The sequence below is a fragment of the Methanotorris formicicus Mc-S-70 genome, from assembly GCF_000243455.1.
Lineage (GTDB): Archaea > AGJL01 > Methanococci > Methanococcales > Methanococcaceae > Methanotorris > Methanotorris formicicus.
This window is the reverse complement of the sequence record NZ_AGJL01000010.1, coordinates 1-42,358: the sequence shown is the minus strand read 5'-3', so window position 1 is coordinate 42,358 and position 42,358 is coordinate 1. Positions and strand designations below refer to the sequence as shown.

Sequence of the window (42,358 nt, the reverse complement as noted above, 5' to 3'; positions counted from 1 at the left end):
GGTTTGTTAGGTTTATAGCAATGGTATCAAACTGTATAGAATATTTAAGCCACAAATATGGATTATCATTCTATGAAGTGATTAAAGAGTGCAGTAAAGAGCTAATAAAGAAAGGATTCTCGTAATCACACTGTCAGTTATTAAAAATTTTAATATGTAGTTTTTTAAAACGTTAAATGGATGATAGAATGATTTTGGGCATAGATGTTGGTTCAACAACAACAAAAATGGTTTTGATGGAAAATGATAAAATAATCAATTACAAAATAGAGAATATAGGGGTTGTTGTTGAGGAAGGAGATATTTTAAAAATGATTAATGAGTTTGAGAAAGAATATGATGTAGATAAAGTAGTTGCAACTGGTTATGGAAGGCATAAGATAACTTTTGCGGATAGGGTTGTTCCAGAGGTTATTGCATTAGGAAAAGGAGCAGGTTATTTCTTTAAGGATGTTGATGGGGTTGTTGATATTGGAGGGCAGGATAGTAAGGTTATAAAGATAGATAAAGATGGGAATGTTGTAGATTTTATCTTATCGGATAAATGTGCAGCGGGAACAGGGAAGTTTTTGGAAAAATGCATAGAGATTTTGAAGATTGAGGGTGATATAAATAAATACAAATCAAACAACATTGCTAAAATCTCATCTATGTGTGCTGTCTTTGCAGAGAGTGAAATCATCTCCTTGCTGGCTAAAAAAACACCAAAAGAAGATATTTTAATGGGAGTTTATGAGAGTATATCTAATAGAATTGTCCCAATGGTGAATAAATTAAGGATAAATAACATCATCTTTAGTGGAGGGGTTGTAAATAATAGGGTTTTGGTGGAGGTGTTAAAGAAAAAATTAAATAAAAATCTTTTAATCCCAAAAGAACCGCAAATTGTTTGCTGTATTGGTGCCATATTGGAAGCAGAGAGAAAAGGATTTTAAAATCTTTAATTTTTTTAAATTTTAACCCTTATGTCCGATGCTATAAACTGAAAAATGATAAAAATTATGTAAATTTCTTTTTTATATTTGATGATATTAAAAACTCTAATTGCCAAATTATTATTAAAATTTCAAATGAAAATGTTTTTATATTTTTAGATTTCAAAGAAATTTGATGATTTTCAAAGATATATTATTAGGAAATCTAATAACTAAGGTGGTATGATGGAGTTAAAGACAATTAAGAAACTCATGGAAAAATTCGCAAATAGGAAAGAACAACTCTACAAACAAAAAGAAGAAGGGAAAAAAGTATTTGGTATGTTTTGTGCTTATGTTCCAATTGAATTGATATTGGCAGGAAATGCAATTCCAGTTGGTTTGTGCGGAGGTAAAAATGACACAATCCCAATTGCAGAGGAGGATTTACCAAGAAATCTCTGTCCATTGATAAAATCATCATACGGATTTAAAAAGGCAAAATCATGTCCGTACTTTGAGGTGTCAGATATTGTTATTGGAGAAACAACATGTGAGGGAAAGAAGAAGATGTTTGAATTAATGGAGAGATTAGTTCCTATGCATATAATGCACCTTCCACATATAAAAGATGAGGATTCATTAAAAATTTGGATTAAAGAAGTTGAGAAATTGAAGGAATTGATTGAGAAAGAGACGGATAATGAAATAACAGAAGAAAAATTAAAAGAAATGGTCGACAAAGTCAATAGAGTTAGAGCATTATTTTACAAACTTTATGAGTTAAGAAAAAATAAACCAGTCCCCATTAAAGGAATCGATGTTTTAAAATTGTTCCAATTTGCTTATTTGTTGGATATTGATGATACAATAGAAATTTTAGGGGATTTAATTAAAGAATTGGAAGAAAAAGTTGAAAAAGGAGAAGGCTTTGAAGGTAAGAGGATTTTAATAACTGGATGTCCTATGGTTGCTGGAAATAATAAGATTGTTGAACTTATTGAAGAAGTTGGGGGAGTTGTTGTTGGAGAGGAGAGTTGCACTGGAACAAGATTCTTTGAAAACTTTGTTGAAGGTTATAGCATAGAGGACATAGCAAAAAGATACTTCAAAATTCCATGTGCATGTAGATTTAAGAATGATGATAGGATAGAGAACATAAAAAGATTGGTTAAAGAGTTGAATGCTGATGGAGTTGTTTACTGCACCTTGCAGTATTGCCATACTTTCAATGTAGAGGGGGCAAGAGTTGAGGAAGAACTTAAAAAAGAAGGCATCCCAGTTATTAGAATTGAAACTGATTACTCTGAAAGCGATAAAGAGCAATTAAAAACAAGATTAGAGGCATTTATTGAGATGATTTAATTTTTTTATTTTGGTTATTTTTACCATTATTCCTTATTTTTTCCATTAAAAATTATAAAATAAATTAAAAATTTATTCTTCAATATCTCCGAACATTTTACCTTTTATGAATATCCAATCCCCTTCTTTTAGTTTTTTAACGGTTTCTTCATGTATTTTATCCCAGTCCGCTTCTAACTTCACTCCGCAGTCGAAGATTATCTTCTTTTTCTTTCTATCTATTTCTAAAACCTCTCCAACGAAGACGTAATCAGGATTTGTTGTAATCTGATATATTAATTTTTGTTTTTTAGGTACATCAACTATTTCTAAGTCGTATGTCATAATTTTGAGATTTACTATATATCTTTCGTTTTCTTTTATTCCATCTATAGGTGGTGTAACAAATGCTTCTATATGATATCCGTTTATATCAAATGTAACATTTGCTTCAATAGGTAATGTATAATTTCCGCTTATTTCTTCTTCAAAATCTTTTGGTCCATATATAACCTCTGTCTTTACAACCATAACATTTTCATACTTTACCATTTAATCACCGGGTTTTTGGATATGCAGTAGTTATACTATCATCCTTATTTATCGATACAAAAATATCGTTATATAATATTTGGTATTCACCTTTCCCTTCATTAATATATTTTGGTTTTCCATACTTCAATGCATTTTCAATATCTTTAAGTATTTGCTCTTTTAGTTGCTCATCGCTACTAAAGTGTAGTCCTCTCTTTGAATAGAAGTTCTTAAATTCTTTTAATCTTTTATCTCTCGTTATATGCTTCCAACCAAATCCATTGGTTGTCCCCTCTTTAAGCACTGCAAAATTACTTATAGGTTCGCTTTCTCCTACTTTAGTTTTCACTCCTTTAGCATTAAACACTTTAACTAACTTCTGACTTTCTGCTGAATCATCTAATGGATTACTTCTACTTATATCCCAATTGTTAATGTATTTTGCCAATTTTTTCATTAATTTCGGGTCTGAGTTAGTTATAGTTTTAAATTTTTTATCGAATTTAACTATATCATAACCGTTTTCTATTAGTTTATTTATTGTCTTGGATTTTACCCCTACATTTCTTAACTCTTTAACTATCTCTTTTACTTTTTCTAAATCATAACTTTTTTCTATTAGTTTGTTTATTGCTTCTTTGCTTATTTTTATTCTTTTTAAATCTCCTATTGTCTTTCTTATCTTTGTTATATCTTTAATATCCTTTAGATTTTCAACGATTTTATTTAAGTTTTCTTTGCTAATTCCCATTTTAGTTAGTTTATTATTTTATTCAAATATATAGATTATTATTTGATTAAAAATAAAATAAGATTTTAATGATTCATTCCCATCCTTCGCCTTCCGCAGAAGATACTGAATTAACATTCAGAACATATAGAAAACATTTTCCTATTTTTTCTATTAATTGTGGTTTTTTTGAAATTTCAGTAAGTAGTCCATCCCATCTTACTTTATCTGGTATTTTTATATCTAAATCTTCGTTATACACAAATAACCACGGTAGTTTCGTGAAATTGTCAGTTATATCTGATAAAAATTCTTTTACATTTTTATACTTCTTTTTTTCTAACTTTATTACATACTCATCTATTCTTCCGCTAATATCTCCGAATCCAAACTCTGGCTGAATAAGATCTATAACTTTTTTAACTATATCTAAAAGTATTTGAGTATTATGTTTTGCTATTTGTTTTGCTTCTTCTATTGGGTATTCATCTTCATAGAAATAAGAACAATATTTAATATAATCTGTTAAAATTACAATCGAATAATATTCTTCTCCAAATATTTTGTCTATAACTATTTCATCAAGTATGGTACTTATTCCTAAACCTGTAACAATATTTGGTAACTTTTCATTTATTTCTTTCTCATAATTTTTAAGTATTTTTTCATATTTTTTAGGATTCTCTTTTGTATAAAAAATAATAGAAAGGTCTGAAGACATGGTTATCATCCAATTTTTGCTTTATAATTCATCTATATTTTTTACAATTATCTCTTTATCTGAAACAAATGCGACTTTTTCTATGCCATACTTTTTAAACATTTCTTTAGCATTTTTTACACTAATTTTAGCATGTTTTGGAAATGCAAGTATTCCAATTTTTCCTGTAGCTTTAATTTTTTTGTTTAATTGGTTTGCCCAATTTCCTATATTATTGTCACTTATTTTTTTACCCTGTTTTATATTCTTACATTCATATACCGCTTTATCAGTTAATACATCTATTTCTTCTCCTTTTTCATTCATAGAAAACTTAATAACATTCTCTCCTTTATCCATTAATCTTGATGCTGTTTTTAGTTCAAATAATATGGAATTAATATTGGTCTCATCATTATGTTCCTTATTAATCTTTCTTAATACATTCTGCAACACATATTGACTTGGATTGTCAGGATTTTTTATACTTGCAAGTTTTTCTATATCTTTGAAATCAATTTTTCCTTTAAGGTATTGTAATGCAGATATTTCTTTTAAAGAATATCCTTTCCTAATTAAGTTATCTATTATCTTCGCTGAAACTCCTTTTTTCCTTAATTCTACAATAGTATCTTTCGCTTTCTCTAAATCATAGCCATTTTCAATTAACTCATTTATAGCATCGTCTGAAATATGTCTTTTCTTTAAATCTCCTACTGTCTTTCTTATCTTTGTTAAATCATCTACATTATCGATATTTTTAGTTATTTTAGATATAGAACTTTTGGATATTCCCATTTTAGTTAGTTTATCTGTTTCATCTACTGCTTTTTTAAGTGCATCGTTTGGTTTATCGCTGTTTTTGATAATATTGTTTATTGTTTCTACTTCTACACCAGTATCTTTGAGTTTCTTTATTTTATTATCTATCCAACCGAGTTTTTTATTGTCATTTAGATTATTTTATTTAATTATATAGATTATATTGAATAAAAAATAAAAAAGAAAAAAATTAAGTTATAATTATTCCCCATATCTTTCTTTGTAGTATTTTTTAACATCATTTATATACTCTTGCAAATCGTCCCTCCAATCATATTCTTCTGGAATCTCTGAATTTTTCAGCAATTCAAGATAATCTTCTGCTAATTTAACGATTTCTTTAGTGAATTCTTTTAATGGAACTCTAATTATCCCACTATCTTTACCTTTATACTCCTCACAGTCAGTATATGATAAAGGGTCGTTATAGTAATGAATTACTAATTCATCTTTATCTTTATCAAGTTCAAAGACATAACGATTAAATGGAAAATGTAATGATGCCCAACAAGCCAAATTTGGATTTTTTATCTTGGTTGTATCAATCCGCGGTTTTAACCCGCTTAATTTAAATTTATCTGAGTCTTTAGAGAATCTATAGTATTCTCCTTCACTTAATATATAAGGTAGTAAAGTTTAGGACTTTCGCAAGCATATTCGAATATAATGATATAGCATTTATGATAAGATATTTCTACCACAACATTTTACTATTTTTCGAATAAAAATTGTTTATGGTGAGAATATTCTCAAAAAAGCGAATGCAATTGTTTATATGCTCTTTCTTCTATTGTCAGAGTTTAATTCGTGTATAGAACTATCTAAAACATTACGCATTTTCGGAATAAACGTATCTCACGATACCATAAATCGAATTCTTTGGAATGAGGGTCTTAACCCACAAGAGAATCTATTTAACTTCATGAAAAACTTTATAACTCCCGAATATAACATTTTCGTTATAGATGATTTTGTTATAGATAAGTTTTATTCGAAATCAACAGAATTTACTTATTATTGTTGGAGTAATCTACATAAACGAGTAGTTATGGGCATGCATGTTGTTGATTGTATTGCTACGAATGGAAAGAACATCATTCCAATCGATTTTAGAGTTTATGATAGACCAAGGGATGGAAAGACGAAGAATGATTTATGTAGGGAAATAATACTCTCTTTAGTTGAAAGGGGATTTAATATTCGATATATCTGCTTCGATAGTTGGTATTCGAGCAAAGAAAACTTAAAACTTATCGATAAGTTAGGTTTATTTTACCTCTGCAGAATTAAAAGGAACAGGAAGATAAACCTCTCCAAAAACGGTGAGTGGATTTCGATTAAAGAACTTGGAGAAATTCCTGAAAGTGGATTAATCGTTTATCTAAGGAAAGTAGGATATGTCAAACTCTTCTGCCTTTCCAAAAACGGAAAGGCAGTATATTATATAACGAATAACCTATTTATGAGTTTCGGAGAATTTCAAGAGGTCAAAAACGCCTCTTGGAGAATCGAAGAGTTCCACAGAGGAGTTAAACAGTGCTGCAATATTGGAAATTTCTTCGTTAGAAAAAGATTTCCAGTATTAGGACATATTTCGTTAGCTATGAGGGCTTTCTTTATTTTAGAGAAAATTAGAATCGATAAAAAGATTACTTGGTATGAGTTTAGAAGAGAACTAAATCGAATAGCCGTTGGGAATGCCATAATCTCTTTATGTAAAGAAACTGGTTTATTGTTAATCTAAGTATTTAAATGTATTTGCGAAAGTCCTAAAGTTAATAATTCCTCAAAGAATCCATACAAATCACAATCATCTCCATAAACTCCACCTTCAGATTTTAAACAGCCACCTCCAAGTAATTCCCCATTAACCTTGAATATTGTTTCTATTTCCGCGGCAAGAGTTCTTTTTATTTTTTCTCTATATTTTTCTTTGTCATAAATTAATTCTACCAACGCCATTATTATCACTTATTAATTTTCCCATATTTCAATTAATTCGCCATTTTCGTTTCTTTCCCATGTTTTCCATTTTTTATCTGGCTTTTTTGGAGCATACATGTATATGTTATCTCCTCTTTCTGGATATATAGTCATTAGTTTATATGCTCCAGTTTTTTTATCTTTTTGGAATTTTAAAGTAATTTCAATAGTCTTACCATCTTTTTCATACATATAATCAATTTTTGGATTACTACCTTTAAGCTCATCTTTCTTCTTTTCTATTGCCTCCTTAATAATCTTCTTCAACTCATCAGCATCATCTATAACCTTAGGTATTTTCTTCCCATTTACCGTTTGTCCCATAGGGAAGAATGTAGTGGCTTTTTCATTAGATTCATAGCCAATAACATGCCTTAACCATGCATGTGTTAAACCTTCTTTAGTATCTCCATCTATGAGTTTAACGGTTATTTCTTTATCTCCGTTTTTTATCGTTATTTTCTCTGGTTTGGAAAACTTCTCTAACTCTTTGAAATACTTCTTAGGATTTTTAATGTCGATTTTAGCTATTTTAGCTAAATCATCTAATGAAACATCTTTCTTAATCAAATCATCTATTACCTTTGCTGGAACTCCTTTATTTCTTAGGTTTATAATTACTCCTTCGCCTTTTCTAAGTCATAACCTTTTTCTATTAGTTTATTTATTGCTTCTTTACTTATTTTTCTTCTTTTTAAATCTCCTACAGTTTTTCTTATTTTTGATATATCTTTAATGTCCTTTAGATTTTCAACTATTTTGTTTAAGTTTTCCTTACTAATACCCATCTTTTTTAGTTTTTTAAGCTCCTCTTTGCAGTTGTATATTTCTTTGATATTTTTTGAGTTTTTTATGATTTTATTTATGTTCTCTTTATTTATCCCTAAATTTACTAATATCAAAGATTTACAGCTGAGATGCCTTAAATCGTCATAAGGATTTGAGCTTTTTTCTATAAAATCGTTTATTGTATCTACATCTACTCCATTTTCCTCAAGAGTTTCTATTCTGTTATCAATCCAACCTAATTTTTTATCGTTTTCAACTGCATCTTTAAACAACTTATTAATATTCCCTGGCTCAACACCTTCCTCTAACAATTTAACTGTATTCTTTGCAACTGTCTTTGGGCTATATCCATTACCTTCTTTCTTTGCTAATTCTTCAATCAAATCTTTATCAAATATTTTATTAGCAGCATCTGGATTTACAAGTCCTTTGCCCTTATCCTCTTTTTTTAAGTATTTATACAGTTCATCAGCATACTTTAGCCCTTTTGAAGATAACTTACCAATTACCTTCCCAGTAGGGTCAAATATCAACGAAACAACAGTATATGCATCTGAATATTCCGGATGGTTTTCATCTATGTAATTACTAACCATCGTATCTGCAATTGTCTCAGCTGCGATCGTTGCTCCTGCAACTGCTCTACTTTGAGATATTGAAAAATCGAAAGAAAAGAACGCACTAACTGGAGATGCTAAAAGAAGAATAACTAATAAGGTAGTAAAGCACTTTCTTAACATGGTATTATTTTTTTCAATTTTTCAAATACATATTAATTTTTTTAATAATTTCATATTGATTAAATTTCTTAAATAACAAACTATATATATTATTTTTTGGAAGAAAAATAAATGATTCAGTTAAAAATGCTATTAAAAATTCTAATAGGTGAGGACGTATGAGAATTTCTCCATTGGTTGCTGGTTTTATTGGAGGTTTCTCCGCCGCGTTGTTGCAGGCGTTTTTTAAAGTATCTCCTCCACCAGCGTATGGGATTTGTATTGCGTGCCACACAAGAGATTTGGTGAATTGGATAGTAAATCACATAGCAGGGACAACATTAGGAATGGCGCCAGTTTCAAAGGTTTTTCCTGTTTTAACTGTTGTAGGTATCTTTATTGGTGCTTTGATAGGGGCATTTGCCCACAAGGAGTTTAAGATAAAGCAAACACACAACCCAGTTATTGGTTTTGTTTTGGGAATTTTGGTATTGAACTTTGCGTTATTGATGGGAGGATGTCCACTTAGAGAAACAATAAGAACTGCCTATGGGGATGTTATTGCGTTCATAAGTTTGATAGCAATGTTTGTTGGTGTAATTGTGGCAAGTGAAGTTTACTTAAAAAAGAACCTTTAAGGTGGTGTAAATGGAACTACACGTAATTGGAACATTTGCATTTGGAATTATGTTGGGTTATCTATTCCAAAGAGCAAGGATGTGTTTTATTGGTGGAATGAGAGATTATTATTTGATAAAAGATACATGGTTAATTAAAGGTCTCTTTGGATTCTTTGGTGGGGCTTTATTGGGGTATATAATATTTAGTGTTATGGGTAAAATTCCGTTCTTCCCATGGATTGCTGTGAAGGGCTTTACTCCAATCCCAGGAGATCCATTAGGGGCAAGTGGAACATTAGCAGGACATTTAATACTTGCAGTTATTGGTGGATTTGGAGTAGGGTTCTTCTCAGTTATCCAAGGGGGATGTCCATTGAGAAACTATGTTATGGCAGCAGAGGGGAATAAGACAGCGATTGCATACGTTATTGGTCTTGCAGTTGGAGCAGTTATATTCCACAAGTTCGTAGCTCCAATGGTTAAGGCAATAATGTTATAGGTTTTATGTTTGTTTTTTTATTTCTTTTTGGGGTGGAAAAATGGATAAAAAAATAATATATCTAACCACGATTCCTGCCATCAAATTTAGTTGATAAAATACTCTCAAGTTTAGTTGCATACTACGTTGTAAAATCACTACCTGGGTATATTGTAGGCACATTAAAACAAAAAATTTAGGAGGAAATATGCCGTATACCAAAATCAAAGTTTATATATTACTTTTAATTATGGGTTTAGGCATTATAATATTCAATCCACAATATGGATTTATATTTTCATTATTCTTAACCTTAACCAATTTAAATGCCAAAACTTTCAAAGTTTTAAGAAAGTGGGTTTTATTTTCTTTGTATGTAGTTTTATTTTATTATATCATTGTTGGCAAAAGTGGTTTGCATTATGCGTTGAGATTGTTGGGTTATGTTCTTATATTCCAATGGTTTTTTGGTTCTATAAGTTTAAGTGAATTTATTAACTATATATCAAAATACAACAAAGATTTGGGTGTTGGAATTTGGATAACTCTTTACACATTGAATAATGCTAAAAGGAAGTACATTTCAATAAGAAATGCCCAAATATCAAGGGGGTTGAATACCACTGGACTGAGGAATAAGTTTAGGGGATATATGTCAATAATCATCCCTTTGGTAATTTCTTTATATGATTCAGCAATAAAGAGGGCAGTTGCATTATCTTCAAGGGGATACAAATGAAGGGAAAGAAAATAGTTATTGTTTCTCACTGTATATTAAACCAAAACAGCGTTGTTAAAGGTTTGGAGAGAGCAAAAGGAGCATTTAATGAAGTTGTTGAAATAATTTTAAAGGAGGATTATGCAATACTCCAACTCCCATGCCCGGAGATGTTGTATTTGGGGATAGATAGGAATGGGAAGGTTAAGGAAGAGTACGATACTAAAGAATATAGGGAACTTTGCAGAGAGGTTTTAAAACCAATAGTCAAATACTTGAGAGAATATAGCAAAGAAGGATTTAAATTTATTTTAATTGGGATAGAAGGTTCCCCAACATGTGGAATTTTTAAAACTGTAACAAAAGAGGGATTAATGGATGGAAGTGGCATTTTAATGGAAGAGTTTTTGAGGTTTTTGGATGAAGAGAAAATAACGGTTGAGAGGATAGACTACCCTATCGATGAGGGAAAATATAAGCATTTTATAGAAAATCTAAAAAAAATGTTAAGAGGGATATTGTGATTTTGAAGAGGATAAAAAGTTTATTGAAAAAGGAAGAAAAAAAGGATAAAGAAAAGAAAGGGTTAATATTATTTGAAAATACAAAAGATGCAATGAAGGCAGAGAAGATTTTGAGCAAATATAACATTAAAGTCGTTGCTCCACCACCAGAAATTAGAGAGGGGTGTGATTTGGCAATAGAGTATGATTTAATTGATGAATTTGGAATTAAAGGGGAGTTGGAAAAAAATAATATTGAACCAATAAAATTCATACCAATAGATGATTATTCTTTAAAGCCACTCGAATTAATAAAAATTAAGGAAGTTGATGGCTTTGTTATGGTAAGATGCGGAAATATGAAAATAACTCTTGATAAAGAAGGAAATATTGTAAATATCTCTGGTGGTGGATGCCCAGATGTGCCATATTTAACATTAAAATTAAAGGGGAGAAATATTAAAGATATTAAAGAGGATGAAACACCAAAGAATTTGGGGTATACGTTATGTGCATACACATTAAATAAGGCATTTGAAAAGGCAAAAGAACTGGTGATGAAAGATGAAGGTTAAAATTAAGGTTAAAGATTTTGAAGTTGAGGCAGAACTCTATGAAAATCTTGCTCCAAAAACTGACATTGCCCTATTGGATTCCAGGGAGAGCAATATGTATCTTCTTTGGAAAGACACCAATAAGTGATGATGATAAAATAAAGCCAGCGAGTGCTGTGAATGTTATAGGAAAAGTTAAGGACTGGGAGAAATTTAAGGATGTTGAGGAGGAAGAGATAATTGAAATAGTTAAGGTATGAGGAGGTTAATTATGATTATAGCAGGAACTGTGCCAATAAAAGGTTTGTATTTAATTGTTGGGAGAGCAACACTAAAAGGAAACAAGATAATAATCAACAATAAAGAGTTTCCAGTATCAATGGGAACTGGTGCTTTGATAGGGGCAGTTTTAAAAACATTAGAATATTTTGGAGAGGATAAACCAGAGGTAATAACTGCTGGAGATATTGGAGAAGGGGATGGAAGTTTAAAGATTTATGATGCGTTGAAAGAGATTAATGATGATTTGCTAATTATACATTACATAAAACCAAAGATATCAAAAATTAAGGAAATTGATTTCTCTCCAAAGATTATTGCAGATGCTGGAGGAATGTATGCAGGGAAAGCGGCAAATATTGGAGATAAATTCCATCTCTTCCTTCCGGATGTTGGTGAATTGGCATTTTTGGCAGATGAAAAGGCATCTCATCCTGCCTATGTGAGGGGTTTCATATCTGAGATAGATGATAAGGAAGTGCCTGAACTAATTAAGAGATCTTATGAAAAATCAAAAATGCCAAAATATATGGTTGTTAAGGGAGAAAAGGACTATGTAGTTGAGGATGAAAATATTGTTGGGACAATAGATGCTCCAAAAATAGAGGCAATGGAATGCATTGGAGGGACAGGAGATACTCTAACAGGAATTATTTCCTCTTTAATTAATGTTGGTTTTAAAACAAAAGACGCCTGTATTTTGGGGTGTAAAATAAATAGGATGTTGGGAGATGTTGCTAACGCAAAGCCAAATACACAAATTGAGGAATTAATAAATATTATTCCAAAGGTTTTAAAATATTTAAATCTGTAAATTAACGAAAAATTTATATATAACTTTACCTAATTTCATTTTGCCGTGAAGGGCGGTGGCTCAGCCTGGTTAGAGTGCTCGGCTGATAACCGAGTGGTCCGGGGTTCGAATCCCCGCCGCCCTACTAATTTTATTTTAGAAACATTAATCGATACATTTAAATTTTTAATTAAATTTGTAAAAAATAATGGATTTTATTATTTATTAAACATTTTCTTTATCTCTTCCTTAGAAATTCCCAATTCATCAAATTTTTTAGTTAAATGCAATATCTTTGAATTTCCTTCTTTTTTTGATTTTATATATCCTATCTTTTCAAGATCTTTTATATGCTTATATGCTTTACTTCCCCTAATTTTAACAATCTCAGATTGTTTAACTGGCTCTAAGTAGGCAATCCATGCAAGGGTTTTTAAAATCTCCTCATCAATACCAGTATCTAAATAAGGAATTATATTCTCAGCATATTCCTCCTTTAACTCCATCACACACTTGTTGTTAAAGATTCTGATGTTGATGGAAGTGTTTTTGTATCTCTCTTTTAATGCCTTTAATGCCTCATGCACTTCATATTGATGCAAATTAAATTTTTTTGCAATATCTTCTATATCCACTGGATTCCCATTTGCAAACAAAAATGCTTCAACAGTATTTATTATATCGTCATTTATTATATTGCTTATTTTTCCTTCCATTTTCTTAACTCCTCCCTTAATTTGAGGTTTTCAATGTAATTTATCAAATCACCATGGGTTTTTTCTAAGATACTCCTTGAAATATCTTGTTTTCTTCTTAAATTATCTATTACATGGTAGTGGTCAAACTTCATTATGAAGTCGTAAATCTCTTCCATATAGTTGAAGTATTTTTCTGCAAGTTCTTTGTTGTCATCTTTTATAGCGTCTAATAAAGCTCTCCTTAACTCTCCAATAACATCACACAAACCTAAAATATAATTCTCTTCCTTAATAAATTCAAACTCTTTATATGTTGGGATTTTATTGTTAAATATAATGTCATATAGTGCTTTTGCCTCAACAAACTCCTGTTGTGGTGTGCTAGCATATTTTTCAAAATCAACATGTTTTTTAACCAATTCGTTTAGTTGTCTTAATTTTTCAAATATTTCTTCTAATGAAACCTCTTTTCTTTTGTGTATTTTTCTTATAGTCAATGCACAGTCTTTTGTTATTTCCCTTGATAATTTTAATATCTCTTCTCTTAATCTATCCTTTTCTTCAAAGTATTTTATAAGATAACTCAATTCATTTTCGTTGAACATATTATCATTCCCCACCAAAAATTATATATATTAAAATCCATTATTGAATTATATCATCGTTCTTTTATATATACCACATACTGATTTTCAATGACATTATCAATTTTAAAATTGATTTTACATGTTTTTATAAAAATTTGTGCAATTTTTTAACCTAATGTAGGTTAAATATTTATACCCCTACCCATAACAATAATAAGGCACCTGAGACCTGAAAAGGCGTAAGCCAGTGACAGGTTCATTTTTAGATGAGGGTAATTGTTAGAGGGGTATTTGGACATTAGAAACATGAAATAATGCTATAATGGAGGTTATATTATGGGTATGAAGAGGAATAGACCTCGTAGAGGTTCCCTTGCATTTAGTCCAAGAAAAAGAGCAAAAAGACCAGTACCAAGAATAAGATCATGGCCAGAAGAAGATAAAGTAAGATTGCAAGCATTCCCAGTATATAAAGCAGGAATGAGCCACGCATTGGTTAAAGAAAACAATCCAAAAAGTCCAAATGCAAACCAAGAAGTATTTACACCAATAACAATATTGGAAGCACCAGATATCAATGTATTTGGTATTAGAGTTTATGGAAAAGATACAAGGGGCTTAAAAACCTTAACAGAAGTTTGGGCTGATGAATTAGACGAAGAATTAGCAAGAAAAATAAAAACATTACCTAAAAAAGAAGAGAAAAAAACAGTTGAAGAACTCGATAGTTTAGTTGATAAAATAGTTGATGTCAGAGTTCTCGTCCACACAAACCCAAAAAATACAACCTTACCAAAGAAAAAACCAGAAGTTTTAGAAATTAGAATTGGTGGAAAAGATATCCAAGAAAGATTAAACTACGCAAAAGAAATCCTTGGTAAAAAGTTATCAATAACTGATGTATTTAGTGAAGGGGAATTTGTAGATGCTATTGCAGTAACAAAAGGTAAAGGATTCCAAGGGCAAGTTAAAAGATGGGGAGTCAAAATACAATTTGGAAAACACCAAAGAAAAAGTGTAGGAAGACACGTTGGTTCAATAGGTCCATGGACACCAAAGAGAATTATGTGGACAGTTCCAATGCCAGGTCAAATGGGATACCACCAAAGAACAGAATACAATAAGAGAATATTAAAAATTGGAAACAGTGGGGAAGAAATCACACCAAAAGGTGGATTCTTGCACTACGGGGTTGTAAGAAACAACTACGTTGTAGTTAAGGGTTCAGTTCCAGGGCCAGCAAAAAGATTGGTTGTATTGAGGAGTGCAATTAGACCAGTAGAAGATGAATTTGGATTGCCGGAAATAACATACATCAGTACAACATCAAAACAAGGAAACTAAAACACAATAGGTTAAGGTGTTAGTATGAAGGCAGTGGTTTATAACTTAGATGGTTCTAAAAAAGGGGAAATTGAATTACCATCAATATTTGAAACAGAGTATAGACCTGATTTAATTAAAAGAGCAGTTATCTCAGCATTAACTGCAAGATTACAACCAAAAGGTTCAGACCCACTTGCTGGGAAGAGAACAACAGCAGAGTCAATAGGTAAGGGACACGGTAGAGCAAGAGTTAAAAGAACAGCACAAGGATGGGCAGCATTTGTCCCTCAAGCAGTGGGGGGTAGAAGGTGCCACCCACCAAAAGTTGAGAAAATCTTATGGGAAAAAATAAATAAGAAAGAAAGAATAAAAGCATTAATGAGTGCTATAGCAGCATCAGCAAATCCAGAATTAGTTAAAGAGAGAGGGCATATTATTGATGGTGTTCCATCAATCCCATTAGTTGTTGATAATGATTTTGAAAACCTCCAAAAAACAAAAGATGTTGTTAATGTGTTTAAGACATTAGGTTTGGATAAGGACGTTGAGAGGGCTAAGGAAGGTATCAAGATTAGGGCTGGAAAAGGGAAGATGAGGGGAAGAAGATACAGAAAACCAAGAAGTGTTTTGGTTGTTGTTGGGGACAAATGTGAAGCAATAAAAGCATCAAGAAACCTTCCGGGAGTTGATGTTATAACAGCCGATAACCTTGGGGTAATACACATTGCTCCAGGGGCGATGGCAGGAAGATTAACACTCTGGACAGAGAATGCAATAGAAAAGTTAAGTGAAAGATTTAAACTTTAAATTTATTACCTTTTTAGTATGAGGTGGTTATATGGATGTCTTTGATGTCATAAAAATGCCAGTAATTAGCGAGAAGACGATGAAACTTATTGAGGAAGAGAACAAGTTGGTATTTTATGTACATAGAAAAGCAACAAAGGAAGATATTAAGAAAGCGATGAAAGAGTTGTTTAATGTTGAAGTTGAGAAGATAAATACAATGATAACCCCAAAAGGAGAAAAGAAAGCATATGTTAAATTAAAAGATGCTTACGATGCAGGTGAAGTAGCAGCAAACTTAGGTATCTACTAATCTAAAAACACGATGCATAGTTGGGGGAGTAAAAAATTAAAAGCAATTTTAAACATCTTGGGTGATATAAATGGGTAAAAGGTTGATATCACAAAACAGAGGTAGAGGAGGACCAAACTATACCTGCCCCTCCCACAAAAGAAGAGGAGAAATAAAGTATAGGAAATTTGATGATTTGGAGAAGAAAGGAAGGCTTGCTGGAACAATCACAGATATCTTGCACGATCCGGGTAGAAGTGCACCAGTAGCAACAGTTAAATTTGAAAATGGAGAAGAAAAACTCTTATTAGTCCCAGAAGGTATGAAAGTTGGAGATATAATTGAGTGTGGAGTTACTGCTGAGATAAAACCTGGGAATATTTTACCATTGGGAGAAATTCCAGAAGGGATTCCTGTTTTTAACATTGAGACAGTTCCTGGAGATGGAGGAAAATTGGTAAGAGCAGGAGGATGCTACGCACACATCATTGCTCACGATGTGGGAAAAACAATCGTAAAATTACCATCAGGACATTTAAAAGCACTCCACCCAATGTGTAGGGCTACAGTTGGGGTTGTTGCTGGTGGAGGAAGAAAAGAAAAACCATTTGTTAAGGCAGGTAAGAAATACCATGCAATGAAGGCTAAGGCTGTTAAATGGCCAAGAGTTAGAGGAGTTGCAATGAACGCTGTTGACCACCCATTCGGTGGGGGTAGACATCAACATACAGGTAAACCAACAACAGTTTCAAGAAGAGTTCCGCCTGGAAGAAAAGTAGGTCATATTGCTGCAAGAAGAACTGGAGCAAGAAAATAATTAATTTTTAAAAACATTTTTTTGGATTAGGGTGAAAACATGGCAAGAGGAAGAGCCGCAAGAAAAAAGAAAAGACAACAACAGGTTACAGTAAGAAGGAAAGAATTTAAATATAGAGGGTACACATTAGAAGAACTTCAAGAGATACCTTTAAAAGAATTTATTAAATTACTCCCTTCAAGACAAAGAAGAAGTATGTTGAGAGGTTTAACACCACAGCAAAGAAAGTTGGTTATGAAAATTAAAAGAGCAAGAAGATTGTTGAAGAAAGGTAAAGAGCCAAGAACTATTAGAACACACTGTAGGGACTTTGTTATTACACCTGATATGGTTGGATTGACATTTGGAGTTTACAATGGTAAGGAATTCGTTGAAGTTAAAGTTTCAGAAGAGATGATTGGACACTATCTTGGAGAGTTCTCACTCACAAGAAAACCAGTTCAACACGGAAGCCCAGGTATGGGGGCTACAAGAAGCTCCATGTTCGTCCCAATCAAATAATTGGGCAGTTTTTCAATTCAATTCTTTTTTATTTTAGAAAGTTGGATTTGTATGTTTAAATTTATGGATAAAATAAAAAATATTGGTTTATGATTTTTGAGGTTGAACCATCATTTTTAAATTTTTAAAAACCTTCTCATTAACATCTTCATAAATACTGTTTCCATGCACATCCATCGCCACAATTAAAGGACCAAAGTTCTCAACTTCCAATTCCCAAACTGCCTCAGGCATCCCCAATTCTAAAAAATAGACGTTTTTAACTTCTTTTATGCAATTTGCTAAAAGTGCGGCACATCCTCCTGGAGCAGATAGATAAACAACCTTCTTTTCTTTAAATACATTTAATAGTTCCTTCTTCATTCCACCCTTCCCAACGATTGCGGATAAATTGGTTATGTTTATTACCTCTTCCTCAGTATCGTTCATCCTTGCAGAGGTTGTGGGACCTATTGCAATGCAAACCCATTTATCATTTTCTTTTTTCATTATTGGTCCTGCATGGTAAATTACGCCATTTTCTAAATTGAAAGGCAATTTCTTCCCTTTTTTATGGTATTTTATAATCTCTAAATGTGCCTCGTCTCTTGCAGTATATATAATCCCACTCAAATAAACAACATCTCCAACTTTCAATTTGCTGATGGTTTCTTTTGAAATTGGTGTTTTTAATTCAAACGATGCCAAACTATCACCTTCAAGTTTTTCCTTAAAGTTATAACTTTTTATAATGGTAGTGATATAAATTATTTAAAATTATTTTCTGTTTGGTGATAAAAAATGAAGCTACCTCAGGGTATAAATTAAAATTTTTACAATTTTCCGTTTGGTGATAAAATGAAGTTTGGAATTTCATCATTGGTTTTTTTACCAGAGGATTTAAAATCCACTATGGAGAAAATTGCAGAAAACCACTTTGACTGTTGGGAAATAGTATGTGAGGGGAACCACTACCTTTCCCCAAAAAATATAAAGTATCTTATGGAGTTAAAGGATAGGTATGAGGTGGATATTGTTGTCCATGCCCCATTTTCTGATTTAAACCCTGCATCAATGAATGAAAGAGTTAGGAGATTGACAGTTGACTGTATAACTGATGCAATTGAAGGGGCTTTTGAATTAGATGCGAGTGTTGTTGTTGTGCATCCTGGTTATATTCCACCATTGTGGAGTAATTACGTTGAGGATATATTGGATAATAACTTCTCAACTTTAAATGATATTGTTGAAGTTGCAGAGGATTATGGAATTACAATTGGCCTCGAAAATATGCCAAATTTCAAGGGAGTTTTAGGAATAACACCAGAAAGTTTGAGGGAGATTGTTAAGGATATAGATTCAAAATATCTTGGCATAACCTTTGATATTGGACATGCAAACACCATTGGAAATCCAACTGATTTTGTTGAAGAGTTGAATAGCATTGGGAAAGGTATCGTTCACGTCCACATACACGATAACAATGGTTATGATGATGAACATTTAAAAATAGGGGATGGAAAGATTGATTTTTTAAGTGTCCTCAAAAAGTTGAAAGAGATTAAATATGATGGAGTTTTATCAATAGAAAATAAAAATGTTAGGGATGCAGTTAAAAGTAAGGATGTTTTAAGTGAATATCTATCTATTTTAGAGGAAGAAATTGAGTTAGAGGTGAAATTATGAAGGTGGCAATCTTAGGAGGTACTGGAGACCAGGGTTTTGGATTATCTTTGAGATTTGCTAAGAATCATGAGGTCATAATAGGTTCAAGGAAAAAAGAGAAGGCAGAGGATGCAGCAGAAAAGGTTAGGAATATATTAAAAGAGAAAGGCATTGATGCAAATGTTATTGGCTTAGAGAATAAAGATGCTGCAAAAGAGGGGGATGTTGTAATCCTCTCACTCCCTTATGAATACACCATATCAACAATCAAAGAATTAAAGGATGTTTTAGATGGGAAGATTGTTGTTTCCATTGGTGTCCCATTAGCAACTGCAATAGGGGATAAGGCAACAAGACCTCTTCTCCCACCACAAGGTTCTGTTGCAGAGATGGTGCAAGAGAAACTCAAAAATTCAAAGGTTGTGAGTGCATTCCAAAACATCTCTTCTAAGGCATTGGAGGATTTAGACAATCCTGTTGAATGTGATGTATTAGTTTGTGGGGATGATGAGGAGGCAAAAAAGGTTGTTATGGAATTAGCTGAGGAAATTGAAGGTGTTAGAGCAATTGACTGTGGGGAATTAGAAATGTCAAGGATTATTGAAGTAATAACTCCGTTATTGATAAAATTAAATATAAAGCATAAATTAAAGGGTGCAGGAATAAGGATTACTGGGATTTAATCAATAAGAGGCATTGCCGAACGAAGTGAGATATAGTTGTGTGCGTTTAAAGGGGCTATTACCTTAATAAAATTTAGTTTTGTGGCTAAATACTAATATTTAAATTATTTATGGTTTGAATAATCATTAAAAAATTCGCACACAACTATAATGCATCCCGTTTTGATGAAACCGAACCGAACGAAGTGAGGTTCGGGCTGCAAATCCGAAGATTTGCTCAACCAAACCGTAAGGTTTGGGCTACGAAAACCGAAAGGTTTTCGTTCAACTTTTTTAAAAGTTTCATTTAAAATCGATTATATGCTTTAATAAATCATCTGCCATTTTTAATCCTTTTTCAAATTCCTTAATATCTAAATATTCTTTTTTAGAATGGATAACATCTAATCTTCCAGATCCAAAGATTAAAACATCTGCATTTAATATATTGTTAAAATAGAAAGCCTCACATGTTGCAGTAAAAAAATCAATTTCAAAATTTTTTGATATAAATCTTAATAATTCCTTATTTTTTAGCATATAAAAATCCGCATAAGGAACTTTTCTTTTGTTTAAATATGCCTCAACATACTTTGAATATCTTTTTTCTTTCAAATAGTTCTTTATTTTTTCCATTAAATGTTCTTCCACACTCCTAACATCTAAAATAACCTCTGCATGATTTGGGATTACATTAGATTGGATTCCTCCTTTTATCATCGTTGGAGTTATTGTGGAGAAGTATTTTTTATTTTCAATCTCTATGCAGTTGCAGGGAAGATCTCTCAAATCACAAATCACATCGGCAATTATTTCTATGGCATTTATGCCGTATTTTGGATTTGATGCATGGCAAGATTTTCCATATGTTTTAACAACAACTTCAAATCTTCCTTTATGACCAACACAGACCTTTAGGTTAGTAGGTTCTCCAACAATGCAGTAAAATTTCTTATCCTTAGCGTTCCTCTTTAACCAATGACAAAAATTGTATATTCCATGAGAATCCCTCTCCTCATCTGGAGATACAACTAAAATAGAGCCTTCATTGTTTAAGAAGGCGTTTATTAATGAAACGAGTTGGGCTTTGGCATCGCAAACACCGGTTCCATAGAAGTTTTCTTCATCTTTTTCAAATTCCCTCAAAACTTTTACAGTGTCTATATGTGAATTTAATAAAATCTCATCCTCAAAACTTCTATATGCTACAAAACAACCTTCAATAATTTTAGTTTTTATATTTAAATTGTCAAAAAATTTGGATAGGTATTTAAAGGCTTTTTTTACTCCCTCTTCATCATCTGTTCTGATTTTTGATAAATCTTCCCATAAGTCAATTGGATTAAATTCTTTTGATGTCATAAATATCCACGTTTTTTATGTTTTAGTTTATTTTTCCTTAAACATCAACTGCCTCATAATTTGCCCAATAGGACCTCCCATCTTTAACATCTTACCTCTCTTTAAGTTTTCAACTGCCTTTTTAGTTGTTGCGTAGTATTTTAGCAGTTCTTTAACCTCCTCCTGCTTAACTCCTGCACCTCTTGCAATTCTTTGAATTCTTGATGCTTTAATTATCTCTGGATTTTCCTTTTCTTCTTTTGTCATTGAATCCATAATAATTCTGTATTTTTTTAGTTTTTGTTCTGTTACCTGGGCTGCTTCTTTTGGAAGTCCCCCTCCAAGTCCTGGTATCATGCTCATTATCTGCTTAATCGGCCCCATCTTATTAATTGCCTCCAATTGAGCATAGAGTTCGTTAAGTGTAAATTTTCCCCTTAATATCGCATCAATACTTTCCTCAGTTTTCTCATCCACCAATTCATCCGCCTTCTCCAACAACGTATCTAAATCTCCCATTCCCAACAATCTTGAAATGAATTTCTTTGGATCGAAAACCTCCAAATCATCAATTCCCTCCCCAGTTCCAATGAATTTTATTGGGGCATTTATTTCAGCAACTGCACTTAACGCTCCACCCCCCTTTGCAGAACCATCTAATTTGGTAACTATAATACTCCCAATATCTCCAACCGCATCTTTAAATGCCTTTGCCTGATTTCTTGCCTGCTGTCCAAGAGTCCCATCAATAACCAATATAATCTCATCAGGGTTTGTTATTTCCTTCATCATCTTCATTTCTTCTAATAATCCCTTCTCCTCTTTATGCCTTCCAGCAGTATCTATTATTAGGACATCAACCTTTTTGAATTTTTCAAGACCTTCTTTTGCTATATCCACTGGTGATTTTGTCCTTGTTTCATCACCATACAAAGGTACGTGTATTTTTTCAGCAAGTTGCTTCAACTGCTCATAAGCAGCAGGTCTGTAAGTATCTGCTGCAATTAAAGCAGGTTTTAGACCTCTTTTTTGGATATATCTTGCTAATTTAGCAGCAGTTGTTGTTTTCCCACTACCTTGGATACCAACAAGTAATATAACTGTCTGTTTTTTTGGATTTAACTCTAACTTCTTTGCTTCTTCCCCTAAAAGTTTTACCAGTTCCTCATAAACAATCTTTATAATATGCTCTTTCTTTGAAAATCCTTTTGGTGGGGTTTCCTCAATAGCCCTTTTTTCAATTGTCTTACTCATTTGAAGAACCAACTTTACATTAACATCTGCCTGAATTAACGCCTTTTGGATATCTTTTATCACTTCTTTAATCAATTTTTTATCAACAAATGCAGCATTTTTTATCTTATTTAATGCTTTGTTAATGCTCTCTCCCAATTTTTCAAGCATAGTTTATTCACCCCATCTTTTGAATAAATTATTATCAATGCCCAAAATATCCAAAACTCTTCCAACAATAAAATTAACTAAATCATCGATAGTTTTTGGCTCGTTGTAAAATGCTGGAATTGGAGGCATAATAATAACTCCTAATTTAGCCAATTTAAGCATATTTTCTAAATGTATTGCACTGAATGGCATTTCCCTCGGCATTAAAATTAATTTCCTCTTCTCCTTTAATGCAATATCGCAAACTCTTACTATTAAATTGCCACTATATCCATTTGCTATTGAGGATAGTGTTTTCATTGAGCAGGGAATAACAATGGTGGCATCAAATTTATTTGAACCGGATGCAAGGGGGGAGAAGAAGTCATCATTATCATAATATTCATCTGCCAACTTTATAAAATCATCACATTTCATCTTCAATTCATACTCAATTATCTTTTTTGCAGAATTTGAGATTATTAATGAAGTTTTAATATCTTTTTCTTTCAAAATCTCCAATAATCTTTTTGCGTATGTTGCTCCACTTGCTCCAGTTACACAAACAACAACTTTCATAACCCTCCTCCTTTCATTAAAAATAACTCAATACATTTTTTTGCATTATCCACTAAAATATCTATCTCTTCCTTTTTTGCATTGTCTATATGAATCCCACAAGTAACTAAAACAGGTTTTTTAATCTTTTTATAGATAACTTTTGCAGCATATTCTGAAATAATGTAATCTTTATGATTTTTCCTATTTATTGTTTTTAGTTCACCATCCATCAATGAGGCACTGCCAACATGTTCTTTCTCTCCCCCTCCAATAATAACAACTAAATCATCCCCTACTTTATCGTATTTTAAAAATACTCGATACCTTCCATCTCCAACAGTTATCATAAAATCACCAAAAAATACTTAAATTTGAATATTTGGATATAGAATGTAAAAACAAATAAATTCATGATTAATTAAATTCAACAACGAAAAAATAGATAATTTAATCATTAGTGCGGGGGCAGGGATTTGAACCCTGGAACCCCTACGGGACTGGACCCTCAATCCAGCGCCTTTGACCAGGCTTGGCGACCCCCGCATAGATAGTAGTATTTATAATTTTGCACATCAGTATATAAAATTTTCGCCGAAAAGTATATATATGACTTTGGGTTATTAAGATAATGCGTGCCGAGGTGGCTTAGGTGGTCATAGCGCCCGGCTCATACGGACATTTCCCGGGGACGATCCCCGGGTCCTGAGAAACCGGGAGGTCGGGGGTTCAAATCCCCCCCTCGGCACTTTTTTATTTTAAATACCAATATCAATATATTTAAATTATTAAGTATGATTTAAAAAGATAATGTTATTTTTTAGTTCCAAAGAAATTTATCATCTCAATAAGTTCATTAAACGCCTCTAATTCAAATTCAAGTGCTTCTTTTTTTGTGTATATTCCACTAACTTCTCCGTCTAGTGTTAGTTGTTCAACACCCCTCAAAATCATCCTCTTTTCGCCATCTTTTGTTAATATCTCTTCCGCTACCCTATCGTGGACAAATGCCCTTGGAGGGATAAATACAGTATCGGATAACTCTTTTAAATTAATTCCCTCCAAATCTTTTGCAGTTATCAAGTCGGCAATATCCTTATTAACTTTAATAATATTTACGGGAGTTTCATCAAATATCTTCTTTAAAAATGGATACGCCACATTTCCAGTTATAATTGTAGCCTCGCATTCAATTTTATTTTTTAATTTATTTAGCAAATTTTCCTCGTAAGATATAGCGAAAGGCGTATTTGTAATTGGGTCATATAGTGGGGTTCCTGAAACCCTTATTTTACTTCCAAACTCTTCATGGATTCTTTTAACAAGATTTTTGAATTCTTCTATTGTATGAGTTTTTATGCCTTCAACTATTGGTGCATTTCCAAGAATCAATCCTTGTTCAGTTTTGTTTGCAAATCTCATTAATATTACTGCCTTTGCCCCCCAATTTACTAAATCACTAACTGTTTTAATAAGTTCTTCCCCATCATTAACTCCTGGAACAACTATTATGGCACAATGTACCTCACAATTTTCGCAGAAATGCCTTAAGCATTCAAGGGAAGTTTTTGCATTTTTGTCGTTCATCCACTCCCTTCTTAATTCTTCATTTGTAGAAAATACAGAAAAGGTTACTTCATCCACTCCATAATCAACCAAATTTTTTGCAGTATTCAAATCTTTAAATCCTTTCCCAGATGTGTATCCAAGATGTATTTTTAACCCCATATCACTGATGCATCTACATAAATCTTCTAAAAATGGATAGCAACTTACGTCTCCTCCACCAGTTATATTTACTTTTTCATACCTATTAAAAAATAATGCACTTTGAACTTGTTGGAGAGCAAATGGTAATGGTAGGAAGTCCCCATTTATTTCCCTTACTGAGTATGTGCAATACTCGCATCCAATTTGAAATGTACAGTGTTTGCATCCAAATGGAAATATATCATTATAATTCACCTTTCTAAAATAGCAAAACTTACAAAACCCATTGCAATCTTTTCCAGGCTCTCCTTTTAAATCTATGAGTAGTTGGGGTTTTTTTTCTTTTTCGTTTATAATATCCATTTCGATGTTCATCCCAAAATTCATAATCATTCACTATTGTATTTTTTCGATATAATATCTTAATAATGAATATTAACATAAAAATATTAAAATTTATTGTGGGAATCGAGTTTCTTTATTATTAGAAAAAATCATAACCAAACATAAATCATGATAATAATTCAAGTTGTGATATTACTAAATTGGGTTTATCTTGTTTGCATAGTTCCAAAATGGAAAATATATAAAGTTTTCGGTTTGAATTTAATGGAAAATTGAATATATATAATCACCTAATAATAACCATGTAATAATCAAAGTGTAGGAGTGGTTCCTATGGTAAAGTATGAAGATAAAATATGTTTGTACAACGCAAAAGGAGAACTTGTTGAAGAAAATGTGCCATTAGAAGCAATAAGCCCATTATACAACCCAACAATCCAAAAACTCGTTAAGGATATTAAAAGAACCGTCGCAGTTAACTTAGCAGGTATTGAAAATGCATTGAAGACTGGAGCAGTTGGAGGAAAGGCTTGTGTAATTCCAGGTAGGACATTGGACTTACCAATTGTAGAAAATGCTGAGACAATTATGGAATATGTAGATAAGTTGTTGAGGATTTCCCCAGACGACGATACAAGTGTAAAACTCATCAATGACGGAAAACAAATGGCTGTTCAGTTACCATCAAAAAGATTGGAAGTTGCTGCTGAATACTCAATTTCTATGTTGAACACAGCAATGGCTTTAAAAGAAGCAATTATCAAGACATTTGATGTAGATATGTTTGATGCACCAATGGTTCACGCAGCAATCTTAGGAAGATACCCACAAGTTCCTGACTACATGGGAGCAAATATTGCTTCATTGTTGGGGGCACCAACAAACTTAGAAGGTTTAGGTTACGCTTTGAGAAACATTATGGTAAACCACTACGTTGCTACAACAAAGAAAAATATCATGAACGCTGTTGCATTTGCATCAATTATGGAACAAACAGCAATGTTTGAAATGGGGGACGCAATAGGATCATTTGAGAGATTACACTTACTTGGTTTAGCATACCAAGGATTAAATGCAGATAACTTAGTAATTGACTTAGTAAAAGCAAACGGTAAGAACGGAACTGTAGGTACAGTTGTAGCGTCAATTGTTGAAAGAGCATTAGAAGATGGAGTTATTACAGAAGACAAAAAAATGCCATCAGGATTCGTATTATACAAACCTGTTGATGTTGCTAAGTGGAACGCTTACGCAGCAGCAGGTTTAGTTGCTGCAGTTATTGTAAACTGTGGTGCAGCAAGAGCAGCACAAAACGTTGCATCAACAATCTTATACTACAACGACATAATTGAATATGAAACTGGGTTACCAGGAGTTGACTTCGGTAGAGCAGAAGGTACAGCAGTCGGTTTCAGTTTCTTCTCACACTCCATCTATGGTGGAGGAGGACCAGGTATCTTCAACGGAAACCACATCGTTACAAGACACTCAAAAGGATTTGCAATCCCACCAGTATGTGCTGCAATGTGTGTAGATGCAGGGACACAAATGTTCTCACCAGAAAAAACATCAGCATTAGTCGGTGCTGTATTCAGTGCAATTGATGAATTTAGAGAACCATTGAAATACGTAATTGATGGGGCATTAGCAGTTAAAGACAAAATCTAAGTGATTTAGATGATAGAAGTTGAAGTTTTCCCCCACCGATATTTAAAGGCGACTACCACTGAAAAATTCCTAAATAAAGTTTATGATTTGGAAACTACAGAAAGAATCATTATTCACGGGCAGCCCCTCCCAAAAACCGTTTACTATGGACCTGCAAAAGGAACGCCAGTAAAGCATACAGAAAGAAGAGTAATTAACGTTGGAGGAATTCTTGTTGAACTTACTGTTATGGCAGGAAGGTTTTGGATAACTCTCAAAGATGATAGTGAGTTAGACAAACTTGAAGAAATTTGTAAGGAACTTTTCCCATTTGGATACAATATTAAAGTAGGTAAATTCTTGAAGGATAAACCAACAGTAACCGACTATATAAAATATGGGGAAAGATTTGTTAATGAAATAGATAAAAGATTGATTGGGATTACCGACCCAAGAAGTAAATTTGAATCATCTGTTAAAATAATCCCAAAAGAGGAAGATGAAGAAAAACAGTAAAAGAGGAGTAATATGCCAGTAGGTAGAAAAGAGCAAATCATCGATTGCAGGGCAGTAATGGGTCTCGGTGAAGGTGGAGGACTGGCTCAGAGAGGTACTTTTGCAGAGGCGTTAAGAAATGACGTAGTAGTTGTAGCAATGTCACCAGGGAGGAGGCACATAACAAAACCAGTATGTGAAATAACCTATGGGATTAGGGAAGTGGGTATTCAAACAAGTGTTCTTGTGTTGGATGCAGGAAGTGGAATTCCCCACGATGCTCCACACGGTAGTTTAGGTTCTACTTTCGGACTTAAGCCAGAGGAGGCTGCTCAAATAAATAGACACAAATTATGTGTTGTACATTTCGGAAACGTGGTTAATCACGTTGTTTACAAAGCCAGATTACTCTTAAGATATGTAGAGATTCCAACAATCGTTGTTTGTCAATGTCCAGTAGATATGGAAGATTTCGCAAAAGTCGGAATTAAAACTTTAAATGTTATGCCTGTTGAGCCACAGACAAAAGGAATGATTGTGGATATAGTAACGGGTGTAGTTAGGGGTGAATCTTGCCCACAAACTAAAATTGATGAAATAATTGAAAAAATCAAAAAGCACTTAACTTAATGAGGTGATTTTATGGCATACAAGCCTCAATTCTACCCAGGTGAAACAAAAATTGCACAAAACAGAAGAAACCACATGAACCCAGAAGTTGAATTAGAAAAGTTGAGAGAAATTCCAGATGAAGATGTCGTAAAAATAATGGGACACAGACAACCAGGGGAAGATTACAAAACAATCCACCCACCATTGGAAGAAATGGACTTACCAGATGATTACGTAAGAGATTTAGTTGAGCCAATCAACGGAGCAAAAGAAGGACACAGAATTAGATACATCCAGTTTGCAGATTCAATGTACTTTGCACCTGCTCAACCTTACGACAGAGCAAGAACATACATGTGGAGATTCAGAGGAGTAGATACTGGTACATTATCAGGAAGACAAGTTATTGAGATGAGGGAAAGTGACTTGGAAGCATTGTCCAAGAACTTTTTAATTGATACAGCATTCTTCGACCCAGCAAGATGTGGTATCAGAGGGGCAACTGTACACGGACACTCATTAAGATTGGATGAAAATGGTTTGATGTTCGATGCTCTCCAAAGATACGTCTATGATGAAAAAACAGGGCACGTTGTCTATGTAAAAGACCAAGTTGGAAGGCCATTGGATGAGCCAGTAGATGTTGGAGAGTTATTACCAGAAGAAAAATTAAGAGAGATTACAACAATCTACAGAAAAGACGGAGTTCCAATGAGAGAAGACAAAGAACTCTTGACAATCGTCAAGAGAATACACAGAGCAAGAACCCTTGGTGGATTCTGCCCAACAGAAGACACATTCAAGCAACTCTAAAATCTTTCCTATAATATAAAATCTTTTAAATTTCCAAAATAATAAATAATAATAAATAAAGTCCCCACAAATTCTTTGAGGTGAGCCTATGGGAGCAGAAAAGAAATTATTCTTAAAAGCATTAAAGGAGAAATTTGAAGAAGATCCAAAAGAAAAATACACAAAGTTCTACGTATTTGGAGGATGGAGACAATCAGCAAGAAAAAGAGAATTCGTTGAAGCAGCAGAGAAATTGGCTGAGAAAAGGGGAGGCATTCCATTCTACAACCCGGATATTGGGGTTCCATTAGGGCAAAGAAAATTAATGCCATACAAACTCTCTGGAACAGACTACATTGTTGAAGGAGATGACTTACACTTCATGAACAACGCTGCAATGCAACAATTCTGGGATGATATAAGGAGAACTGTTATTGTTGGTATGGATACAGCACACGCAGTTTTAGAGAAGAGGTTAGGGGTTGAGGTTACACCAGAAACAATCAACGAGTACATGGAAACCATCAACCACGCTTTGCCAGGGGGAGCAGTTGTCCAGGAGCACATGGTTGAGGTTCACCCAGCATTAGCATGGGACTGTTATGCTAAGATATTCACAGGAGATGACGAATTAGCAGATGAAATTGATAAGAAGTTCTTAATTGATATCAACAAATTGTTCCCAGAAGAACAAGCAGAACAGTTAAAGGCTGCTATCGGTAAGAGAACATACCAAGTTTCAAGAGTTCCAACATTGGTTGGTAGAGTTTGTGATGGGGGTACAATTGCAAGATGGTCTGCAATGCAAATTGGTATGTCATTCATTACAGCATACAAACTCTGTGCTGGGGAGGCAGCAATTGCTGACTTCTCCTACGCTGCAAAGCACGCAGACGTTATTCAAATGGGTACACTCTTACCTGCAAGAAGGGCAAGAGGTCCAAATGAACCTGGTGGAATTCCATTCGGTATCTTAGCAGATGTCGTCCAAACAACAAGAGTGAGTGATGACCCAGTTGAGCAATCATTAGAGGTTGTTGCTTCGGGAGCAATGTTATACGACCAAATCTGGCTCGGTTCATACATGTCTGGTGGTGTTGGATTCACCCAATATGCAACAGCATCATATACAGATGACATCTTAGATGACTTCTCCTACTACGGATACGACTACGTAGAGAAGAAGTATGGAATTTGTGGAGCAAAACCAACAATGGATGTAGTTGAAGACATTGCAACAGAAGTAACCTTATATGCATTAGAGTGCTACGACGAATTCCCAGCATTGTTAGAGGACCACTTCGGAGGTTCCCAAAGAGCAGCGGTTGCTGCTGCAGCATCAGGTATCTCAGTATGTATGGCAACAGGTAACTCAAACGCAGGATTAAACGGATGGTACTTGAGCCAAATTCTCCACAAAGAATACCACAGCAGACTTGGATTCTATGGATACGACTTACAAGATCAATGTGGTGCTTCAAACTCCCTCTCAATTAGAAACGACGAGTCCTCACCATTGGAATTGAGAGGTCCAAACTATCCAAACTACGCAATGAACGTCGGTCACCAAGGAGAATATGCAGGTATTACACAAGCAGCACACTCAGCAAGAAAAGATGCATTTGCATTAAACCCATTAATTAAAGTTGCATTCGCAGACCCATCACTCGTCTTTGACTTCTCACACCCAAGAAAAGAGTTCGCAAGAGGTGCTTTAAGAGAATTCGAGCCAGCAGGGGAAAGAGACCCAATTATTCCAGCACACTAAGGGCTTTTGCCTTTATTAATTTTTTTATTGTGTTTATATTGTTTTAGATTTAATAACGATATGTTAAAAAATACAAAAATCTTAAGTAAAAATAAAAAATTCTTTAATCTCGGTTTTGCGAAATCAAATGGAAAAGAATATATATTATATAAAGAAAGATAAAAAATATCCTGATTTATGTAAGGGACTACATTGCCATGTTAATGGTAATATATTGTGAGGTGAAAAAATGGATACTGCATTAATAACCCTTGGGGCTCTGGCTTTGGCAGGAGCAGCAGCGACAGTTGCTGGATGTGCAGAAGATTTGGAATCAGACGTGGGTTCCCAATCCAACCCTAACTCACAGGTTCAGTTGGCTCCACAAATGGGTAACATCCATAGATACTTCAACAAGGCAATTTCAGGGGAGCCAGTTTCATACGGTTTATATGTTGCAGTTGCAGGAGTAGTGGCATGGGCATTGTTAAACTATGGGTTGAATCCTGTTCTTGCATTAGTGATTGGTGCTGGTGTGGCTGCATTTGTTCATGGGGCTTATACAGTTAGCTCATACTTGGGTAGGATTGTTGGTCAATCAAAGAACTTCGGTCAGCCTGTATATATGGATGTTATTTTAAGTCACTTGGGACCTATAGTAGGGCATGGTTTTATGGCAATATTCTGTATAGTTTTTGCAGCATACTTAGCAAACAACGTATTAGGAAATCCATTCCCATTGCCATTGGTTGCATTGATATTTGGTATTACAGTTGGGGCAATTGGTTCATCAACTGGAGACGTTCACTATGGTGCTGAAAGAGAGTACCAAAAGTATCCATTTGGAGGAGGAGTTCCTGTTGCTAACCATGGGGATATTGATATTAAGGCAGAATATGGTTTAAGGAATGGTTTGGATTCATCATACTTCTGTTCAAGATTAGGTGGGCCATTAACAGGGCTTTGCTTTGGTTTAATTGTGTTCTTAGATGGTTGGAGAGGAATTATAGGGGATATTATTGGAAGTGATTTAGTAACAAAATCAGTTATTGCAATTATCATGGGGCTTTTAGTTGTTGTAATTGCTGCAATAATAAACAGAAAAATTGAGGTATTTGCAAGAGAGAAATACGGGCCATACACAAAATAATACAACAAATATGATGTGGTGATATCATGGATGCTGTGAGTTTATTGATTCCTCTTGCAGAGGTTACAATTGCAGGGGCCATAATTAATGCAAGTGTTCATTTTGTTCCTGTCGGTGGTGCTCCAGCAGCAATGGCTACCTCAACAGGGGTAGGTACTGGTACAACCCAGTTGGCAGCAGGTGCAGGATTTACTGGATTAATGGCTGCTGCTGCAATGGCAGCACAAAGTGGAGTTAATGTATTTAACCCAGTACACTTGGCATTAATTGCTCTCTCTGGAGCAGTAGGTTCAATGATTATGCTTGGTATTACAATGTTAATTGGGCAGTTGATTTATGTATTTGGAGTAGGGGTTGTTCCAGCAGCAGATAAGTGTGAAAAAGACCCTATAACAGGAGACATTCAAAAACCATACATCACACCAGGGACAACTGGTCACGCAGTACCTACAGTTTGTTTTGTTAGTGGTTTGATTGGAGCAGGACTTGGAGGTATTGGTGGGGCTCTTGCATACGTTGCATTAAAACAGTTAGGATTTGATGCAGCAATTGCTGGAATCTTGGCAGTTGGTTTCTTCTTCATAAATGCGGTTTTAGCATCCTACAACATTGGAGGTACAATAGAAGGGTTCCACGACCCAAAATTCAAGAAAATGCCAAATGGAGTTATTGCATCATTTGTGGCATCATTATTGTGTGGAATTGTATTATTAGGAATGGCAGGTTTGGCATAAAATTGAGGTATCATTAAAAATTAATTAAAAATAAAAAAAACAGTTGGTGGTAATATGTCCCATGGTGGAGGAGGTCATGCAGCAGAACTTTACCCAGAAGATCAAATTTTGGCTGTAGGAGCAGTTCTTACTATAGTAGGAATGTACGTTGCTCAATACGTCCCAAGTTTGTCAATGTTGATTGGTGGATTATTGGCTGTAGGTGCATGTGTTGCAGGAGCAAACACAACAAGAAAGGTTGCTGCTTATGGTTTGGGTACTGGGGTTCCATCCATTGGTATGATTAGTTTAGGTATGGGAACTACAGCAGCATTGGCAGGTGTTTTAATCCCTAAGGTTTTTGGTATTCCTGAAGTTGTGGCTCCAATACTCACTGCAGTTATTGCAATAATTGTTGGATTTATAGTTGGAAGATTAACAGTAAATCCAGTAGGTATGAAAATCCCAATTATGGTTCAAAGTATGACAAAACTCTCTCTTGCAGGGGCATTGGCAATCCTTGGATTCTGTGTTGCTTATGCAGGAGGATTCTCAGCAGAGATATTTATTGACAACGCTGTTAAAAATGGAATTATTGCATTGGCATTTATTGGAGCAGGTATGGCAATATTGCACCCATTCAACGCATGTTTGGGACCAAACGAAAGCCATAAAAGAACTTTAACACTTGCAGTGGCATGTGGTTTAATAACATGGTTGGTCTTCTCTATTGCTAAATTGGATATTGTCTCAACAATCACTGCTGCAATACTTTGGGCTGTTGCTTATGGAACATATGTGAAGATGTCATTAGACGATGCATGCTGTGTCCTTTACACCCCAGAACTGCCTAAGAAGGAAGAGGAGTAAGGTGGTATAAATGGAAATTGTTAGAATATGTCCAGAGATTAATGTGGTTATGGAAGTTGATAGTGGTCTTGTGGCAGAGATGAGGAAAGATATTCTTGTTGTGGATTTAACTCATGTTGAAGAAGAAGTTAAAAAATTGGAAAGATTGGCAACAGCACTTAAAAACTCATTAGACCCAAGAAACCCACCATTAAGAACATTTGATGGTAGGGATGGGGTATATAAAATTGCAGGGCTTTTTAAAGGCATGTTCTTTGGATTCTGGATAACACTTGCGATTCTTATGTTAGTAGTGATATTGGTAATTAAAATGAACTTGAGTTTAATAGGTTTATAACCTGGAGGTGCTGAAACATGGCAGATAAAAAATCCCCCGCAGCAGGATGGCCTATCGTATCTGGAGAGTATGTCGTGGGGAACCCTGAAAGTTGTGTTGCAGTTGTAACTTTAGGTTCCCACGGTTTAGAACAAGCATGTATAGATGCTGGTGCTGCAATAGCAGGACCTTGCCACACAGAAAACTTGGGAATTGAGAAAGTCGTAGCAAACTACATATCAAATCCAAACATTAGATTTATGGTATTGTGTGGTTCAGAAGTTCAAGGACACATAACAGGACAATGCTTTAAAGCGTTATGGGAAAACGGTATTGGAGACGATGGGGGAATTATTGGAGCGAAAGGAGCAATTCCATTCTTAGAAAACGTTGGTAAAGACGCTGTTGAGAGATTCCAAAGACAAATCGTTGAAATCGTCGACTTAATCGACTGCGAAGATACTGGTAAGATAACATCTGCTATAAAAGAGTGTATCTCAAAGGATCCTGGTGCAATAGATGAAGAATCTATGGTTTTGGAATTAGAAGGTGGAGGCACTGCAGGAGAAGAAGGAGAAGGAGGATTTGAGATAGAAGGTATTCCGACAGTAGTTGAACCAGACCTTGAAGCATGTAGAAAACTCCTTGAAGGTTTAGAATATAAAGTTGGTTTGATGACAAGGGATATTGGTTTGACATCAGGTGTAAATTCAGAATCTATTAGAGGGTTTGCAATAGGTTCAATACTCGCTGTTGTTTTGATTGGCATCCCAATTGTATTAAAATTCTTGATAGGGTGATTGAATGGCTGAAATACCTACAGTGGTTACACCAACAAAAGATTTCAAAAAAATACAAGAGGAACTTGATAAAATTGAAGAGATGGTTGAAAATACAAATGCAGAGTTGTATCAAAGAACCGGTAAAAAAGTTGGAAGAGATGTTGGTATTGTTTATGGTTTAGTTTTAGGTATGATATTTTTAACTGTATTCTACAATATAGTATTGCCAATATTCCTTCAAATAAAATAAAGTGGATTGGGGTGATATATAATGTTCAAATTTGAAAAAGAACAAATGGTAGTTGAGATTGCTGGAAGAAAAATTGGAGGACAGCCAGGAGAATATCCAACAGCATTGGCAGGGACAATCTTCTATGCAAGACACAAAATTGTAGAGGATGAAAGAAAAGGTATCTTTGACAAGCAGGCAGCAGAGGATTTAATAAACAAACAGGCAGAAATGGAAGATGTCACAGGAAACCCAGCATTAGTGCAAGTGTTTGGTGGAACACCAGAGGCTCTTGTTAATTATATTGACTTTGTTGCTGAAGTTTGGGACGGTCCAATGTTACTCGACTCAACCTCAGGAGAAGCAAGAATGGCTGCTGCAAGAAGGGCAACAGAAGCAGGATATGCAAACCAGTGTATCTACAACTCCATTAACGTTTCCATTGAAGATGAAGAATTCCAAAACTTGGTTGAAAGTGACCTTGAGGCATCAATTGTCCTCTGTTTCGACCCAATGGACCCATCAGTTGAAGGTAAATTGAATGTTTTATTAAACGGTGGAAAAACAAAAGATGTTGGTATGTTGGAATTAGCTGAAAAAGCAGGAATTAAATACCCATTAATTGACGTTGCAGTTACCCCATTAGGAAACGGTGCAGGTAATGCAGTAAGAGCATCCTTCGCAGTTAAGGCAAAGTTAGGAATGCCTGTTGGAAGTGGTATCCACAACATCCCATCAGCATGGGACTGGTTGAGAGAATTCAGAAAGAAATTGAGAGAAGAGGGATTAACCCAACTGTCAAAAGATGTTCATCATGTTTGTGATATTGGGGCAAACATAGTTCAGACAATGGCTTCAGGGGACTTTGTTTTATATGGCCCTATTGACAACGCACAGTTAACATTCCCTGCAATAGCAATGACAGACGCTGTTATAGCAGAGGCAGCAAAAGACCTGGGTATCAACCCAATTGACACACACCCATTCAACAAATTGCTCTAAATTCCCTATTTTCAATTTTTTATTTTTTTTCTTTATATCATTAAATTTAAATTTACAATTAATTGAAGTGAAAACATGGCAATAAGGAGGTTAAAAAAAGAATATTCCGATGAGGAAATCTATGCTATTTTAGAAAAGCCCGTCAAAGAGTGGTTTAAAAGGAAGTATAAAACCTTTACACCACCCCAAAGATATGCAGTAATGGAAATTCATAAAAAACAAAATGTTCTAATATCCTCTCCAACAGGGAGTGGAAAGACACTATCGGCTTTTTTAGCAGCAATTAATGAATTAATCTCCCTTTCCATAAACAAAAAGTTGGAGGATAAAATTTATGCCCTATATATTTCCCCACTGAGGGCATTGAATAACGATATTGAAAAAAACCTAAAAGAACCTTTAAAAGAGATATATGAGGTTGCAAAGGAGTTAGGTGTTGATTTAGATGAAATTAGAGTTGGGGTTAGAACAAGTGATACAACAAGTTATCAAAAGTCAAAAATGGTTAAAAAACCCCCACACATTCTAATAACAACCCCAGAAAGTTTATCCATTGCTTTAAACTCCCCAAAATTCTCTGAGCATTTAAAATCCATAAAGTATGTTATTGTCGATGAAATTCATGCATTAACAAATAAAAGAGGGGTGCATTTATCTTTATCATTAGAGAGGTTGAATAGAATAGCGGATTTTGTAAGGATTGGATTGAGTGCAACAGTCCATCCATTAGAAGAGGTGGCAAAGTTTTTAGTTGGAAATGAAAGGGATTGCTTAATAGTTGATGTGAATTATTTAAAAGATACTGAAATAAAGGCCATTTCCCCAGTAGATGATTTAATTTACACTCCAAGTGATGAAATATCAAAAAAGCTCTATCAAACATTAAAGGAACTTATAGAAAAACATAGAACAACACTGATATTTACAAATACAAGGAGTGCAACAGAAAGGGTTGTTTATAATTTGAGGAATTTGGGCATTAAAAATATAGAGGCTCATCATTCATCATTAAGTAGGGAACATAGGTTAGAAGTTGAGGAAAAATTAAAAAAAGGGGAACTTAACGCCGTTATTAGTTCAACATCATTGGAGTTGGGGATTGATATTGGAAGTATTGATTTGGTTGTTCTCCTCGGCTCACCAAAGAGTGTTTCAAGGGCATTGCAGAGGATTGGGAGGAGTGGGCATAGGTTGCATGAAAAAAGTAGGGGGATTATTGTTGCATTTGATAGGGATGATTTGGTTGAATGTACTGTTTTAGCTCACAATGCAAGGAATAGGAAAATAGACAAAGTCCATATCCCAAAAAACTGCTTAGATGTCCTCTGCCAGCATATTGTTGGGATGAGTTTGGAGAAGGTTTGGGAGATTGATGAGGCATATAACTTAGTGAGGAAGGCATATCCATACAAATATTTGAGCAAGGGAGATTTTTTGGATGTCCTCAACTATTTGGCTAAGGGGATGGAAGAAAAATCCGTATATGGAAAAATTTGGTTGAAAGAAGGGAAATTTGGAAAGAGAGGTAAATCAACAAGAGCTATATATTACATGAATGTAGGAACTATTCCAGATGAGACATCTGTGGCAGTTTATTGCAATTCAAAATACATTGGAGAGGTTGAGGAAGAATTTGCGGAGAAGTTGATGAAAGGAGATATATTTGTTTTGGGAGGAAAGACATACAAATACATTGGAGGGAGAGGAAATAAAATAAATGTAAAGGAAGCATTTGGCGAAAAACCAACAATTCCTGCATGGTTTTCTGAGCAATTACCTTTATCTTATGATTTGGCATTGGATATTCAGAAGTTTAGGGGAGAAATTTTGTGGTTGAGTGTTGAGGATATAATGGGAAAATATCAGGTGGATGAGAAAACTGCAAAGGCAATAAAAAACTACATAATTGAGCAGGATAAATATGCAGTAATCCCGAACAACAAGCAAATCTTAATTGAGCATTTTGTGGATGAAAAGAGGAAGTATTATGTATTCCACTTCTTAATTGGTAGGAGGGCGAATGATGCCATATCAAGGGCATTTGCTTATCATGTGTCAAATCTAAAAAAATGTAATGTTAGGGTTTCAATAAGTGATTATGGCTTCGCCTTAATTCTCCCAAAAAATAGAAAATTAACAAAAAATAACATGGTTGAACTTTTTAATATAGATTTGGAGGAGACGCTTAAAAAATCCTTAGAAAGAGCGGAGATATTAAAGAGGAGATTTAGGCATGTTGCAACAAGGGGATTTATGATTTTGAGGAAGTATATGGGAAGGAAGATGAGCGTCAATAGGCAACAATTTAATGCTGAAATGTTAATAAAATACTGTAGAGAAACAAATCATCCACTTTATAGGGAAACACTAAGAGAAATATTGGAGGATGTCATGGATATTGAAAATGCAAAGGATTTTATGAAAAAAGTTAAAAATATGAGGATATATTATAGAGAACTTCCTTATCCATCCCCATTTGCATTTAACTTAATCGCTATGGCATCATCTGATGTTATTGTTATGGAGGATAAGAAAAAACTTATCATGGAGATGCATAAGAAGGTTATGGAGTTTTTGAAAAATAAAGCAGGGAAGAATATCTAATTAATATAAATTAACTTTCACAAACTCTCTCAAATCCCTCAATGTCCCAAAATTTAATAAACCAAGTTCAGTTATTGCATAAACCTCGCTATCTAAATAATCCTTCTTTATGCATGGGGAGGAGGCGTAATTGTTAACTAAATCGTTTCCAGGAGAAAGGGGGTTGAATGCAGGAAGAACAATATATTTTTTATTGTAGAGATAGCAGGGAAGTTTCAAAATAGCCCCAACTTCATCCCTCAACTTTATGGAAGGGTGTTCATGCCCCAAGATTAAAAAATTCCCTTTTTTAAAATTAGAATGTCCATGCGTTATTGTGTAGCCCTTTATTTCATAATGGTTATAAATCTCTATGCCCAATTCCTCAACAACTTTTGAGATAAAGGTATCATGATTCCCCTGTATTAAAACTAAATCAATTTTCTCTTTTAAATGGCCTAAAAACTCTTTTGCAAATTTAATCTCGTTATAGCTTAATTCAAAATTATGCTTAATATCCCCATTAATAACCAAAGTTTTTAGTTTGTATTTGTCTATTATATTGTTTATCCTTTCTGCTATGCTATCTTTTTGGATTTGAGGAAAATTTCCTCCCCTTTCATTTATGCAGATATCAAATCCCAAATGCGTATCTGCTATAACTCCAACTTTTCCAATAATTAAACAAAAATCGTTTGTTATATAAAAATCCCTCAACTTTATTTTCTCCTCCATAACCCTACCCAGTTACTGCTCTTTTAAGGATTCAAACTTCCAAATTACTGAGAAATCTTTTAATGCTTTTTTTACTTTATTTACATCTCCTTCAATTAATATCTTGTTTTTTTCTTCCTCACTGTATTCAAAAATTACTCCATACCATTCTCCTAAATCGCTAAGCCGTTCAATTTGTATCTCATTTTTGATTTTTATCCTAATGCTCTCAGAATCTCCTCTTTTTTTAATCTCTCTATTATATATGGATTTATTTAGTGGGAATTTAACATCCAATTCATTCCTTAATGCCTTTGCCATCTTGTCCAAATATTCATTCATAAGTTCCGCATCACAAACACTAAACAATAAAGATTGTGCTCTCATCAACTCCTTCTCTGCATCCGATAGTGCTTTATTAGATACGTGTGGGTCTAAAAGGTAATAGGAGATGATAGCATTTGCAATCCTCAATCTTTCAAATGCCTCTTCTGGAACTGAAATGTTTTTTTCAACAAGTTTGGATGCCAATTCAGACAAAACAACCCATTGCTTATCTAATCCCTTAGCATCTTTCATTTCTACCCCTTCTGGCATTTATATATCTTTTTAGAGCCTCCTCACTATCGTAATTTAACCTAACGTTCAATTTATCAAGTTTTTCTTTTATCTCATCAACTTCCGTATCTTCATCCAAAAAGAACACTTGGTAACTTGTAGTCCCTTGTATATTGAAAACTGCCACGATGTCATCATTTTTTAATTTCCTATCTTCTATTGCTGCCCTAACCTTTATAAAATCCCCTAACTCACTGTTTAAACCATCTTCAACCTTCAATATCGTCAATAATGTAGCGACAAACTCACCCATAATTTCACCAAAATAAACTTTGTTTTTTGTGATATATTACTTTTTTGATTTAAAATTGAACCTGTATTGAGATTTTATAAATTTACGATTTTACTTTATTTTATCTTTATTGCGTTCCGTATCTATTTTTATTTTAGTGGATATCTGATTATCACCAATTTAACTTGTGTTTAATTATTTTAAACAGTTTTTAACTTTCGAAACACTTATATACTCCATATTATAACCTGAATTACCATATAAATTAAAAGAAGTGATTAAAATGGGCTCTATAAAATCAAAATTAAATTTAAGGGACAAATTAATGCATTTATTAATTATAACGGCCATAACATTGATTTTTATATCTCCTGTAATGGCAAAATCAAGCATGAATGCATTTAATGGATTCAACGATAACCCATTGCTACTTGATGATGGCATGATTGTGAGTATGGTCATCATTATGTTGGGCGGTTTATTGGGTGCTTTATTTTCAAAATGGTTCAAATTATCAAAAATAATGGCAATATTAACTATTTCAGCAGGTTCTTTGTTGGGATTATATAATTCACTAATGATTATAATTCATAATAAATCCTATAAACTAACATACATGCTTGGAAGTATAATTCCAGTAAGCTTTAAAATCGACCCGATATCAATGTTCTTTTCAGCTGTCGTGCTATTGATTTCAATCATGGCTGCAATTTATAGCTATGGATACATGGACGACAAAAAAAGAAAATTAGCAACAGGATTTCAGTATTTAAATTTTGCAGTTCTTGTAGCCTCAATGATTGGAGTTACAATCTCAAATAACAGTATTATTTTCTTATTGTTTTGGGAATTAATGTCTATTTCATCATTCCTACTGGTTATGTTTGACGGATTCAAAGAGGAAGTTAAAAAATCAGGTTATATTTATTTGATATATACTCATGCAGGAGGAATGTTCATATTTGCATCATTTGCCTTGGCATATATGACCACCGGCTCTATTAGCTTTGACCAGTTTTCCAGCATACCAGACTTCTTAAAAATAGCAGTATTTCTCCTCGGATTTGTAGGGTTTGCATCAAAAGCTGGAGTATTTCCATTCCACTCATGGCTACCCTATGCCCATCCTGTGGCACCAAGCCATGTTTCAGCAGTAATGTCTGGTGTTATGATTAAAATGGGTATTTATGGAATTATTAACCTCATAATACTCCTTGGAATAAACAATATTTACATTGGATATATGGTGTTAATACTGGGCATATTATCTGGAATTCTTGGGGTGGCTTATGCCCTTGCTCAACACGATATTAAAAGATTGCCTGCATATCACAGTGTCGAAAACATAGGTATTATATTGATAGGTTTGAGTATTGGATTAATTGGAAAATATTATAATAACGAAACCATAGCCTTGTTGGGATTTGCAGGAGCTCTCCTCCATATCCTAAATCACGCACTATTTAAATCATTATTATTTATGGGTGCAGGTGCGGTGATAAAATCCACAGGAACACATTCTTTGGAAGAGATGGGCGGTTTAATGAAGAGAATGCCTACAACAAGCTGGCTTTCCTCATAGGTTCTCTTGCAATATCTGGAATACCACCATTTAATGGATTTGTAAGTGAGCTCTTAATATACATGGGGGGTTTTAGCGGACTAAATAGTTCGGTTGGATTATTAATGGCATCTACATTTGGCATCATTGCATTAGCACTTATTGGAGGTCTTGCAACAGCATGTTTCACAAAAGTATTGGGAATATCCTTTTTAGGAACTCCTAAAACAAAGGCATCAGCAAATGCCAAAGAATCTCCGCATGTTATGAGCATTCCTCAAATAATATTGGCTTTAATCTGTATAATTATAGGTATTTTCCCAATATTATTTGTAAATTCAATTACAAAAATAGCATACAGTTCAAATCTTGCAGGAATTGATGTATGCCCTCAACTTTCAGTATTTCCTAATCTTACGGCGATTTACCTAATATTAATTGCACTGGTTCTAATATTGGTTACATTGAGAACTTTAACATACAAAAACAAAACTGTTGATGGATGCACCTGGGATTGTGGATATAGCAACCCAACTGCAAAAATGCAATATACTGCATCATCCTACGCCAGTCCAATAGTGGAATTCTTCAAACCATTCGTAATTATAAACTCCCATGAAAAACAAATTAAAAGGATATTTCCACATGAAGCCAGCTATCATTCACATAGTAAAGACTTGGCTGAAGCGGTATTTGAATTACTACTGGTAAAACCTATTTCAACTGGATTATCAGTATTGAGATATATTAAAGACGGAAATTTCAATTATTATATGGGGTATGTAATTATACTCATATCACTTCTCCTATCATATGTTTATTTAGTAAGGTGGTAGAATGGAATCCATAATATATTATATACTCACGGTTTCACTTGCTCCACTGTTTCCTGCCATTATTGATAAGGTAAAGGCACTGTCAGTAGGTAAAAAGGGACCTTCACTGTTTATTAAATACTATGATTTAATAAGATTCTTAACTGATAGTGTGATTTAACACTATTAAAATTAAGACCAAAAAATAGAAATAGGTAGTACTTAAATAACTCGTTAAAAAACGGTGAAACCTCCATGCTAACAGCACTTAATAGTATACTCACTAATTCTATAAATAGTTTAGGATTTAACTGTTCGGAGGAGTTATCTAAGTTCGCACAAGTTAGAAC

General features: G+C 33.8%; 52 protein-coding genes and 3 tRNA genes. 35 read left to right on the top strand and 20 right to left on the bottom strand.

Annotated features, from left to right (window positions below):
• Window positions 1-188: 188 nt before the first annotated feature.
• Both METFODRAFT_RS02790 and METFODRAFT_RS02785 read left to right on the top strand, forming a co-directional pair.
• Window positions 189-935 (top strand): acyl-CoA dehydratase activase, encoded by a 747-nt coding sequence (locus METFODRAFT_RS02790; RefSeq protein WP_007044018.1) that lies wholly within the window; start codon window positions 189-191, stop codon window positions 933-935.
• Window positions 936-1,157: 222 nt separating this feature from the next.
• Entirely contained in the window at window positions 1,158-2,279 is a 1,122-nt protein-coding gene (locus METFODRAFT_RS02785) for a double-cubane-cluster-containing anaerobic reductase (RefSeq protein ID WP_173361550.1), read from the top strand.
• 72 nt (window positions 2,280-2,351) lie between these two features.
• Here METFODRAFT_RS02785 and METFODRAFT_RS02780 read toward each other — a convergent pair whose 3' ends face one another.
• From METFODRAFT_RS02780 to METFODRAFT_RS02760, 5 genes are all read right to left on the bottom strand, one after another.
• Window positions 2,352-2,810, bottom strand: a complete 459-nt coding sequence (locus METFODRAFT_RS02780; RefSeq protein ID WP_007044016.1) for an OB-fold nucleic acid binding domain-containing protein — start codon at window positions 2,808-2,810, stop codon at window positions 2,352-2,354.
• Window positions 2,811-2,814: 4 nt separating this feature from the next.
• Window positions 2,815-3,543, bottom strand: coding sequence for a hypothetical protein (locus tag METFODRAFT_RS11355; RefSeq protein ID WP_007044015.1), 729 nt, complete (start codon window positions 3,541-3,543; stop codon window positions 2,815-2,817).
• 73 nt (window positions 3,544-3,616) lie between these two features.
• Window positions 3,617-4,243 (bottom strand): hypothetical protein, encoded by a 627-nt coding sequence (locus METFODRAFT_RS02770; RefSeq protein WP_007044014.1) that lies wholly within the window; start codon window positions 4,241-4,243, stop codon window positions 3,617-3,619.
• A 21-nt stretch (window positions 4,244-4,264) separates the two neighbouring features.
• Entirely contained in the window at window positions 4,265-5,020 is a 756-nt protein-coding gene (locus METFODRAFT_RS09675; RefSeq protein ID WP_007044013.1) for a hypothetical protein, read from the bottom strand.
• A 225-nt stretch (window positions 5,021-5,245) separates the two neighbouring features.
• The gene (locus tag METFODRAFT_RS02760) at window positions 5,246-5,560 is read right to left on the bottom strand and encodes a hypothetical protein (RefSeq protein ID WP_007044012.1); all 315 of its coding nucleotides are present in this window, start codon (window positions 5,558-5,560) and stop codon (window positions 5,246-5,248) included.
• 229 nt (window positions 5,561-5,789) lie between these two features.
• Between METFODRAFT_RS02760 and METFODRAFT_RS02755 the strand changes: the two genes are divergently transcribed.
• Window positions 5,790-6,788: an IS701 family transposase gene (locus METFODRAFT_RS02755; protein WP_141564035.1), complete on the top strand. Its 999-nt coding sequence runs from the start codon at window positions 5,790-5,792 to the stop codon at window positions 6,786-6,788.
• Here METFODRAFT_RS02755 and METFODRAFT_RS02750 read toward each other — a convergent pair.
• Genes METFODRAFT_RS02750 through METFODRAFT_RS02740 form a run of 3 tightly spaced genes read right to left on the bottom strand, consistent with a single transcriptional unit; the run spans window position 6,785 to window position 8,556 of the window.
• Window positions 6,785-7,006 carry a hypothetical protein gene (locus METFODRAFT_RS02750; RefSeq protein ID WP_007044011.1) on the bottom strand — a complete coding sequence of 74 codons (222 nt, stop codon included), beginning with the start codon at window positions 7,004-7,006 and terminating at the stop codon, window positions 6,785-6,787. The two genes, METFODRAFT_RS02755 and METFODRAFT_RS02750, sit on opposite strands and share 4 nt — an antisense overlap.
• A 12-nt stretch (window positions 7,007-7,018) precedes the next feature.
• Window positions 7,019-7,597, bottom strand: a complete 579-nt coding sequence (locus METFODRAFT_RS11140) for a hypothetical protein (protein ID WP_007044010.1) — start codon at window positions 7,595-7,597, stop codon at window positions 7,019-7,021.
• Between the two features lie 47 nt (window positions 7,598-7,644).
• Entirely contained in the window at window positions 7,645-8,556 is a 912-nt protein-coding gene (locus METFODRAFT_RS02740; protein ID WP_007044009.1) for a hypothetical protein, read from the bottom strand.
• A 158-nt stretch (window positions 8,557-8,714) separates the two neighbouring features.
• Here METFODRAFT_RS02740 and METFODRAFT_RS02735 point away from each other — a divergent pair, with 158 nt between their 5' ends.
• The 8 genes from METFODRAFT_RS02735 to METFODRAFT_RS02700 all read left to right on the top strand — a co-directional run bounded on the left by METFODRAFT_RS02735 (window position 8,715) and on the right by METFODRAFT_RS02700 (window position 12,625).
• Window positions 8,715-9,173, top strand: coding sequence for a hypothetical protein (locus tag METFODRAFT_RS02735; protein WP_007044008.1), 459 nt, complete (start codon window positions 8,715-8,717; stop codon window positions 9,171-9,173).
• Window positions 9,174-9,183: 10 nt separating this feature from the next.
• Window positions 9,184-9,654, top strand: coding sequence for a YeeE/YedE thiosulfate transporter family protein (locus METFODRAFT_RS02730; protein ID WP_007044007.1), 471 nt, complete (start codon window positions 9,184-9,186; stop codon window positions 9,652-9,654).
• 187 nt (window positions 9,655-9,841) lie between these two features.
• A complete protein-coding gene (locus METFODRAFT_RS02725) occupies window positions 9,842-10,372 on the top strand; it encodes an energy-coupling factor transporter transmembrane component T (RefSeq protein ID WP_007044006.1) in 531 nt (176 codons plus the stop codon).
• Window positions 10,369-10,875 carry a CD3072 family TudS-related putative desulfidase gene (locus METFODRAFT_RS02720; RefSeq protein WP_007044005.1) on the top strand — a complete coding sequence of 169 codons (507 nt, stop codon included), beginning with the start codon at window positions 10,369-10,371 and terminating at the stop codon, window positions 10,873-10,875. The genes METFODRAFT_RS02725 and METFODRAFT_RS02720 overlap by 4 nt, the downstream gene beginning before the upstream one ends.
• Window positions 10,872-11,429, top strand: coding sequence for a DUF3343 domain-containing protein (locus tag METFODRAFT_RS02715; RefSeq protein ID WP_007044004.1), 558 nt, complete (start codon window positions 10,872-10,874; stop codon window positions 11,427-11,429). The genes METFODRAFT_RS02720 and METFODRAFT_RS02715 overlap by 4 nt, the downstream gene beginning before the upstream one ends.
• 17 nt (window positions 11,430-11,446) lie before the next feature.
• The gene (locus METFODRAFT_RS09910; protein ID WP_245528890.1) at window positions 11,447-11,668 is read left to right on the top strand and encodes a cyclophilin-like family protein; all 222 of its coding nucleotides are present in this window, start codon (window positions 11,447-11,449) and stop codon (window positions 11,666-11,668) included.
• Window positions 11,669-11,679: 11 nt separating this feature from the next.
• Window positions 11,680-12,501 (top strand): NAD(P)H-hydrate dehydratase, encoded by an 822-nt coding sequence (locus METFODRAFT_RS02705; RefSeq protein WP_007044002.1) that lies wholly within the window; start codon window positions 11,680-11,682, stop codon window positions 12,499-12,501.
• 49 nt (window positions 12,502-12,550) lie between these two features.
• Window positions 12,551-12,625, top strand: a tRNA-Ile gene (locus METFODRAFT_RS02700).
• 73 nt (window positions 12,626-12,698) lie between these two features.
• On the opposite strand, the gene scpB is transcribed toward METFODRAFT_RS02700, so the two are convergent.
• Together scpB and METFODRAFT_RS02690 are read right to left on the bottom strand one after the other, a co-directional pair.
• Window positions 12,699-13,196 (bottom strand): SMC-Scp complex subunit ScpB, encoded by a 498-nt coding sequence (scpB, locus tag METFODRAFT_RS02695; protein ID WP_007044001.1) that lies wholly within the window; start codon window positions 13,194-13,196, stop codon window positions 12,699-12,701.
• Window positions 13,181-13,783: a haloacid dehalogenase gene (locus METFODRAFT_RS02690; RefSeq protein ID WP_007044000.1), complete on the bottom strand. Its 603-nt coding sequence runs from the start codon at window positions 13,781-13,783 to the stop codon at window positions 13,181-13,183. Before METFODRAFT_RS02690 ends, scpB begins: the two co-directional genes overlap by 16 nt.
• Window positions 13,784-14,101: 318 nt before the next feature.
• Here METFODRAFT_RS02690 and METFODRAFT_RS02685 point away from each other — a divergent pair, with 318 nt between their 5' ends.
• The 5 genes from METFODRAFT_RS02685 (at window position 14,102) to METFODRAFT_RS02665 (ending at window position 17,487) form a co-directional block, all read left to right on the top strand.
• On the top strand, window positions 14,102-15,109 hold the full coding sequence (locus METFODRAFT_RS02685) for a 50S ribosomal protein L3 (RefSeq protein ID WP_007043999.1): 1,008 nt from the start codon (window positions 14,102-14,104) through the stop codon (window positions 15,107-15,109).
• Window positions 15,110-15,133: 24 nt separating this feature from the next.
• Window positions 15,134-15,898, top strand: a complete 765-nt coding sequence (rpl4p, locus tag METFODRAFT_RS02680; protein WP_007043998.1) for a 50S ribosomal protein L4 — start codon at window positions 15,134-15,136, stop codon at window positions 15,896-15,898.
• A gap of 31 nt (window positions 15,899-15,929) precedes the next feature.
• The gene (locus METFODRAFT_RS02675; RefSeq protein ID WP_007043997.1) at window positions 15,930-16,190 is read left to right on the top strand and encodes a 50S ribosomal protein L23; all 261 of its coding nucleotides are present in this window, start codon (window positions 15,930-15,932) and stop codon (window positions 16,188-16,190) included.
• A gap of 70 nt (window positions 16,191-16,260) precedes the next feature.
• Window positions 16,261-16,986: a 50S ribosomal protein L2 gene (locus METFODRAFT_RS02670; RefSeq protein WP_007043996.1), complete on the top strand. Its 726-nt coding sequence runs from the start codon at window positions 16,261-16,263 to the stop codon at window positions 16,984-16,986.
• A 39-nt stretch (window positions 16,987-17,025) separates the two neighbouring features.
• The gene (locus tag METFODRAFT_RS02665) at window positions 17,026-17,487 is read left to right on the top strand and encodes a 30S ribosomal protein S19 (RefSeq protein WP_007043995.1); all 462 of its coding nucleotides are present in this window, start codon (window positions 17,026-17,028) and stop codon (window positions 17,485-17,487) included.
• Between the two features lie 87 nt (window positions 17,488-17,574).
• Here METFODRAFT_RS02665 and METFODRAFT_RS02660 read toward each other — a convergent pair whose 3' ends face one another.
• A complete protein-coding gene (locus METFODRAFT_RS02660; RefSeq protein ID WP_007043994.1) occupies window positions 17,575-18,174 on the bottom strand; it encodes a FumA C-terminus/TtdB family hydratase beta subunit in 600 nt (199 codons plus the stop codon).
• A gap of 150 nt (window positions 18,175-18,324) precedes the next feature.
• On the opposite strand from METFODRAFT_RS02660, the gene METFODRAFT_RS02655 reads away from it, so the two are divergent.
• Together METFODRAFT_RS02655 and npdG are read left to right on the top strand one after the other, a co-directional pair.
• Window positions 18,325-19,152, top strand: a complete 828-nt coding sequence (locus tag METFODRAFT_RS02655; RefSeq protein WP_007043993.1) for a sugar phosphate isomerase/epimerase family protein — start codon at window positions 18,325-18,327, stop codon at window positions 19,150-19,152.
• Window positions 19,149-19,814: an NADPH-dependent F420 reductase gene (gene npdG / locus METFODRAFT_RS02650; RefSeq protein ID WP_007043992.1), complete on the top strand. Its 666-nt coding sequence runs from the start codon at window positions 19,149-19,151 to the stop codon at window positions 19,812-19,814. Before METFODRAFT_RS02655 ends, npdG begins: the two co-directional genes overlap by 4 nt.
• A 282-nt stretch (window positions 19,815-20,096) precedes the next feature.
• On the opposite strand, the gene METFODRAFT_RS02645 is transcribed toward npdG, so the two are convergent.
• The 5 genes from METFODRAFT_RS02645 to METFODRAFT_RS02625 all read right to left on the bottom strand — a co-directional run bounded on the left by METFODRAFT_RS02645 (window position 20,097) and on the right by METFODRAFT_RS02625 (window position 23,621).
• Window positions 20,097-21,155 carry a M20/M25/M40 family metallo-hydrolase gene (locus METFODRAFT_RS02645; protein ID WP_007043991.1) on the bottom strand — a complete coding sequence of 353 codons (1,059 nt, stop codon included), beginning with the start codon at window positions 21,153-21,155 and terminating at the stop codon, window positions 20,097-20,099.
• 27 nt (window positions 21,156-21,182) lie between these two features.
• Entirely contained in the window at window positions 21,183-22,538 is a 1,356-nt protein-coding gene (locus tag METFODRAFT_RS02640; RefSeq protein ID WP_007043990.1) for a signal recognition particle protein Srp54, read from the bottom strand.
• A gap of 3 nt (window positions 22,539-22,541) precedes the next feature.
• Entirely contained in the window at window positions 22,542-23,096 is a 555-nt protein-coding gene (locus METFODRAFT_RS02635; protein WP_007043989.1) for a UbiX family flavin prenyltransferase, read from the bottom strand.
• Window positions 23,093-23,425, bottom strand: a complete 333-nt coding sequence (gene lpdD, locus METFODRAFT_RS02630; protein WP_007043988.1) for a prenylated flavin chaperone LpdD — start codon at window positions 23,423-23,425, stop codon at window positions 23,093-23,095. The genes METFODRAFT_RS02635 and lpdD overlap by 4 nt, the downstream gene beginning before the upstream one ends.
• A 111-nt stretch (window positions 23,426-23,536) precedes the next feature.
• A tRNA-Leu gene (locus METFODRAFT_RS02625) sits at window positions 23,537-23,621 on the bottom strand.
• A 91-nt stretch (window positions 23,622-23,712) separates the two neighbouring features.
• On the opposite strand from METFODRAFT_RS02625, the gene METFODRAFT_RS02620 reads away from it, so the two are divergent.
• Window positions 23,713-23,823 (top strand) — tRNA-Met (locus METFODRAFT_RS02620).
• Window positions 23,824-23,888: 65 nt separating this feature from the next.
• Here METFODRAFT_RS02620 and mmp10 read toward each other — a convergent pair.
• Window positions 23,889-25,148 carry a methyl coenzyme M reductase-arginine methyltransferase Mmp10 gene (gene mmp10, locus METFODRAFT_RS02615; protein ID WP_048115399.1) on the bottom strand — a complete coding sequence of 420 codons (1,260 nt, stop codon included), beginning with the start codon at window positions 25,146-25,148 and terminating at the stop codon, window positions 23,889-23,891.
• 315 nt (window positions 25,149-25,463) lie between these two features.
• Here mmp10 and mcrB point away from each other — a divergent pair, with 315 nt between their 5' ends.
• The 13 genes from mcrB (at window position 25,464) to METFODRAFT_RS02550 (ending at window position 38,089) form a co-directional block, all read left to right on the top strand.
• Window positions 25,464-26,798, top strand: coding sequence for a coenzyme-B sulfoethylthiotransferase subunit beta (mcrB, locus tag METFODRAFT_RS02610; protein ID WP_007043986.1), 1,335 nt, complete (start codon window positions 25,464-25,466; stop codon window positions 26,796-26,798).
• A 9-nt stretch (window positions 26,799-26,807) separates the two neighbouring features.
• Window positions 26,808-27,293 carry a methyl-coenzyme M reductase operon protein D gene (mcrD, locus tag METFODRAFT_RS02605; protein ID WP_007043985.1) on the top strand — a complete coding sequence of 162 codons (486 nt, stop codon included), beginning with the start codon at window positions 26,808-26,810 and terminating at the stop codon, window positions 27,291-27,293.
• Window positions 27,294-27,305: 12 nt separating this feature from the next.
• The gene (mcrC, locus tag METFODRAFT_RS02600) at window positions 27,306-27,902 is read left to right on the top strand and encodes a methyl-coenzyme M reductase I operon protein C (protein ID WP_007043984.1); all 597 of its coding nucleotides are present in this window, start codon (window positions 27,306-27,308) and stop codon (window positions 27,900-27,902) included.
• A 12-nt stretch (window positions 27,903-27,914) separates the two neighbouring features.
• Window positions 27,915-28,697 carry a coenzyme-B sulfoethylthiotransferase subunit gamma gene (gene mcrG, locus METFODRAFT_RS02595; RefSeq protein WP_007043983.1) on the top strand — a complete coding sequence of 261 codons (783 nt, stop codon included), beginning with the start codon at window positions 27,915-27,917 and terminating at the stop codon, window positions 28,695-28,697.
• 88 nt (window positions 28,698-28,785) lie between these two features.
• Window positions 28,786-30,444, top strand: coding sequence for a coenzyme-B sulfoethylthiotransferase subunit alpha (gene mcrA, locus METFODRAFT_RS02590; protein WP_007043982.1), 1,659 nt, complete (start codon window positions 28,786-28,788; stop codon window positions 30,442-30,444).
• 229 nt (window positions 30,445-30,673) lie between these two features.
• A complete protein-coding gene (gene mtrE, locus METFODRAFT_RS02585) occupies window positions 30,674-31,573 on the top strand; it encodes a tetrahydromethanopterin S-methyltransferase subunit E (protein ID WP_007043981.1) in 900 nt (299 codons plus the stop codon).
• Window positions 31,574-31,599: 26 nt separating this feature from the next.
• Entirely contained in the window at window positions 31,600-32,307 is a 708-nt protein-coding gene (gene mtrD / locus METFODRAFT_RS02580) for a tetrahydromethanopterin S-methyltransferase subunit D (protein WP_007043980.1), read from the top strand.
• A gap of 54 nt (window positions 32,308-32,361) precedes the next feature.
• Window positions 32,362-33,156, top strand: coding sequence for a tetrahydromethanopterin S-methyltransferase subunit MtrC (gene mtrC, locus METFODRAFT_RS02575; RefSeq protein ID WP_007043979.1), 795 nt, complete (start codon window positions 32,362-32,364; stop codon window positions 33,154-33,156).
• A 10-nt stretch (window positions 33,157-33,166) separates the two neighbouring features.
• Window positions 33,167-33,493: a tetrahydromethanopterin S-methyltransferase subunit B gene (locus METFODRAFT_RS02570; RefSeq protein ID WP_007043978.1), complete on the top strand. Its 327-nt coding sequence runs from the start codon at window positions 33,167-33,169 to the stop codon at window positions 33,491-33,493.
• A gap of 17 nt (window positions 33,494-33,510) precedes the next feature.
• Window positions 33,511-34,272, top strand: a complete 762-nt coding sequence (gene mtrA, locus METFODRAFT_RS02565; RefSeq protein WP_007043977.1) for a tetrahydromethanopterin S-methyltransferase subunit A — start codon at window positions 33,511-33,513, stop codon at window positions 34,270-34,272.
• Window positions 34,273-34,276: 4 nt separating this feature from the next.
• Window positions 34,277-34,504: a tetrahydromethanopterin S-methyltransferase subunit MtrG gene (mtrG, locus tag METFODRAFT_RS02560; RefSeq protein ID WP_007043976.1), complete on the top strand. Its 228-nt coding sequence runs from the start codon at window positions 34,277-34,279 to the stop codon at window positions 34,502-34,504.
• Window positions 34,505-34,525: 21 nt separating this feature from the next.
• Entirely contained in the window at window positions 34,526-35,485 is a 960-nt protein-coding gene (gene mtrH, locus METFODRAFT_RS02555) for a tetrahydromethanopterin S-methyltransferase subunit H (protein WP_007043975.1), read from the top strand.
• A gap of 75 nt (window positions 35,486-35,560) precedes the next feature.
• Complete coding sequence (locus tag METFODRAFT_RS02550) at window positions 35,561-38,089, top strand: ATP-dependent helicase (protein ID WP_007043974.1); 2,529 nt, start codon at window positions 35,561-35,563, stop codon at window positions 38,087-38,089.
• On the opposite strand, the gene METFODRAFT_RS02545 is transcribed toward METFODRAFT_RS02550, so the two are convergent.
• From METFODRAFT_RS02545 to METFODRAFT_RS02535, 3 genes are read right to left on the bottom strand one after another with little or no spacing between them, the layout of a single operon-like run.
• The gene (locus tag METFODRAFT_RS02545; protein WP_007043973.1) at window positions 38,090-38,803 is read right to left on the bottom strand and encodes a metallophosphoesterase; all 714 of its coding nucleotides are present in this window, start codon (window positions 38,801-38,803) and stop codon (window positions 38,090-38,092) included.
• Between the two features lie 12 nt (window positions 38,804-38,815).
• Window positions 38,816-39,361, bottom strand: a complete 546-nt coding sequence (locus METFODRAFT_RS02540) for a DUF2096 domain-containing protein (RefSeq protein WP_007043972.1) — start codon at window positions 39,359-39,361, stop codon at window positions 38,816-38,818.
• Entirely contained in the window at window positions 39,348-39,653 is a 306-nt protein-coding gene (locus tag METFODRAFT_RS02535; protein ID WP_007043971.1) for a DUF749 domain-containing protein, read from the bottom strand. Before METFODRAFT_RS02535 ends, METFODRAFT_RS02540 begins: the two co-directional genes overlap by 14 nt.
• A 262-nt stretch (window positions 39,654-39,915) precedes the next feature.
• Here METFODRAFT_RS02535 and METFODRAFT_RS11350 point away from each other — a divergent pair, with 262 nt between their 5' ends.
• From METFODRAFT_RS11350 to METFODRAFT_RS10570, 3 genes are all read left to right on the top strand, one after another.
• Window positions 39,916-41,214, top strand: a complete 1,299-nt coding sequence (locus METFODRAFT_RS11350; RefSeq protein ID WP_007043970.1) for a proton-conducting transporter transmembrane domain-containing protein — start codon at window positions 39,916-39,918, stop codon at window positions 41,212-41,214.
• 104 nt (window positions 41,215-41,318) lie between these two features.
• Window positions 41,319-42,029, top strand: a complete 711-nt coding sequence (locus METFODRAFT_RS11345) for a hypothetical protein (protein WP_007043969.1) — start codon at window positions 41,319-41,321, stop codon at window positions 42,027-42,029.
• Window position 42,030: 1 nt separating this feature from the next.
• Complete coding sequence (locus METFODRAFT_RS10570; RefSeq protein WP_007043968.1) at window positions 42,031-42,189, top strand: hypothetical protein; 159 nt, start codon at window positions 42,031-42,033, stop codon at window positions 42,187-42,189.
• Window positions 42,190-42,358: the final 169 nt, after the last annotated feature.

Excerpts from the sequence above, each read along its gene's own strand:
- METFODRAFT_RS02790 (WP_007044018.1), top strand. The coding sequence starts at position 189 with ATGATTTTGGGCATAGATGTTGGTTCAACAACAACAAAAATGGTTTTG.
- METFODRAFT_RS02785 (WP_173361550.1), top strand. The coding sequence starts at position 1,158 with ATGATGGAGTTAAAGACAATTAAGAAACTCATGGAAAAATTCGCAAAT.
- METFODRAFT_RS02780 (WP_007044016.1), bottom strand. The coding sequence starts at position 2,810 with ATGGTAAAGTATGAAAATGTTATGGTTGTAAAGACAGAGGTTATATAT.
- METFODRAFT_RS11355 (WP_007044015.1), bottom strand. The coding sequence starts at position 3,543 with ATGGGAATTAGCAAAGAAAACTTAAATAAAATCGTTGAAAATCTAAAG.
- METFODRAFT_RS02770 (WP_007044014.1), bottom strand. The coding sequence starts at position 4,243 with ATGTCTTCAGACCTTTCTATTATTTTTTATACAAAAGAGAATCCTAAA.
- METFODRAFT_RS09675 (WP_007044013.1), bottom strand. The coding sequence starts at position 5,020 with ATGGGAATATCCAAAAGTTCTATATCTAAAATAACTAAAAATATCGAT.
- METFODRAFT_RS02750 (WP_007044011.1), bottom strand. The coding sequence starts at position 7,006 with ATGGCGTTGGTAGAATTAATTTATGACAAAGAAAAATATAGAGAAAAA.
- METFODRAFT_RS02740 (WP_007044009.1), bottom strand. The coding sequence starts at position 8,556 with ATGTTAAGAAAGTGCTTTACTACCTTATTAGTTATTCTTCTTTTAGCA.
- METFODRAFT_RS02735 (WP_007044008.1), top strand. The coding sequence starts at position 8,715 with ATGAGAATTTCTCCATTGGTTGCTGGTTTTATTGGAGGTTTCTCCGCC.
- METFODRAFT_RS02730 (WP_007044007.1), top strand. The coding sequence starts at position 9,184 with ATGGAACTACACGTAATTGGAACATTTGCATTTGGAATTATGTTGGGT.
- METFODRAFT_RS02725 (WP_007044006.1), top strand. The coding sequence starts at position 9,842 with ATGCCGTATACCAAAATCAAAGTTTATATATTACTTTTAATTATGGGT.
- METFODRAFT_RS02720 (WP_007044005.1), top strand. The coding sequence starts at position 10,369 with ATGAAGGGAAAGAAAATAGTTATTGTTTCTCACTGTATATTAAACCAA.
- METFODRAFT_RS02705 (WP_007044002.1), top strand. The coding sequence starts at position 11,680 with ATGATTATAGCAGGAACTGTGCCAATAAAAGGTTTGTATTTAATTGTT.
- scpB (WP_007044001.1), bottom strand. The coding sequence starts at position 13,196 with ATGGAAGGAAAAATAAGCAATATAATAAATGACGATATAATAAATACT.
- METFODRAFT_RS02690 (WP_007044000.1), bottom strand. The coding sequence starts at position 13,783 with ATGTTCAACGAAAATGAATTGAGTTATCTTATAAAATACTTTGAAGAA.
- METFODRAFT_RS02685 (WP_007043999.1), top strand. The coding sequence starts at position 14,102 with ATGGGTATGAAGAGGAATAGACCTCGTAGAGGTTCCCTTGCATTTAGT.
- rpl4p (WP_007043998.1), top strand. The coding sequence starts at position 15,134 with ATGAAGGCAGTGGTTTATAACTTAGATGGTTCTAAAAAAGGGGAAATT.
- METFODRAFT_RS02675 (WP_007043997.1), top strand. The coding sequence starts at position 15,930 with ATGGATGTCTTTGATGTCATAAAAATGCCAGTAATTAGCGAGAAGACG.
- METFODRAFT_RS02670 (WP_007043996.1), top strand. The coding sequence starts at position 16,261 with ATGGGTAAAAGGTTGATATCACAAAACAGAGGTAGAGGAGGACCAAAC.
- METFODRAFT_RS02665 (WP_007043995.1), top strand. The coding sequence starts at position 17,026 with ATGGCAAGAGGAAGAGCCGCAAGAAAAAAGAAAAGACAACAACAGGTT.
- METFODRAFT_RS02655 (WP_007043993.1), top strand. The coding sequence starts at position 18,325 with ATGAAGTTTGGAATTTCATCATTGGTTTTTTTACCAGAGGATTTAAAA.
- npdG (WP_007043992.1), top strand. The coding sequence starts at position 19,149 with ATGAAGGTGGCAATCTTAGGAGGTACTGGAGACCAGGGTTTTGGATTA.
- METFODRAFT_RS02645 (WP_007043991.1), bottom strand. The coding sequence starts at position 21,155 with ATGACATCAAAAGAATTTAATCCAATTGACTTATGGGAAGATTTATCA.
- METFODRAFT_RS02640 (WP_007043990.1), bottom strand. The coding sequence starts at position 22,538 with ATGCTTGAAAAATTGGGAGAGAGCATTAACAAAGCATTAAATAAGATA.
- METFODRAFT_RS02635 (WP_007043989.1), bottom strand. The coding sequence starts at position 23,096 with ATGAAAGTTGTTGTTTGTGTAACTGGAGCAAGTGGAGCAACATACGCA.
- lpdD (WP_007043988.1), bottom strand. The coding sequence starts at position 23,425 with ATGATAACTGTTGGAGATGGAAGGTATCGAGTATTTTTAAAATACGAT.
- mmp10 (WP_048115399.1), bottom strand. The coding sequence starts at position 25,148 with ATGGATATTATAAACGAAAAAGAAAAAAAACCCCAACTACTCATAGAT.
- mcrB (WP_007043986.1), top strand. The coding sequence starts at position 25,464 with ATGGTAAAGTATGAAGATAAAATATGTTTGTACAACGCAAAAGGAGAA.
- mcrD (WP_007043985.1), top strand. The coding sequence starts at position 26,808 with ATGATAGAAGTTGAAGTTTTCCCCCACCGATATTTAAAGGCGACTACC.
- mcrC (WP_007043984.1), top strand. The coding sequence starts at position 27,306 with ATGCCAGTAGGTAGAAAAGAGCAAATCATCGATTGCAGGGCAGTAATG.
- mcrG (WP_007043983.1), top strand. The coding sequence starts at position 27,915 with ATGGCATACAAGCCTCAATTCTACCCAGGTGAAACAAAAATTGCACAA.
- mcrA (WP_007043982.1), top strand. The coding sequence starts at position 28,786 with ATGGGAGCAGAAAAGAAATTATTCTTAAAAGCATTAAAGGAGAAATTT.
- mtrE (WP_007043981.1), top strand. The coding sequence starts at position 30,674 with ATGGATACTGCATTAATAACCCTTGGGGCTCTGGCTTTGGCAGGAGCA.
- mtrD (WP_007043980.1), top strand. The coding sequence starts at position 31,600 with ATGGATGCTGTGAGTTTATTGATTCCTCTTGCAGAGGTTACAATTGCA.
- mtrC (WP_007043979.1), top strand. The coding sequence starts at position 32,362 with ATGTCCCATGGTGGAGGAGGTCATGCAGCAGAACTTTACCCAGAAGAT.
- METFODRAFT_RS02570 (WP_007043978.1), top strand. The coding sequence starts at position 33,167 with ATGGAAATTGTTAGAATATGTCCAGAGATTAATGTGGTTATGGAAGTT.
- mtrA (WP_007043977.1), top strand. The coding sequence starts at position 33,511 with ATGGCAGATAAAAAATCCCCCGCAGCAGGATGGCCTATCGTATCTGGA.
- mtrG (WP_007043976.1), top strand. The coding sequence starts at position 34,277 with ATGGCTGAAATACCTACAGTGGTTACACCAACAAAAGATTTCAAAAAA.
- mtrH (WP_007043975.1), top strand. The coding sequence starts at position 34,526 with ATGTTCAAATTTGAAAAAGAACAAATGGTAGTTGAGATTGCTGGAAGA.
- METFODRAFT_RS02550 (WP_007043974.1), top strand. The coding sequence starts at position 35,561 with ATGGCAATAAGGAGGTTAAAAAAAGAATATTCCGATGAGGAAATCTAT.
- METFODRAFT_RS02545 (WP_007043973.1), bottom strand. The coding sequence starts at position 38,803 with ATGGAGGAGAAAATAAAGTTGAGGGATTTTTATATAACAAACGATTTT.
- METFODRAFT_RS02540 (WP_007043972.1), bottom strand. The coding sequence starts at position 39,361 with ATGAAAGATGCTAAGGGATTAGATAAGCAATGGGTTGTTTTGTCTGAA.
- METFODRAFT_RS02535 (WP_007043971.1), bottom strand. The coding sequence starts at position 39,653 with ATGGGTGAGTTTGTCGCTACATTATTGACGATATTGAAGGTTGAAGAT.
- METFODRAFT_RS11350 (WP_007043970.1), top strand. The coding sequence starts at position 39,916 with ATGGGCTCTATAAAATCAAAATTAAATTTAAGGGACAAATTAATGCAT.
- METFODRAFT_RS11345 (WP_007043969.1), top strand. The coding sequence starts at position 41,319 with ATGGCATCTACATTTGGCATCATTGCATTAGCACTTATTGGAGGTCTT.
- METFODRAFT_RS10570 (WP_007043968.1), top strand. The coding sequence starts at position 42,031 with ATGGAATCCATAATATATTATATACTCACGGTTTCACTTGCTCCACTG.